Genomic DNA, 57671 nt, shown 5'->3' with positions numbered 1-57671 from the left:
TGGGGCCGGTGACGACGAGCCAGCCGGAGCGGAAGCCCGCCACCCGGTACGTCTTCGACAGGCCGCAGAAGGTGAGGACGACCAGGTCGGGGGCGAGGGTCGCGACCGAGTGGTGCACGGCGTCGTCGTACAGGATCTGGTCGTAGATCTCGTCGGCGAAGACCATCAGGCCGTGCCGGCGGGCGAGGTCGAGGATGCCCTCCAGGATCTCCTTGGGGTAGACCGCGCCGGTGGGGTTGTTCGGGTTGATGATGACCACGGCACGGGTGCGGTCCGTGATCTTCGACGCCATGTCGTCCAGGTCCGGATACCAGTCGGCCTGTTCGTCGCAGAGGTAGTGGACGGCCTTGCCGCCGGCGAGGGTCGTCACCGCCGTCCAGAGGGGGAAGTCCGGGGCGGGGATGAGGATCTCGTCGCCGTCCTCGACCAGGGCCTGTACGGCCATGGAGACCAGCTCGGACACGCCGTTGCCGAGGAAGACGTCGTCGACGCCGACCTCAAGGCCGAGCGTCTGGTAGCGCTGGGCCACGGCCCGGCGGGCGGAGAGGATGCCGCGCGAGTCGGTGTAGCCGTGCGCCTGGGGGAGCATCCGGATCATGTCCTGGAGGATCTCCTCCGGCGCCTCGAAGCCGAAGAGCGCGGGGTTGCCGGTGTTCAGGCGCAGCACGCTGTGGCCCGCCTCCTCCAGCGCGTTCGCGTGCTCGATCACCGGGCCGCGGATCTCGTAACAGACCTCGCTCAGCTTGCTCGACTGCCGGAACTCCATGCGCGCTCGCCCCTCCGGTTTCGTGTGTTGCTTGGTTTTACCAAGTTCGAGCTTGGAAAGTCCAACAACATGTCTAGACTGCGTCGCATGTCACCTCGCCGAAGCTACGACCAGTACTGTTCCGCCGCCCGGGCGCTCGACGTCGTCGGCGACCGCTGGACCCTGCTGATCGTCCGGGAGCTGCTGGCCGGCGCGCGTCGCTACACCGACCTCCACGCGGACCTGCCGGGCGTCAGCACGGACGTCCTCGCGTCACGGCTGAAGGACATGGAGCGCGACGGCCTCACCACGCGCCGCCGGCTGCCCCCGCCCGGCGCGGCCTACGTGTACGAACTCACGCCGCGGGGGCGGGAGTTGCTGCCCGTGCTCCAAGCGCTGGGCGCGTGGGGGCAGGCCGAGCTGGGGGAGCGGCGGCCGACGGACGCGGTGCGGGCGCACTGGTTCGCGCTGCCGCTGCTGCGCGGGCTGGAGGGGGAGGGGCTGGTGGAGGTCCACCTGGAGGAAGGGGTGTTCCACCTCTGGGCCGGTGCCGAGGAGGATCCCGTGTACCGCGAGGGGCCCGCTCTGATCGAGCCCGACGTCCGGCTCGTCCTGGACGCCGACACGTGCGGGGCGCTAGGCCGGGGGGAGTTGAGCGTCGCGGACGCGGTGCGCGCCGGTCGTATCGAGGTGACCGGCGACGGCGTCCTGGCGAAGGCGCTGCGGGACGAGTGAGACGCCAAGGCGCTGCGGGACGAGTGAGACGCTAAGGCGCTGCGGGACGAGTGAGACGCGAAGGCCCGCCGCACCTCGGCGCGGCGGGCCTGTCGACGAACCGTCAGGCGCCCGGCGGCACCCGCGTCGGCCGGCCCGACCCACGCGTCAGCGTGTAACCGCCGACACCCGCCAGCGCGGCCAGCGCACCGCCGATCGCCGTCCACACCCACCGGTCGGACCACCAGCCGGACGCCCAGCCGTCCTCGGGCTCGATGCTGGACAGCACGGCCGAGGCGGACGAACTCTCCTCGTCCTCCCGCGACTTCACCGCGACGCCCGGCACCAGCGGCTCCGCCAGCGAACCGTCCACCGCCGCAGCACCGCCAACGTCCTTCGAGTCGGCCCGGACCTCGGCGCCCACCGGCAGACCGAGGTCGGAGGTGGGAACGTCCACGACCGTCAGCCGGATGTAGTACGTGCCCGGCAGCGGGTCATCGGCCCACGGCTCCGACCAGGCACGCACGGTGCGCAGCACGCAGTCCAGCTCGACGGAGGCGGCGTTCGCCGGGGCGGTCCGCGTCTGCGCCCCGTACTGGCAGGCCTGACGGCGCCGCAGACCGTCGTACACGTCGATCTGCCAGGTCTCGGCGGCATGCGTGTCCGGCAGCTTCACCGTCGCCTTCACGGTGGGGCGCTGTCCGGCGTCGGCGGGGAACGACCAGTACAGGTAGTCGCCCGTGGAAGCGCTCGCCGTGGCCGTCTGGCCCTGCTCGAACTCGGCCGCCGTACGGAAGGAGGTGCCCGCCTGGCTCGGCGCGCCGGAGTCCTCCGACGCGCTCGGCGACGGCGAGGAGTCGGCGACGGCCGGGGCGACCGCAAGCCCGAACATCAGCGCGGTCGCGCTCAACACTCGTGTGATCCGCATCAGTTGGTCCTCCAGACCGCGACCCGCCAGCGCGACAGCCAGCCCCAGACGAGACCGGCGAGGAAGCCGGTGAGGACGAGCGCGCCGAGCAGCCACCAGCCGCGCCCGAGACCGAAGGCGGCCACGTCGCTCGACGCGTCCGGCCCGTGCACGACGTCGACGGTCAATTCCAGCGGCAGACCGGGGGTGGTCTTCACCCCGCCCGCCGCGGAGAAGGAGTGCGTGACCTGGAGACACACCGTCTCGGGCGCGACCTCACCCTCCACGTCCTCCCGCTCGGCCTTCGGGTAGCGCAGGCCCGTCGAGATCGCGTCGGTACGGCCGTTGCCCGCCGCCTCGCCGCGGACGATCTCCCGGCCGCGCTCGGTCGTCGCCCGCAGCAGCAGCCCGTACGACGGGTTCACCTCGCGGTCGGCCGCCGCGCTCACGGAGGCGCGCAGTTCATAGCCGTCCGGGACGTCCACGCGGTACCAGCGCTGCTGCCCGAACTCCTCGCGGTCGGTGTACAGGCCGGACTTCAGCGTGGGCGCCTTCGCGCACTGGTCCGCGCCCGTCGTCGCGACCGGCGTCACCACCGGGTCGGCCGCCCGGTCCACCAACTGGTTGACCTTGTCGGTGAGTTCGTCGGTGTGCTCGACCGAGGTGAAGGTGCCGCCGGTCGCCTCGGCGATACAGCTGAGCTGCTGGCGCAGCTTGGTGTTGGGGACCAGGCCGAGCGTGTCGATGGTCAGGCCGATGCCCTTGGCGGCGATCTCGCGGGCCACCTCGCACGGGTCGAGCGGGGCGCAGGTGTCCTCGCCGTCGCTGATCAGCACGATCCGCTTGGAGCCCTCGCCGCCGTCCAGGTCCTCGGCCGCCTTCAGCAGCGCCGGACCGATCGGCGTCCAGCCGGTGGGCGTCAGGGTCGCCACCGCCGTCTTGGCCTCGGTGCGGTCCAGCGGGCCGACCGGGTAGAGCTGCGCGGTGTCCTTGCAGCCCGTCTTGCGGTCGTCGCCCGGGTAGTTGGCACCGAGGGTGCGGATGCCGAGCTGGACCTCCTCGGGGGTGGCGTCCAGCACCTCGTTGAAGGCCTGCTTCGCCGCGGCCATCCGTGACTGGCCGTCGATGTCCTTCGCCCGCATCGAACCGCTGACGTCGATCACGAGATCGACTTTCGGAGCGGTGGCGGTGGTCTCGTCGGCGTTCGCCCCGGCCGGGAAGGCTATCCCGGCCGTGAGCGCGGCGAGCAGGGCGCAGACCCCGGCCGCCAGCCGTTGTGTTCTGATCATCGGCGGATCTTATTGATCAGAGGTGTCACGCTTCAAACGAGGTCGGAACACCTGTCAGAACACCTGCCGGCCACCGGTCAGATCCCCTGCCGGCCACCGGTCAGAACACCTCGGTGACCAGCGGGTTGGGCAACTCCGCCCACTGGTCCCCGGCCGTCCCCGGCGACAGCCGCATCAGCGACAGCGCCTTCGTCGGCAGCGGCTCGGCGCGCAGCGCGGCGAGATCCACGGTGGCCGGCAACTCCCGTACGACCGCCTCCAGCGCCCCGCGCAGCGCCGTCCCCGAGCCCGCCGTACCCGCCAGCGCCCCGGCCACCAGCGAGCCGAACAGCTTGCGGCGCAGAGTCGGCACGTCGTCCGTGACGATCCGGCCCGTCAGCTCCGGCATCGGGATGCCGTGCCGGGCCAGCCGTGCCGGGCTGATGCGGATGTCGGCGAGGTCGCGGTAGACCAGCCGCACCGGGGAGCCGTCCGCCGACAGCACCACGAGCAGGTTCTGGCCGTGCGCCTCCAGCGCCACACCCGACTCCAGCAGCCGCAGCCCCACGGTGAGTGCCAACCGCGTGAACTCGGCCAGCCACGCCGGGGACTCGGGCAGTTCGGTGGTGGCGAGCGCGGCCACCGGCACGACCCGCTCGCCCGGCCCCGCGTACTCCCGCGGCGACTCGCGCAACACCGCCGCCAGATCGGGGGAGCCGGCGGTCGCCGCCCCCAGGGTGCGGGTCATGTGCAGCAGCCCGTCCGTCCGCGCCGCCAGTGTCTCCGCGAAGTCGGACAGGGTCGCCGACAGGGAGATCGAGTACCCCGAGATGTCCCGCACGGAAGACGTCAGCCGGGCGCTCAGCGCGGTCTTGACGTGTGGTCCGTCGGGCAGGGCGAGGGTGCGCAGGGACATCAGCGGGTGCGCGGCCAGTCCGTCGCCGCAGGGGTCGCAGGGCCGCTTGAGCACATGCTCGGCCTGCCACGGATGCACCGGGATCAGCAGCCGCTCCCCGTCCCGCATCCCCTCCGGCCACCCGCCCGTCACCAGGCACTCGTCCGCTCGCACCGGCACCAGCCCCAGCGTCACCACCGGCCGGTGCTCCGGCCCGTACGCCAGCTGCTCGGCGACCGAGAACCCCGGCCTGGAACGGCAGTTGGGGTGGAACGGATGCCCGTCGACGACCCGCTGCTCCCACTCCCACTCCCAGTCACGCGCCGGCCACTCCTTCGGGTGAGCGCCCCGCCCGGCCCGCGACAACGCCAACGAGGCCACGCTGTGGCCGAGTTCGGCCGCGAACGCCGCCCCGTGCGGCACGGACAGGTCCGTCAGCAACCGGGCCGGATCGTCGTACGACGCCTGGTCGAGACGTACGGCGGTGACGTACGCGGCGGTGGCGTACGGGTCCGCGTGCGGGCCGTGCAGCAGGCGGCCGTCCGAAAGGCGCAGGGTGAGGCCCTCCCGGCCGCGCTCGCGCCGGGCGACCCAGGGCAGCGGCTCGTGCGCCAGGGCACGCCACAGCCGGGTCAGGACGGCCGCCCGGGCGCCGGGGAGCTCGGCGGCGTACCGCGACGCGAGTCCGGGGCGTACGTCGGCCAGTTCGGCGGCGACCTCGGCCTCGGCGCTGGGAAGACGGTGCACGGGCGGGCTCCTCGGGTACGAGTAGGGCGTCGGGCCAGGCGCCGACGACGGACATACTGATCGTCTTCCTGCCCGGAACGGACCGTAGAGACCGTCCTGAACGGACTTGTAGAGACCGTCCTGAACGGACCGTAGAGAACGAGTGGATCGCGTGCACCTCACCCCGCCCTCCGCCGCCGACGTCGCGGACGTCGCGGACCGCGCCGACGCCCACGCGGTCGCGCCCCTGCTGAACTGCCTGCTGCGCGAGGTGGCCGAACCCCACGGTGTGTCCGGCGAACGCCAGGTGTACCGCCTGCCGGGGTCCGGCCGCCTGCTGCGGGTCCTCGGCGCACGGCGGCCCGCCGAGCCCGAGGTCCGCGCGGACGGCACCTGGCGGCGCGTCGGCCACACCGAGCTCGTCAAGCTCGTCGCCGACGAACTGCGCCGCCACACCGGTCTGTCCAACCACGAACTGCCCGCCGAGATGATCGACAGCCGGGACGCGGTGGCCGCGCTGCTCACGGCACGCGCGCGTGCGACGCCGCCGCAGGACCTCTACCTCCGCTCGGAGCAGTGCCTCCTCACCGGCCACCCCTACCACCCCGCCCCCAAGGCCCGCGGCGGCGGCCCGGTCGCCGCCTGGCTGCCCTACGCCCCCGAGGCGCACGCCCGCTTCCCGCTCACGCTGCTCGGCCTGCGCGAGGACGCCGTCGTCGAGGAGGGCGACACCGCGGCCCTGGACGCGCTCGGCGCCGCCCCGCCCGGCTATCGGCTGCTGCCCGCCCACCCCTGGCAGCTCGGCCTCGTGGACCTCGCGCCCGCCTTCGCCGACGGCCGGCTGATCCGGCTCGGCACGTCCGGTTTCGACGCCTGGCCCACGGCCGCGATCCGCACGCTCTACGCCCCCGAGCGCGACCTTTTCCTGAAGTTCAGCCTCGACGTGCGCATCACCAACGACATCCGCCGGCTGTGGCGCCACGACCTGCTGAAGCTGCGCCGCACGGACGCCGCGGCCACGACCGCCCTTGCCGCCGGCCGCGCGGCCTGGCTGAGCGACCGCGGCTACCGCACCGCCGACTTCGCCTTCGAGGAACTCGCCGTCCTGGTCCGCGACGGCTTCCACGACCGGCTGCCGCCCGGCACGACCCCGCTGCTCGCCGCCGCCCTCGTGGAAGGCTTCGACGGCAGCCCCCTCGACGCCACGGCGGACCCGGCCGCCTGGTGGGAGGCGTATCTCGGCGCGGTCGTGCCGCCCGCCCTCGCGGCCTTCGCCGACCACGGCGTCGTACTCGAGGCACACCTGCAGAACACCCTCGTCGCCGTCGACGGCGACGGCACCCCCGTGCGGGCCGTCTTCCGGGACGCCGAGGGCGTGAAGCGGCTGCCGGAGGTGTCCCGGGCGGCCGGCTGGGAGCGGCTGGTGTACTGCCTGGTCGTCAACCACCTCGTGGAGATCGCCGAGGCCCTCGTCGAACGCCACCCGACCCTGGACCCCTGGCCCGCCACCCGCCGCGAACTCGCCCGCCACGACCTCCCCGAGATCCCCCGCCTGCTCGCCTCGCCCACCCTCCCCGGCAAGACGAACCTGCTCCTGCGCTGGACGAACGCCGACGGCGCGGACGCCCGCTACCTGCCTCTGCCGAACCCGCTGGCCCGCCCGTGATCTGAATTACCCTGGCCGGTGTGCTGCGCGATGTGACTGCTGTTCGATACGTGACCCCGTTGCGGTCCGGCGGCTCCGTGCCCGGAGTCGTCGAGGCCGACGACCTCGGCACGTACGTCGTGAAGTTCACCGGCTCCGCACAGGGCCGCAAGGCGCTGGTCGCCGAGGTGATCGTCGGTGAGCTGGCCCGCGCGCTCGGCCTGCGCTTCCCCGAGCTGGTCCTGGTCCACTTCGACCCGGTGATCGCGGACAGCGAGCCCCACCAGGAGGTGCGCGACCTCCACAGCGCGAGCGCCGGCGTCAACCTCGGCATGGACTATCTGCCGGGCGCGAAGGACTTCACCCCCGAGGTCGCCAAGGCCTTCCCCGTCGATCCGCTGGAGGCGGGCCGGATCGTCTGGCTGGACGCCTTGACCGCGAACGTCGACCGTACGGTCCACAGCTCCAACCTGATGGTCTGGCCGACGCTCGGGACCGTCCCGCCCCGCCTCTGGCTGATCGACCATGGCGCCGCCCTCGTCTTCCACCACCGCTGGGACGGCTCCGACCCCGAGAAGGCGTACGACTTCCGCCACCACGCCCTCGGCCACTACGGGCCCGACGTACGCGCCGCCGACGCCGAACTCGCGCCCAAGGTCACGGAGGACCTCCTGCGCGCGATCGTCGCCGAGGTGCCGGACGCCTGGCTCACCGACTTCGCCTCGCCCCGCGAGGCCCGCGAGGCCTACGTGACGTACCTGCACGCGCGCGTGCGAGCGTCCGAGGTCTGGCTGCCCACCGATTTCCCCAGCCGCGCGGAACTGGCGGCCGAAGAGGCCCAGCGCGCGGCGAAGACCCGGCAAGGACGGCCGAACTGGCTCAAGCGGGTCCCCGACCTGCACGGCAAGCCGGCCGCGGAACAGGATTGGTCGGTGCACCTCGGATGACGGAGGCTTCTTTGCGCGAGTCGGGGCGGGTCGAGATCGAGTACTGCACCCAGTGCGGATGGCTGCCCCGCGCCGCCTGGCTGGCGCAGGAACTGCTCACGACCTTCGAGGCGGAGCTGTCCGAAGTGGCACTGAAGCCCGGCAAGGGCGGCGTCTTCGTCGTCCGCGTCGACGACGAGGTCGTCTGGGACCGCCGCGACCAGGGCTTCCCGGAGCCGACGGCCGTCAAGCAGGCCGTACGCGACCGAGTGGCCCCGGGGAAGTCCCTGGGCCACTCGGACAAGCCTGCTCCCTGAGGGTTCAGCCCCGCAGCTGCTCGTACGCCGGCAGCGTCAGGAAGTCCGCGTAGTCCTCGTCGAGGGAGACCTCCAGGAGCAGGTCGTGGGCCTGCTGCCAGTGGCCGGCCGCGAAGGCCTCCTCGCCGATCTCGGTGCGGATGGCGGACAGTTCCTCGGCGGCGACCTTGCGGGCCAGTTCCGGGGTGGCGTGCTCGCCGTTCTCGAACTCGACGCCCGCGTTGATCCACTGCCAGATCTGGGAGCGGGAGATCTCGGCGGTGGCCGCGTCCTCCATGAGGTTGAAGATGGCGACCGCGCCGAGGCCGCGCAGCCAGGCCTCGATGTAGCGGATGCCGACCTGCACGGCGTTGACCAGGCCCGGGTACGTGGGCTTGGCGTCCAGCGAGTCGACGGCGATCAGGTCGGCGGCCTGGACGGCGACGTCCTCGCGCAGGCGGTCCTTCTGGTTCGGCTTGTCGCCGAGGACCTTGTCGAAGGACTCCATGGCGATCGGGACCAGGTCGGGGTGGGCGACCCAGGACCCGTCGAAGCCGTCGTTCGCCTCGCGGTCCTTGTCGGCGCGGACCTTCTCGAAGGCGACCTTGTTGACCTCGGCGTCCCGGCGGGACGGGATGAACGCCGCCATGCCGCCGATCGCGTGCGCGCCGCGCTTGTGGCAGGTGCGGACGAGGAGTTCGGTGTACGCCCGCATGAACGGGGCCGTCATCGTGACCGCGTTGCGGTCCGGCAGGACGAACTTGGCGCCGCCGTCACGGAAGTTCTTGACGATGGAGAACAGGTAGTCCCAGCGGCCGGCGTTCAGCCCGGAGGCGTGGTCGCGCAGTTCGTAGAGGATCTCCTCCATCTCGTACGCGGCCGTGATGGTCTCGATCAGGACGGTCGCGCGGACGGTGCCCTGCGGGACGCCGACGTAGTCCTGCGCGAAGACGAACACGTCGTTCCAGAGGCGGGCCTCCAGGTGCGACTCCGTCTTCGGGAGGTAGAAGTACGGACCCTTGCCGAGGTCGAGCAGGCGCTGGGCGTTGTGGAAGAAGTACAGGCCGAAGTCGACGAAGGCGCCGGGGACCTGCTCACCGTCGATCTGGAGGTGACGCTCGTTCAGGTGCCAGCCGCGCGGGCGCATCACGACCGTGGCGAGCTCGTCGTCGGCCTTGAGCGCGTACGACTTGCCGGACTTCGGGTCGGTGAAGTCGATGTTGCGGGTGTAGGCGTCGGCCAGGTTGATCTGGCCCAGAACGACGTTCTCCCAGGTCGGGGCGGAGGCGTCCTCGAAGTCGGCGAGCCAGATCTTGGCGCCCGAGTTGAGGGCGTTGATGGTCATCTTGCGGTCGGTGGGACCGGTGATCTCGACCCGGCGGTCCTGGAGCGCGGGCGGGCACGGGGCCACCCGCCAGGAGCCGTCCGCGCGGATCGCGGCGGTCTCCGGGAGGAAGTCGAGGGTGGAGGTGCGGGCGATCTCGGCGCGGCGCTCCGCGCGGCGGGCGAGGAGTTCGTCACGCCGGGGCGTGAACCGGCGGTGCAGCTCGGCCACGAAGGCGAGGGCCGCCTCGGTGAGGACCTCCTCCTGCCGGGGCAGGGGCTCGGCGTCGACGATGGCCAGCGGGGACGGCGCTGGTGCGGACATGAGCTGTCACTTCCTTCAGCGAGCTACGTGGACGAGCTGTCGAGCTTCTGGCACCGGGTGCCAGTCTTCCCGGATACGGCTAGCGGCGCCCGCGGAGCAGGCGGGCGCTTCTGAACAGTGGATACTAGTTTCCTCATGGTGGAAGTTCAATCGTTTGTTGATATCGAGATTCTCTGAGTCGAGGCAACGTGGCTCTGGGTGCCACGCTCCTCACTCAAGGTGGGCGAGATCCGCCTCGGTGTCGATGTCGTACGGCTGTGCCACATCCCCGCACTCGACGAGCCCGATCGCCTCCTCCCGCTCCCTCAGATAGGCGCGTGCCCCTCGGTCGCCGGTCGCAGTCGCCGCGATGCCCGCCCAGTGGGCGGCGCCGAAGAGCACGGGATGGCCGCGTACGCCGTCGTAGGCGGCCGCGACGAGCGACGTCTCGTCCTCGTACGCCGCGAGCACCCGCGCGACCGCCTGCGCGCCGATGCCGGGCTGGTCGACGAGCGAGACGAGCGCCGCCACCGCCCCCGTGCCGGTCAGCGAGTCGAGCCCGGCGCGCAGGGAGGAGCCCATGCCCTCGGCCCAGTCCGGGTTCTCCACCAGCACGCAGTCACCGAGCTCCGCCTGCTCCCGTACGGCGGCGGCCCGCGCGCCCAGCACCACGTGCACGCGGGTGCAGCCGGCCGCGCGCAGCACTGCGACGGCGTGCTCGACGAGCGGGCGGCCGCGGTGCCGGAGCAGGGCCTTGGGGCGTCCGCCGAGCCGTCGTCCGCCTCCTGCGGCGAGCAGCAGACCGGCGACCGGTGGGGCTTGTTTCTGCGTCATGCGTCCTGCATACCTGACGTCCGCAAGGCCACCGGGTCTCCTTGGGCTGAATTTCGGTCCGCACGGTGGCGCGCCCGGCGGCGGTGGCGTTTACTGACCCGCGTCCCCGGCGCCCGAGCGACGTCAGGGGGGCTCGACGGGGGACGCGTACTGCTGGCGCACGACGGCGTGCGAGGGGGAGTGCTTTGTTGCGGAGCTTGGGGCAGAGGCCGGTGACGGGCAGCGACGAGGACCTGAGGGTGGTGGAACTGCGGTCGGCGGTGTCTCGCCTGCGCCGCGAACTCGCCGCGCATCCGGCCGAGTTCCCCGACCGCGGGATCGCCGAGGACGAACTCGCCGCGCTGGCCGCGATGGCGATCGACGGGGTGCCGGAGACGTCGCGGCTGCGGAGGGCGCTGCTGCTGATCGCGGGGGCGATCGGGTCGGTGAGTGCGCTGGCCCCGGGGCTCACGCGGGTGCGGGACGCGGTGGAGCTATTCGGGGAGCCGCGCCGCTAGTTCCGCGCACTGCCTTCTTCGCCCCCGCCGCCCCTACCCGTCCCATCCCTGAAGGGGCTCCGCCCCTTCGACCCCGCCAAGGGGCTCCGCCCCCTGGACACCCGCTGTCGGCCCTCCGGGCCTTGTCCTCAAACGCCGGACGGGCTGAAAGTGCCTGACGGGCTGAGGTGTGGCGTCACGCTTGGTTCTGGGTGGCCAGTGCCTCGGAGAGTTCGCCGGCGACCTGCTGCAGCACCGGCACGATCTTCTCTGTCGCCGCCTCCGTCACTCGGCCGGCCGGCCCGGAGATCGAGATCGCCGCCGCGGTGGGGGAGTCGGGTACGGAGACGGCGAGGCAGCGGACGCCGATCTCCTGTTCGTTGTCGTCGACCGCGTATCCGGAGCGGCGTACGTCCTCCAGGGCCGCGAGGAAACCGTCCGGCGTGGTGATCGTCTTGTCGGTCGCGGCCGGCATGCCGGTCCGGGACAGCAGCGCGCGCACCTCCTCCGGGGGGAACCCGGCGAGGAGGGCCTTGCCGACGCCCGTGGAGTGCGGAAGGACGCGCCGGCCCACCTCGGTGAACATGCGCATCGAGTGCTTGGACGGCACCTGGGCGACGTAGACGATCTCGTCGCCGTCGAGCAGCGCCATGTTCGCGGTCTCGCCGGTCTCCTCGACCAGCCGGGCCAGGTAGGGCCGGGCCCAGGTGCCGAGCAGCCGGGAGGCGGACTCGCCGAGGCGGATCAGGCGCGGGCCGAGGGCGTAGCGGCGGTTGGGCTGCTGGCGGACGTATCCGCACGCCACGAGCGTCCGCATGAGGCGGTGGATGGTGGGCAGCGGCAGCCCGCTGCTCGCGGACAGCTCGCTCAGGCCGACCTCGCCGCCGGCGTCCGCCATCCGCTCGAGCAGGTCGAAGGCGCGCTCAAGGGACTGGACACCACCACCGTTGTTGGCTTTGGCGGCGTCGGTGGTGCTGGCGTTGGACGTCGGCACGGCGCGTTCCTTTCGGGACCGGTGGGAAGGGCAGAAGCCTACCCGCCAGTCGGTTGACTCCCCGCTTGTGCATAGCTACGTTCTGCTTGCCGAAATTATAATTCCACTTTGTGGAAACGTACAGAGAGTATGAGGTGGGTGCACTGTGGAGAAGTGTGCCCTTGACGGCGCGCGAACGGGAGTGAAGACTCCTTCAACAGAAAGTTGAATTCCGCTACACGGAAGTCAATGGCGGCAGAGAGGGGCCCGGGTGTCCGACGCTGAACTGGTGCTGCGCTCGACGCGAGTCATCACCCCGGAGGGGACACGGGCCGCGTCGGTCCTGGTCGCCGCCGGCAAGATCACGGCCGTAGTCGAGCATGACGCCGAGGTACCGGCCGGAGCCCGGCTGGAGGACCTCGGTGACGACGTCCTGCTGCCCGGTCTGGTCGACACGCACGTGCATGTGAACGACCCCGGCCGCACCGAGTGGGAGGGCTTCTGGACCGCCACGCGCGCGGCGGCCGCCGGTGGCATCACCACCCTCGTCGACATGCCACTCAACTCCCTGCCGCCCACCACGACGGTCGACAACCTCCGCACCAAGCAGGACGTGGCCGCCGACAAGGCGCACATCGACGTCGGCTTCTGGGGCGGCGCCCTGCCCGACAACGTCAAGGACCTGCACCCCCTGCACGAGTCCGGCGTCTTCGGCTTCAAGGCCTTCCTGTCCCCGTCCGGCGTGGACGAGTTCCCGCACCTCGACCAGGACCGGCTCGCCCGGTCCCTGGCGGAGATCGCCTCCTTCGGCGGACTGCTGATCGTGCACGCCGAGGACCCGCACCACCTCGACGCCGCCCCGCAGCAGGGCGGCCCCAAGTACGCCGACTTCCTCGCCTCGCGCCCACGTGACGCCGAGGACACGGCCATCGCCCAGTTGATCGCCCAGGCGAAGCGCCTCCACGCGCGCGTGCACGTCCTCCACCTCTCCTCCAGCGACGCCCTGCCGCTGATCGCCGAGGCCAAGCGGGACGGCGTGCACATCACCGTCGAGACCTGCCCGCACTACCTCACCCTCACCGCCGAGGAAGTCCCGGACGGCGCCAGCGAGTTCAAGTGCTGCCCGCCGATCCGCGAGTCCGCCAACCAGGATCTGCTCTGGCAGGCGCTGGCCGACGGCACCATCGACTGCGTGGTCACCGACCACTCGCCGTCCACGGCCGACCTGAAGACCGACGACTTCGCCACGGCCTGGGGCGGCATCTCCGGACTCCAGCTGAGCCTGGCGGCCGTGTGGACCGAGGCGCGCAAGCGCGGGCACGGTCTGGAGGACGTGGTCCGCTGGATGTCCGCGCGGACGGCGCAGCTCGTCGGACTCGACCAGAAGGGCGCCATCGAGGCCGGCCGCGACGCCGACTTCGCCGTCCTCGCGCCCGACGAGACCTTCACCGTGGACCCGGCCGCCCTCCAGCACCGCAACCGCGTGACGGCGTACGCGGGCAAGACCCTCCACGGCGTCGTGAAGTCCACCTGGCTGCGCGGCGAACGGATCGTCGCGGACGGCGAGTTCACCGCCCCGAAGGGGCAGCTGCTCACCCGCGCCGCCCACTGACCCTCCCGCACCCGCACCGGCCGACTCCAGAAAGGCAGAACCACCACCGTGACGGCGATACCCAGCTTCACCGGCGACGCGAACCCCTACGGAGGCGGCGACCCGTACGCGGACTACCGCACCGCCGATTTCCCCTTCACCCAGTACGCCAACCTCGCCGACCGCAACCTCGGCGCCGGGGTCATCGCCGCCAACGACGAGTTCTTCGCCCAGCGCGAGAACCTGCTGGTGCCCGAGCGGGCCGAGTTCGACCCCGAGCACTTCGGGCACAAGGGCAAGATCATGGACGGCTGGGAGACCCGCCGGCGGCGCGGCGCGTCCGCCGGGCACCCGTGGCCGACGGCCGAGGACCACGACTGGGCGCTGGTGCGTCTGGGCGCGCCCGGCGTGATCCGCGGGATCGTCGTCGACACGGCCCACTTCCGCGGCAACTACCCGCAGGCCGTCTCCGTCGAGGGCACGTCCGTGGCGGGCTCGCCGTCGCCGGAGGAACTGCTGGCCGACGACGTGAAGTGGACGACCCTGGTGCCGCGCACGGCGGTGGGCGGACACGCGGCGAATGGTTTCTCCATCGACGTCGAGCAGCGCTTCACCCACCTGCGGGTCAACCAGCACCCCGACGGCGGCATCGCCCGTCTGCGCGTGTACGGCGAGGTGGCGCCCGACCCGAAGTGGCTGGAGGTGCTCGGCACGTTCGACGTGGTCGCTCTGGAGAACGGCGGCCAGGTCGAGGACGCCTCCAACCTCTTCTACTCGCCCGCCACCAACACCATCCAGCCGGGCCGCTCCCGCAAGATGGACGACGGCTGGGAGACGCGCCGCCGCCGCGACCAGGGCAACGACTGGATCCGCTACCGGCTGGTGGCCCAGTCCCAGATCCGGGCGATCGAGATCGACACCGCGTATCTGAAGGGCAACAGCGCGGGCTGGGCGTCGGTCTCGGTGAAGGACGGCGAGACCGGCGAGTGGACCGAGATCCTCCCGCGCACCCGCCTGCAGCCCGACACCAACCACCGCTTCGTCCTGGACGCCCCCGCGGTCGGCACGCACGCGCGCGTGGACATCTTCCCCGACGGCGGCATCTCCCGACTGCGGCTGCACGGCTCGCTGACCGAGCAGGGCGTGGCGGGGCTGGCGGCACGCCACCAGGAGCTGGGCGGCTGACCGTCCGGTCCAGTGAAGCCGTGGGTCCGCCGACGCGGCGGATCCGCTGAACCCGTGGGGCGCACCGGCCGGACAGCACCGGTGCGCCCCACGTCGTGTCACGCCGCGTGGCCGCCGTCCACCGCGAACTCGGCGCCCGTGACGTAGTCCGCCCCGGCCAGGTACGCGACCGTCGCCGCCACCTCGTCGGCCGTACCGAAGCGGCCCAGCGCGGTCATCGCCGCCTGGCCGGCCGCGTAGGGGCCGTCCGCCGGGTTCATGTCGGTGTCGACGGGGCCGGGGTGGACGATGTTCGCCGTGATGCCGCGCGGCCCCAGCTCGCGCGCCAGGCCCTTCGTCAGACCGATCAGGGCCGCCTTGCTGGTCGCGTACAGCGTCCCGCCGGGACCCGGCACCCGCTGGGCCATACAACTGCCGATCGTGATGATCCGGCCCCCGGCGGCCATGCGGGCGGCCGCCGCCTGGGACGTCAGGAAGACGCCCCGGACGTTCACGGCGAGCACCCGGTCCACATCGGTGAGCGCCAGCCCGTCCAGCGGGCCCAGCACGCCGACGCCGGCGTTGTTCACCAGCACGTCGAGGCCGCCCAGCGCCGCCACGGTGCGCTCCGCCGCGCCCGCCGCCTCGTCCGCGTCCGCGCAGTCCGCCCGCAGGGCCACGGCCCGCCGCCCCAGCGCCTCCACGGCCCGGACGACCTCCTCGGCCGCTTCCTTGCCGTTCACATAGGTCACGGCGACGTCCGCGCCCTCCCGTGCGAGCCGCAGCGCCGTCGCCGCGCCGATGCCGCGGCTGCCGCCGGTGACCAGGGCCACCTTGCCGTGCAGGGTCGTGTGGGTGCTCGTCCTGGCTGCGTGAGTCGTTGTCATACGTCCATCCCAGCGCCGCGCCGGCCGAAGTGCTGGCGGCGAACGGACACCGAGATCCGGGGCCGAATCCGGTGGGCCGCGCGGCGATGAGTTGCGGGTGCCGGGCGGGTCTGAGGTGATGACAGCAGACCTCACCCCCGGAAAGAGGCACCCTCATGGGCAAGCTCGTCTCCACCCTCTTCGTCACGCTCGACGGCGTCTACCAGGCCCCCGGCGGCCCGGAGGAGGACACCCGCGGCGGCTTCGAGCACGGCGGCTGGAGCTTTCCGTACGCCGACGACGACTTCGGCCGGTTCATCAACGACGTCTTCGGGCGCCCGGGAGCCTTCCTGCTCGGACGCCGTACGTACGACATCTTCGCGGCCTACTGGCCCAAGGTGACCGATCCCGCCGACCCGGTCGCCGGCAAGCTCAACGCCTTGCCGAAGTACGTCCCCTCCGCCACGCTCACGGACCCCGGGTGGGCCGGCACCACCGTGCTCGGCGGCGACCTCGCCAAGGAGGTCACCGCGCTCAAGGAGCGCACCGACGGCGAGCTCCAGGTCCACGGCAGCGGCGCCCTCGTCAGGTCGCTGCTCGCCCTCGACCTCGTCGACACCCTCCACCTGCTGACGTTCCCGGTCGTGCTCGGCACGGGGCACCGCCTGTTCACGGAGGGCGCCGTACCCACCGCGTTCCAGCACGCCGGCGGCAGCGTCACGAGCACCGGTGTCGCCATCAACTCCTACGACCTGGCGGGCCGGCCCGAGTACGGCTCGTTCGCGCTCCCGGAAGATGCCTGACCAGCGACTCCGGCGTTCTCGCCCGGTCTCGTGGAGATCGCGTGAGGACGCCGGGAGGTACGTTAACTTCCCGAAAACTCATCGGACTTGCCGGGAAATTCTGCCTCGTTGTCATTGACATGCCGCTGTCTACGCGCGTCATCATGAAGCCATGAGATTCCCCCCACGAATCACTCGCATCGGCGCCGCAGCCGCCGTCCTGTCCGCCCTCCTCGTCGGCGGCACCGTCACGGCCACACCGGCGGCCGCCGCCGTCGGCAGCATCTGCTACAGCGCCCTGCCCTCCCAGGCGCATGACACCCTCGACCTGATCGAGCAGGGTGGCCCCTTCCCCTACGACCAGGACGGCACCGTCTTCCAGAACCGGGAAGGCATCCTGCCGAGCCAGTCGTCCGGGTACTACCACGAGTACACGGTCATCACTCCTGGTTCCGACACGCGCGGAGCCCGCCGGATCGTCACCGGTCAGAGCAACCAGGAGGACTACTACACGGCCGACCACTACGAGTCCTTCGACCTGGTCAACTACAGCTGCTGACCGCGTAGGTCCGTAGGTCCGCAGGTCCGCGGGCCCGCGGGCCGCGGTAGGCACCGAGGAACGGTGCGACAGCCGGAGGTCCGGTCCGAGTTCAGCCGGACTTCCGGCTCTCGGCGGCAGCGAACAGCGCGACCGCCAGCACGAGCAGGGCGACGCTCACATAGATCTCGTAGCCGTCGAGAAGGCCGATTCCCTGCACGAGACCCCAGTCCCAGTCGGTGAACTCGTTCAGCAGGCCCACGACACCCTGCGCCAGGGCGATGACTCCGAGGAACTCCAGCAACTGCTTCATGCCATGACTCTCGCCCCGCGGACCCCCCTCGCGCATCGGCCGCGGGGCGAGCCATGACCGACGGAAGTTCAGGTTCCGGGTGGCCGGCCGCGTCCAAAGTCTGCGACGGCGCGACTTTGGTCGGTGATCGTGCCGACAGCGGCGCTCCCGGGGTCGGCACTGCGTAGATTTGTCGATCGTGAGTGGTGACAAGCCGGAGCCCGTACCCCAGGCGTTCGCGGGGCGGCGCTGGTTGCTGCCCTCGGCCCTGATCAAGGAGTTCGACTCCGACGTCGAGTGCCCGGGGCGACCGAGGCGCACCGCACGCGACTGGGTGGTCGACTTCTCCGCCTTCCTGCTGGCCGTGTTCGTCGGACTGCTCGCCGCGGACACGATCCGCAAAGAGGACATCCCGGCCGGCTACGCGGCCGTCGACCAGCTCATCGGCGCGCTCTGCTGCGCCGCGGTGTGGCTGCGGCGTCGTTGGCCCTTCGGGCTCGCCGCAGCGATGGTGCCGGTCACCCTGGTGTCGAGCACGGCGGGGGGCGCCAGCCTGGTCGCCCTGTTCACGCTCGCCGTGCACCGGCCCTTCCGGTACGTCGCCTGGGTGGCAGGGGCGTACGCGGCCATGACCGCGGTGTTCTACTGGTTTCGCCCCGACCCCGACCTGCCGTACGGCTGGACCCTCGTCCTGGCCGCGTTGCTGACCGTCGCGGTCGTCGGCTGGGGCATGCTCGCCCGGTCCAAACGGCAGCTCATGCTCAGCCTGCGCGACCGTGCCCGGCGCGCCGAGACGGAGGCGCGGCTGCGGGCCGAGCAGGCGCAGCGGCTCGCCCGTGAGGCCATCGCCCGGGAGATGCACGACGTCCTCGCCCACCGGCTGACGCTGCTCAGCGTGCACGCGGGCGCACTGGAGTTCCGGCCGGACGCGCCCCGCGAGGAGATCGCGCGGGCGGCGGGCGTCATCCGGGAGAGCGCCCATGAGGCCCTCCAGGACCTACGGGAGATCATCGGCGTGCTGCGGGCGGGGGAGCCCGACGACACCAGCCGCCCCCAGCCGACCCTCGCGGCGCTGGAGACGCTGGTCACCGAGTCCCGCGAGGCCGGCATGAAGGTCACCCTCGACCAGCGCGTCACCGACCCCGCCGCCGTCCCCGCCTCCGTCGGCCGCACCGCCTACCGCATCGCCCAGGAGGGTTTGACCAACGCCCGCAAGCACGCGCCCGGCACGGAGGTCACGGTGACGGTGACCGGCGCACCGGGCGAGGGCCTGTCCATGGCGGTGCGCAATCCCGCGCCCGAGGGCGAGGTCCCCCACGTCCCCGGATCCGGACAGGGGCTGATCGGGCTGACGGAACGGGCGACGCTGACGGGCGGACGGCTGGAGCACGGGCCGGGCGCGGACGGGGGGTTCGAGGTGCGGGCGTGGTTGCCGTGGGGGTGACGTCCGTCGGTTGGGGAGCGGGGAGGTCAACGGGCGCCCCGGCGCACGCCGTTGCGGCTCCCGCCGCGTTCCCCACGGGGCTCCGCGTCGTCCGGCCCCGCCGCCGAGTACAACCGTGATTACGTAAGCCACATGACTGCGATCAGACTCCTCCTCGTCGACGACGACCCGTTGGTCAGGGCAGGGCTGTCCTTCATGCTGGGCGGCGCCGAGGACATCGAGATCGTCGGCGAGGCGGCCGACGGCGGCGAGGTCGAGCCGCTGGTCGACCGCACCAGGCCCGACGTGGTCCTGATGGACATCCGGATGCCGTCGGTCGACGGACTGACCGCCACGGAGCGGCTGCGCGGCAGGAAGGACGCCCCGCAGGTCGTGCTGCTGACCACCTTCCACGCCGACGAACTGGTGCTGCGCGCCCTGCGGGCAGGCGCCGCCGGGTTCGTGCTCAAGGACACCCCGCCCGCCGAGATCGTCGACGCGGTGCGCCGGGTGGCGGCCGGGGACCCGGTCCTGTCGCCCACCGTGACCCGCCAGTTGATGGACCACGCGGCAGGCACCGCCGCCGACACCCGACGGGCACGCGCGCGTGGGCGGCTCGCCGCCCTCAACGACCGTGAGCGGGAGGTCGCCGTCGCGGTGGGCCGGGGTCTGGCCAACGCCGAGATCGCGGCGGTGCTCTTCATGAGCGTCGCCACCGTGAAGACCCATGTCTCCCGCGTCCTGGCCAAGCTCGACCTCAACAACCGTGTGCAGATCGCCCTGTTGGCGTACGACGCGGGACTTCTGGAGGAACTGGAGGAGGACGGGCACTAGTCGCCGCTCCCGCGCGTTGTCGAGTTGGCGGGAGGGGAGTTTGGTGGGTGGGGGAGTGCGGTGGGAGGGGGGAGCGTCATGGCGGAAGTGATCGACCTGGGGGAGTTCGGGGAGGGGTTCCGAACCGACCCGCATCCCGTGTACGCGCGGCTGCGCGAAGCCGGGCCGGTGCACCGGGTGCGGCTGCCGGTGCCGGACGAGCACCATGAGACCTGGCTCGTCGTGGGGTACGAGGAGGCGCGTGCGGCGCTCGCCGACCCGCGGCTGGCCAAGGACGGCAGCAAGATCGGGGTGACCTTCCTCGACGAGCAGTTGATCGGGAAGTATCTGCTGGTCGCCGACCCGCCCCAGCACACCCGCCTGCGCGGCCTCATCACACGCGCGTTCACGATGCGGCGCGTCGAGGAACTCCGGCCGAGGATCCGGCAGATCACCGACGGACTGCTCGACGCGATGCTGCCGCACGGCCGGGCCGACCTGGTCGACTCGTTCGCCTATCCGCTGCCCATCACCGTGATCTGTGAACTGCTGGGCGTGCCCGAGATGGACCGCACGGAGTTCCGCAAGCTGTCCACGGAGGCCGTCGCGCCGACCAGTGCCGAGAGCGAACACGACGCGTTCGTCCGCCTCGCCGAGTACCTCACCGAGCTCATCGAGGACAAGCGTCGCGCCGGCCCGAGCGCCGACCTGCTCAGCGAGCTCATCCGCACCACCGCCGAGGACGGCGACCGGCTCTCTCCGCAGGAACTGCGGGGCATGGCCTTCATCCTGCTCATCGCCGGCCACGAGACCACGGTCAACCTCATCGCCAACGCCGTCCACGCCCTGCTGACGCACCCGGACCAACTGGCCGCCCTGCGCGCCGACATGACCCTCCTCGACGGCGCGATCGAGGAGGCGCTGCGCTACGAGGGCCCGGTGGAGAACGCGACGTTCCGGTTCGCCGCGGAGCCGCTGGAGATCGCCGGGGTGCCGATCGCGCAGGGCGACGCGGTGATGGTCGGCCTCACCGCCGCCGACCGCGACGGGGCCCGCTTCCCGGCCCCGGACCGCTTCGACATCCGCCGCGACGCCCGCGGCCACCTCGCCTTCGGCCACGGCATCCACTACTGCCTGGGCGCACCCCTGGCCCGCCTGGAGGCCGGCACGGCGATCCGGTCCCTGCTGGACCGGGCCCCGGACCTCGCCCTGGACGGGACGCCGGGCGACTGGCTCCCCGGCCCGCTGATGCGCGGGGTGCGGAGCCTGCCGGTGCGCTGGTAGTGGGCGGCTGTCGAGGTCCCTCCGGCTGTCACGGGGAGCGGGGGCGGGGGCGGGGTCGGGGCGTGCGGGTGCGTTGCTCACCGCCGTCACAGAGCCGCAGCCGAATTCCCGCCCAGGAGTTCCGCGAGTGCGACCGGTCTTCGCTCCCGCCGCGACAGTTCGCACGCTTCCGCGACCCGCAGGGCCTGGAGGGCCTCGCGCCCGTCGCAGGGGTTGGCCCGCTCGCCGCGCACCACCTCCACGAAGGCGTTCAGCTCCGCCTCGTACGCCGGCCCGAACCGCTCCAGGAACCCGGACCACGGCTTGTCCGCCGCGGGCGGCCCGGTCGGTTCGGTGGACGCGATCGGCGTACGGTCGTCCAGGCCCACCACGATCTGGTCCGACTCCCCGGCCAGCTCCATGCGCACGTCGTACCCGGCCCCGTTCAGCCGCGTCGCCGTGGCCGTGGCGAGCGTGCCGTCGTCCAGCGTGAGCACCGCCGCGGCCGTGTCGACGTCGCCCGCCGCACGGAACATCGCGGGCCCGGCGTCCGAACCGGCCGCGTAGACGTCGACGATCTCGTGCCCGGTCACCCAGCGCAGCACGTCGAAGTCGTGGATCAGCGTGTCCCGGTACAGCCCGCCGGACAGCGGCAGCCACGCGGCCGACGGCGGCGACTGGTCGCTGGTCAGCGCCCGGACGGTGTGCAGCCGCCCGAGCCGCCCGGACCGTACCGCCTCGCGCGCGCCGACGTACCCCGCGTCGAAGCGGCGCTGGAAGCCCATCTGGAGGATCGTGCCGGCCGTCTCCACCTCGCCGATCGCGTGCAACGTGCCCGGCAGATCGAGTGCGATCGGTTTCTCGCAGAAGACGGGCAGGCCCGACCTTGCTGCCCGACCGATCAGTTCGGCGTGGGCCGACGTCGCCGTCGTGATCACCACCGCGTCCACGCCCCACCGGAAGATCTCGTCCACCCCCGGCGCGGCTGTCTCCCCCAGCCGGTGTGCCAGCTCCTGGGCCCGCGCGACGTCCGCGTCCGTGAGGATCAGCGAGCCTACGTCGCGGTGCCGGCTGAGCGTGTTGGCGTGAATCGTGCCGATGCGGCCCGTACCGATGACCCCGATGCGCATGGAAACAAAGTGCGGGTTCAGTGTGCACGCTGTCAATGCAAATGTCCGGACAATCGAACTACACGACTTCCCGTCAACAACGCGTAGAGCTACAGTCAGGCCGTGCCGAAACCAGAAGTGGACCCGACCGTGGAACTCGAGCTCAGTGTGGACCGGAGCAGTCCGGTGCCCTTGTACTTCCAGCTGTCCCAGCAGCTCGAAGCCGCGATCGAGCACGGAGCTCTCACCCCCGGCAGCCTGCTGGGCAACGAGATCGAACTCGCAGCCCGCCTCGGCCTGTCCCGGCCGACCGTCCGCCAGGCCATCCAGTCACTGGTCGACAAGGGTCTGCTGGTACGCCGTCGAGGCGTGGGTACGCAGGTCGTGCACAGCCAGGTCAAGCGCCCGCTGGAGCTCAGCAGCCTCTACGACGACCTGGAGTCGGCCGGTCAGCGCCCGGCCACCAAGGTGATCGTCAACACCGTCGTCCCGGCGTCCGCCGAGGTCGCGGCCGCGCTCGGGGTCGCCGAGGACAGTGACGTGCACCGGATCGAGCGGCTGCGCCTCGCGCACGGTGAGCCGATGGCGTACCTGTGCAACTTCCTGCCGCCCGCCCTGATCGACGTGGACACCGCACAGTTGGAGGCCACCGGCCTCTACCGGCTGATGCGCGCCGCCGGCATCACCCTGCACAGCGCCCGGCAGACCATCGGCGCGCGCGCCGCCACCGCCGCCGAGGCCGAGCGGCTCGCCGAGGAGGAGGGCGCCCCGCTCCTCACCATGCAGCGCGTGACCTTCGACGACACCGGCCGGGCGGTCGAGTACGGCACCCACACCTATCGCCCGACCCGGTACTCCTTCGAGTTCCAGCTTCTCGTACGGCCGTGAGCGTCACTGCCGTACGAACCTGAGCGGGCGGGGGCCGGAACGCGCGCTGGTCGTAATGTCCAGACAAAATGCTGTGACGCGCGCCGCCCTTTGCCGCCCCGTTCGGCACCCGGTGTGAGCGTGCGGCAGAATCGGGCCTGATGAGCACCTACCGCGACTTCACCGCCCCGATCGGCTCCCGGCGAGCCCCCGTGCTCCGCACCGTGGGACCCCGGGAGCGCCGCTCACACCTGACCGCACCCCGGGTGCCCACCGTCGGGATCGACATCGGCGGCACCAAGGTCATGGCGGGCGTCGTAGACGCCGACGGCAACATCCTGGAGAGGCTCCGCACGGAGACCCCGGACAAGTCCAAGAGCCCGAAGGTCGTCGAGGACACGATCGTCGAGCTGGTCCTGGACCTGTCCGACCGGCACGACGTGCACGCCGTCGGCATCGGCGCGGCAGGCTGGGTCGACGCCGAGCGCAACCGCGTCCTGTTCGCGCCCCACCTGTCCTGGCGCAACGAGCCCCTCAGGGACCGCCTCGCCGGACGGCTCGCGGTGCCCGTGCTGGTCGACAACGACGCCAACTCCGCCGCCTGGGCCGAGTGGCGCTTCGGCGCCGGCCGCGGCGAGGACCACCTCGTCATGATCACGCTGGGCACCGGCATCGGCGGCGCGATCCTGGAGGACGGGCAGGTCAAGCGCGGCAAGTACGGCGTCGCCGGCGAGTTCGGCCATATGCAGGTCGTGCCCGGCGGCCACCGCTGCCCGTGCGGCAACCGCGGCTGCTGGGAGCAGTACAGCTCGGGCAACGCACTGGTCAGAGAGGCCCGCGAACTGGCCGCCGCCGACTCGCCGGTGGCCTACGGGATCATCGAGCACGTCAACGGGAACATCGGCGACATCACCGGCCCGATGATCACCGAGCTGGCCCGCGACGGCGACGCCATGTGCATCGAGCTGCTCCAGGACATCGGCCAGTGGCTCGGCGTCGGCATCGCCAACCTCGCGGCCGCCCTGGACCCGTCCTGCTTCGTGATCGGCGGCGGTGTCTCGGCCGCCGACGACCTGCTGATCGGCCCCGCGCGGGACGCCTTCAAGCGCCACCTCACCGGCCGCGGCTACCGCCCGGAGGCCCGCATCACCCGCGCCCAGCTCGGCCCCGAGGCCGGCATGGTCGGCGCTGCCGACCTGGCCCGCCTGGTCGCCCGTCGCTTCCGGCGCGCCAACCGCCGCCGCGTCGAGCGCTACGAACGCTACGCGCGGTTCGCCGAGTCCCGCCGGTCGTCGTCGCAGGGATCGGCGTGACCGTGTCCGTACCCCGCCAGGCCGACTCCCCGGACGAGCCGCAGCAGCCGCCCGAGGACCGCCGCCACATGATCCGCCGCCGGGCGCTCACCCTGCTCATCATCGTGCTGCTCATCGGCGTCCCCGCCGGCTACCTGGTGATCTCCGCCAACCAGAGCCGCGACAGCGGCAAGGACAAGGAGGAGAAGTACTCGGCGACCGGGCTCGTTCCGCACTGGCCGTCGCGGATCCAGCGCCGCCTGTACCAGGTCCCGGTCCCGGACTATTCGTACAACCTCGCGTACTACGAGACGAACAACTGGAAGACCAGCCGTCTCTACGTCCAGTTCCAGACGGCCGACAAGAACCTGGACTGGTTCTTCGACACGATGGGCGTCAGCCGGGACGACCTGAAGCGGGACGCCATCACCATCAGCGCCCGCGACCAGAAGATCACCGGCTGGGACTTCAGCGGACCAGGCCCGTGGTACGGCTTCACCCACAAGCAGAAGAACCCCGCGCCCACCCAAGACGTCGTCATGAACATGTCCGACCCGGACAACCCGTTCGTGTACGTCGTCTCGCGCACGGTTCCCTGATCACGCCGTGAGTGACCGGCCCGAGCCGGTCGCCGGGGCCGATTGTCAGACCCCGCCCGTAGAGTCGAAGACGGTTGATCCGACTCAAGGGCGGGAGGTGACAGGACGTATGGGCAACAGCATCGCGACGGCCGAGGGCGCGAGGGACGCCGTCCCCGTGCGGCTCGCCGCCGTCTTCCTCCCCGCGTCCCTCCCGCGCGAGGGGCGGATCGCCTTCTGGGACCCGGACGGCGGCCCACTGCCCGCCGAGGACACCGAGCTCACCGTCGTACGACCCCATGGGGCCGCAGTCCGCCGCCGGACCACCCCCGCGCTGTCGTTGCCGCTCGCCGAGGCCCTGCCGCTGCTCGTGCGGGCCCGGCGCGATCCGGCCGCCCACCCCGCCACCGCCTGCTGGGGCGCGGCCGCCCTGCACGCGCTGCGGCTCACCGCGCGAGGCCGGCTGCTGCCCGGTCTGACACCCGGTGGGTACGACGCCTGGCGGGCCGGGCCGCTCGACCCGGACGACATCGCCCACCTGCGAGCGGTCGCCGCCGCCCTGCCCCACGAAGGCCATGCGGTCCCCCTGCCCGGCCCCGGCCCGCTGCGGCTGCCCGAGCCCGAGGCCCTGATGCGGTCCTTCCTGGACGCGGTCGCGGACACCCTGCCCCGCACCCCCGCCGCACCGCACGCCTCGGGAAAGCCCTTCGCCGCGCGCGAGGCCCAGCGGCTGCCCGACGCCCACGACTGGGCGGCCGAGGTCGCCGCCGGCATGGACGCGGGCGTACGGGTCTCACTCCGCCTCGACCTGTCGGCCTACGACCTCTTCGACGACACCGGTGCCGGCGCGCGCAGCGCGGGCGCGGCGATCGTCCAGGTGCACAGCCTCGCCGACCCCACGCTGGTGGCCGACGCGGCCGCCCTCTGGTCCGGCGAGGCCGACGCGGCCTTCGGGCCACGCGCGCGGGTGGACGCGGCCCTCGCGGTGCGGCGCGCCGCCCGGGTGTGGGCACCGCTCGACCGGCTCTCCGAGCAGGACGTGCCCGACGTACTGGCGCTGTCCGACGAGGAGTTGGGCGATCTGCTGGGCGTGGCCACGACCCGGCTCGCGGCGGCCGGGGTGGCGGTGCACTGGCCCCGGGACCTGGCGCAGGACCTCAGCGCGGCCGCGATCGTACGGCCCGCGCCGGGCTCGGCGACCGACGGCACCGGGTTCTTCGAGAGCGAGGAACTGCTCCAGTTCCGCTGGCAGTTGGCGATCGGCGGCGACCCGCTCGCCGAGTCCGAGATGGACGCGCTCGCCGAGGCGCACCGCCCGGTCGTCCGGCTGCGGGACAGCTGGGTGCTGGTCGACCCCGCCCTCGTCCGCAAGGCCCGCAAGCGCGAACTGGGCCTGCTCGACCCGGTCGACGCGCTGTCCGTCGCCCTCACCGGCAGCGCGGAGGTCGACGGCGAGACGGTCGAGGCGGTGCCGGTGGGCGCGCTGGCCGCCCTGCGCGACCGACTGACGGTGGGCGTGCGCCCCGCCGATCCACCGCCGGGACTGAAGGCGACGCTGCGGGACTACCAACTCCGGGGCCTGGCCTGGCTGGACCTCATGACGTCCCTGGGGCTCGGCGGCTGCCTCGCCGACGACATGGGCCTCGGCAAGACGATCACGGTCATCGCCCTGCACCTGAAGCGCGCCAGGACGGCCCCGACCCTGGTGGTCTGCCCGGCCTCGCTCCTCGGCAACTGGCAGCGGGAGATCACCCGTTTCGCACCCGGCGTCCCCGTCCGCCGCTTCCACGGCCCGGACCGCACCCTGGAGGACCTGGACGGCGGCTTCGTCCTGACGACGTACGGCACGATGCGCTCGGCGGCCCCGACGCTGGCCCAGCACACCTGGGGCATGGTCGTCGCCGACGAGGCACAGCACGTGAAGAACCCGTACTCGGCCACGGCGAAGGCCCTGCGCACCATCCCGACGCCCGCGCGCGTGGCCCTGACCGGCACACCGGTCGAGAACAACCTCTCCGAGCTCTGGGCACTGCTCGACTGGACGACACCGGGTCTGCTCGGCCCGCTCAAGTCCTTCCGCGCCCGGCACGCGCGCGCGGTGGAGAACGGCGAGGACGAGGAGGCGGTGGACCGGCTGGCCCGCCTGGTGAGGCCCTTCCTCCTGCGCCGCAAGAAGTCCGACCCCGGCATCGTCCCCGAACTGCCGCCCAAGACGGAGACGGACCACCCGGTCCCGCTCTCCCGTGAACAGGCCGCGCTCTACGAGGCGGTGGTGCGTGAGTCGATGTACGCCATCGAGACGGCGGACGGCATCGCGCGCCGCGGCCTGGTCCTGAAGCTCCTTACCTCCCTGAAGCAGATCTGCGACCACCCCGCGCTGTACCTGAAGGAGGAGACCGCGGAACCGACCGAGCGACTGGCCGCCCGCTCCGGCAAGCTGACGCTGCTCGACGAACTGCTGGACACCTTGTTGGCGGAGGACGGCTCGGCGTTGGTCTTCACGCAGTACGTGGGGATGGCCCGGCTGATCACGGCCCACCTCGCGGGGCGGGCGGTCCCGGTGGACCTGCTCCACGGCGGCACCCCGGTCCCGGAACGCGAACGCATGGTGGACCGCTTCCAGAGCGGCGCGACCCCGGTCCTCGTCCTCTCCCTGAAGGCGGCCGGCACCGGCCTGAACCTGACCCGCGCGGGCCACGTCGTCCACTTCGACCGCTGGTGGAACCCGGCCGTCGAGGAACAGGCCACCGACCGCGCCTACCGCATCGGCCAGACCCAGCCCGTCCAGGTCCACCGCCTCATCACCGAGGGCACGGTCGAGGACCGCATCGCGGACATGCTGGAATCCAAACGGGCCCTGGCCGACGCGATCCTGGGCTCCGGCGAATCGGCCCTCACGGAACTGACCAACCGTGAGCTGTCCGACCTCGTGTCGCTTCGGGGGGAGTCATGACGGGGGCGAAGGGGTGGGGCGGCGACGGCGAGCCGGGCGGGCCCGAGGAGTTGACGGGGCGGGGCGAGTCGAGCGAGCCGGAGGCACCGACGGGGCAGGGCGGAGCGAGTGGGCCGGGGGTGCCGGTGCTCCGGCCGGCGGACGCGGCGCGCCGGGCGTTGCGGGCCGCGCGGGAACGGCGGGAGGCGGAGCAGGGAGCATCGGCCGACGAGGAGTCGGCGGTGGACGAGCATGGCCGCCCCGGAGCCCGGCCGGGTGATGCGGCTCGTGCGGCGCTGCGGCGTGCCGTCGACGCGCGGCGGGGTGGGGAAGGCGCTGAGGGCGAGGTGGGTGACTCGGCCCGGGGGCAGGCTGCTTCGGGCGGTGCTTCCCCCGTGGACGCGGCCGGTGCCGACCAGGACGTGTCTGACGCCGCCCCAGTGGGCCAGGACGTGTCTGACGCCTCCGCTACAGATCAGGACGTGTCTGACGCCGCCCGAGTAGGCCAGGACGTGTCTGACGCCTCCGCTGCAGATCAGGGCGCGTCGGACGCCTCCGCCGACGGTCAGGTTGCATGGGACGCCTCCGCCGACGGTCAGGACGAGTCGGCCGGTGGGGACCGGGGCGAGGCGCCCCCCGCGGCGGCACCATCCTCCACACGTCCCGCGGACGCCGCCCGAGAGGCGTTGCGCGCCGCGCTGGGGGAGAAGCGGCGGGCGGAGGCGGAACAAGCGGCCGCCCGGGGAGGCGGTAGCGCGCGACGGTCGCGGCGGCCGGCACGGCCTGTTTCCGCGAGCGCCGGCGGCTCCGACAGTCTGCGTGCCCGGGACGTGCGGTCGTTGCTCGCCGGGGCCTTCCAGATGCCGACCTCGGACTCGCCCCACGGGGACGACCCGGCCGCACCGTCCGCACCCTCCGCACCCGGCACCCCGCCCGAACCCGCCATTCCCACCGCGCCCCAGGTTCCGCGCTCCATGGTCGCCCCCGGCCGCGACAGCGAACTCCGCCGTACCTTCCCCGCCTTCCCACCCCGCCCCTCGGACGACGACCGCTTCGCCGAGACCTGGTGGGGCAACGCCTGGGTGGCCGCCCTGGAGCAGGGCGCGCTCGACGCCAAGCGGCTCGCGCGGGGGCGGGGTTACGCGCAGGAAGGGTACGTCGACGCGATCACCGTGACCCCGGGGCTGGTGTTGGCGTATGTGCGGGGCAGCCGGCCGCGGCCGTACCGCGTGCAGGTGCGGCTGCGGACGCTGGACGACGCCGACTGGACGCGGCTCCTGGACGCCGTGGCCGAGCGGCCGGGGCACATCGCGGCGCTGCTGGACAAGGAGATGCCGCAGACCCTCGCCGAGTGCGGAGTACCCCTGCTGCCGGGCCCCGGCGACCTCGACCCTCACTGCAGTTGCCCCGACCGCGGCCACCCCTGCAAACACGCCGCCGCCCTCTGCTACCAGACCGCACGCCTGCTGGACGCCGACCCCTTCGTCCTGCTCCTGCTGCGCGGCCGCGGCGAACGCGGGCTGCTCGACGCGCTGTCCAGGCTGAGTGCCGCCCGTGCGGCCCGCGCCGCGCGGGAACAGGGGCCGGCACCTCTGGCCGGCGTAAGGGCCACCGAGGCCCTGGCATCAGAGCGCCGACCGCCCGCCCTCCCCGCCCCGTTGCCCATGCCCCCGCATCCCGAGCAGCCACCCGTCTACCCGGCGGCACCGGGCGGCCCGGACCCCTTCGCGCTGGACCAGCTGGCGACCGACGCCGCCGCCCGCGCGCACGCGCTGCTCAGTACCGGCCGTGATCCGGTGGCCGAACTGACCCTGTGGCAGGACGCGGTGAGGCTCGCCGCCGCCCGCCCCGGTTCCGGTCTCACCGCCGGCACCCGCGCCCTGTACTCCTCGCTCTCCGCCGCCGCCGACCGCACCCCGGCCGAGCTGGCCCGCGCGGTCGCCGCCTGGCGGCAGGGCGGTCTCGAAGGGCTCGCCGTCCTCGAGGAGCCCTGGGACCCGCCGGCCGGCCGCTTCGACCGGGCCCGCCCACTCCTCCTCGCCGCCGACCTCCCCGCGTTCCGCCCCTGGCGCAACCGGCTCACCCACCCCCGCGGCCATGTCCAACTCCGCCTCGGCCGCGACGGCCTGTGGTACCCGTACGAATCGGAACCGGGTCACGACGACTGGTGGCCGCGTGGCACCCCCGACCTCGACCCGGTGGGAGCCCTGACCGGTCTGGGGGCCGCGCCGGAGGTCTGATCGCGGCAGTCACCCGTCGATCCGCCTGGCCGCGATGCTCATGGTCCGAGCGATCAACGGGACGCGACCCCGGCCACACCCTCGACAACATCCAGACCGGCATCGGCGTCGTGTACAACGCACCGTACTCTTGGACGGGCCCGAACGCGCTGCGTAGGCGGCCCGTTCCGCCCGCGCCCCGCTCGGTCCTGCAGGAGAGACGGCCATGTCCCTCAAGCCCCCGTGGTTCGTCACCAACCGCACCGCGGCCACCACGGTCCGCCTTCTCACCGGCTCCGCCGCCGGCCCCGGCTGGTCGGCGGTGCCAAGGATCTTCGCGTCGGCGCTGCGCGGCTGACCACCCCCCATACCTGGAGAAGCCCCATGCTCAACCTTGCTGTGCTACTGGAAGACACCGCCCGCGAGCTGCCCGAGAGGGACGCCGTGGTGCTGGGCGACACCCGCCTGACCTACGCCCAGGTCGACGCCCAGGCGACGCGGGTCGCCGCGGCACTCGCGGCGCGCGGCATCGGCCCTGGCGACCGGGTCGCGCTGAGCTGCCCCAATCTGCCGTACTTTCCGATTGCGTACTACGCCATCCTCAAGTCCGGCGCGACGGTCGTACCGCTGAACGTCCTGCTCACCGAGCGGGAGATCACCTACCACCTGCAGGACTCGGGTGCGAAGGCGTACTTCTGCTTCGAGGGCACGGACCAGTTGCCGATGGGCAAGGCGGGTCTCGCGGCGTTCGAATCGGTGCCGGACTGCGAGCACTTCGTCCTGCTCACGGCCGATCCGGCCGGTGAGACGTCGATGACGGGCGTGACCACGCTGACGGAGTTCGCCCGCGACGGACTCCCCGGCTTCGAGACCGTGCAGACGAGCGAGATCGACACGGCCGTCGTGCTCTACACCAGCGGTACGACGGGCAGGCCGAAGGGCGCCGAGCTGACGCACAGCAACATGGTTCTCAACGCGCAGCTGGCGACCCGCCTGTTCGCCGCGGCACCGCACGACGTGCACCTGCTGGCGCTGCCGCTGTTCCACTCCTTCGGGCAGACCGTCCAGCTCAACGCGGGATTCTTCTCCGGTGCGACGCTGGTCCTGCTGCCGCGCTTCGAGGTGGCGGCGGCGCTGGAGCTCATGGAGCGCGAGGAGGTCACTCTCTTCGCCGGGGTGCCGACCATGTACTGGGCGCTGCTGAGCTCCCCGGACGCGGACCGCTTCGACCTGACCGACATCGCGGCGAACCTGCGAATCGCCATTTCCGGAGGGTCGGCGCTGCCGATGGAGGTGCTCAAGGGCTTCGACGAGCGCTTCGGAGTGCCCGTCCTGGAGGGCTACGGTCTGTCCGAGACCTGCCCGATCGCCACGTTCAACCGTGTCGACCGCCCTCGCAAGGCCGGCTCGGTCGGGCTCCCCGTCTGGGGCGTGGAGGTAAGGGTGACCCGCCGCGACGGCACCGAGGCCGACGTCGACGAACCCGGTGAGATCCGTCTGCGCGGCCACAACGTCATGAAGGGCTATCTCGGCCGCCCCGAAGCGACGGCCGAGGCGATCGACCCGCAGGGATGGTTCAGCACCGGCGACATCGGCAGGCGCGACGCCGACGGCTATCTCTACATCATCGACCGGACCAAGGACCTCATCATCCGTGGCGGCTTCAACGTCTACCCCCGCGAGGTCGAGGAGGTCCTGCTCACCCACCCGGACGTCAGCCTCGTCGCCGTCATGGGCGTCCCCCACGCCAGCCACGGCGAGGAGGTCAAGGCCTTCGTCGTCCGCAAGCCCGGAGCGACGGCTACTGAGGAGGACCTGGTGACCTGGTCGAAGGAGAACATGGCGGGCCACAAGTATCCCCGGTTCGTCGAGTTCCGGGAGTCCCTGCCCATGAACGCGACCGGCAAGATTCTCAAGCGGGAACTCGCAGAGATGCCGTCGGACTGACCGCCACCGGTCCACAGTCGGCGGTGGACCTGTGGCGCATCGAGGCGACGGTCACCATGCGGTGGCCGTCGCCTCTGGCCCGTTCGACCGCTGCCGTCTTCGCCCGCTGGCAGGAGGCCCTCGCGGCCCTCTTGGTTTGGCATGGTCTGACCGAGGAACGCAGTCGCGGACTCGCCGCCTTCACCATCGCCGCGGTCGAAGCGCAGTGATCATGTGCCGGGCAGAGCAGAGCACCGCCCCGATCGAGGCGGCCGCGGCCGAGATCCATGACCTGCTCCTCTACGCCCTTCGCGCCCGTCCCGAACTCGGGCCAGGCCGTAGCCCGTAGCATCCCGCTGCACCCGCACGGCTCGAATGCACACTCGAAGGAGTCGCCATGCCCTCGCTCGACCGTCAGGACAACGTGTTCGTCCTCGATTTGGGAGACGGTGAGAACCGCTTCCACCCCGACTGGATCACCGCCGTCAGCGCCGCACTGGACGAGGTGGAGAAAGCGGAAGGCCCGCGAGCCCTGGTCACCGCCGCCACCGGCAAGTTCTACTCCAACGGGCTCGACCTGGACTGGCTGTCGGCCCATGCCGACCAGTACCGGGACTACGTCGTCTCCGTCCATGAGCTGTTCGAGCGGATGCTGTCGCTGCCGGTCATCACGGTGGCCGCCCTGCAGGGGCACACCTTCGCCGCCGGTGCGATGTTCTCCCTCGCCCACGACTTCCGTGTCATGCGCGCCGACCGCGGCTACTGGTGCCTGCCCGAAGCGGACATCAACATCCCCTTCACCCCCGGCATGGCCGCCCTGATCCAGTCCCGGCTGACACCGCAGACCGCGCACGAAGCCATGCTCACCGCCCGCCGCTACGGCGGCACCGACGCCGCGGCCGTCGGCATCGTCGACCAGGCGGCCGGCGAGGACGCCGTGCGCTCCACCGCGATCGAGATCGCCCAGGCACAGGTGAACAAGGCCGGCGACACCCTTGGCACCATCAAAGCCCGCATGTACGCACCGGTCCTGGCCACCCTGCGCGACGCCACCAACCCGCTTGGCTGACCAGCACCTCATCCACCGCACCAAGCAGCGCCCCGGGCGCTCCCCTCCTGGGGCGCGGCGCGGGCTGCCCCAGCTGCCCACCGCATGAGGAGACAAGGCCAAGGACAGCTGGCACCGCCTGGCACAAGAGCGCGTGCCTCCTGTGCGAAACATGTACGTCGCGCGCTGCACCACCTTGCTGCCGGTCACATCCTGGGTGCGCTGGGAGCCGAAGTGAGGCGCGATGCGGGCATCTTGGGCGACTCGCCGCCACCCCTCTTGCCGCCCGTCACGTGACTGTCGCCCGTCACGAGGCCGCGGAATTCCAAGCAGCTGAGTGGCGCTCCTTGAGCCCGGACCGGCTGAGGGCTTCCGGGCGAAGGCGGTCTGGGGCGCCGATCAGCCTCACGACCGGGTTCGCGTCTACGCGGTCGCCGCCATGGCGGCCGACGGTGCGGTGCTGACCGCGGGCGAGACGGTGACATCCATGACCTGGCCCCGCGCCGCCTGGTCATCTTCGCCCGACGGCTTGTCCTGTGTGCCCTGATTCCAGACAAGGGGGTGTGAAGGAGAGGGTGGGGATGTGTTTCCGCCAGATGCTTCGGGTCAGGCTGTCGGCGGCGACCCGGCAGACACGTTGCGCTGCCTGGTTCGCGTCACTTTGGTACAGGTGCACCATCTGATTGCCGACAGTCATGAGAGTGCGGCCGGTGGAATCGAAATTGACGGACACCCAGTTGGCCGAGGCCCTCAGTGGTCTGTCCGACGGCTCCATGCCACGGTGGTTTTCCACGTGAGACAGGCGTACCGTCCCGTCTTTGCTGCCGCTGGCCAGAGTTTGGCCGTCGGGGCTGAAGGCCAGTGTGCGGACCGCGTTCGCGTGATGGGTGAAAGGCGCCCCCAGGGGCGTGGGATCACTCGGGTTGGTAATGCCCCACAGACGCACCGTCCCCTTCTCGCCGCCACTGACCAACATGTCGCCCATGGGGCTGAAGGCCACGGAGATCACGGGTTGGCCGGATTCCTGCAACCTGCCCAGAACGCGGGGCATGACGGGATCAGTAATGTCCCAAAGGCGCACGCCTTCGCCGGCCTCTGAGTCCGTGACAGTAGCCAGGGTTTTGCCGTCCGGGCTGAGGACTGCCCTGACCGCCTGGTCGGTCAAAGCATCGCCAAAGCGACGCGGCTGCCGCGGATCGGTGATGTCCCAGAGAGTCACGCCGCCTGAATTCGCCGCAACGAGCATCTTCCCGTCCGGGGTGAACGCCACCGAGCCCTGGAAACTGTCATGACTGAAAGGCTTGCTCAGAGCCTTGGGGTCGCTCGGCTTCCGCACGTCCCACAGCATCACGCCCAGGAACCCTGCGGTGGCCATTGTCCGACCGTCGGCTGCGAAGGCAACGGCGTAGAATTCCTCGCCCATATGCCCCTCTTCGTCTGTGTAGGACCCTGCGCCGGAGTCCTCCGCGCCGGTTCGGCTGACGCGTCCAGTAGGGAGCAGTGGTTTGCCCAGGAGAGTGGGATTGTCTGAATCGGTGATGTCCCACAGTCGTAGATCCGACGCCGCAGTGGCCAGTATGCGGCTGTCCGGAGAGTAGGCGACCGAATTGATCAGGCTGTTGTGTCCAGTAATCAGAGCGGGTTGCGGTCTGCTCCAGAGGCGTACCGTGTGGTCGCCGCTCGCTGTGGCCAGAGTGTGTCCGTCCGGACTGAAGGCAATGGAATAGACCTGTTCCGTATGGCCGGTGAGGGGATCGCCCAGGCGCACCGGGTTGTTGGGGTTGTCAACATTCCACAGCAGTGCTGTCCGGTCAGAACTCCCTGTGGCGAGGGTGCGTCCGTCGCGGGAAAAGGCCAGCGCCGTGACGGCGTTGGTGTGTCCGTCCAGATTGCTGAGGGGAGAACTTGCCGTAGGGTCCGACAAGTTCCACAGTTGCACTCCTTTGGCCCCGCCGGTCACGGCCAAGAGCCGTCCATTCGGGCTGAGGGCCATCCTGGGCGGTGTTGAACTCCTTCGAAGCACAGGCCTGTCCAGTCGAGCAGGTTCCGCCGGATCGGTGATGTCCCACAGCCGGTTGTCCTTGCGGACAAGGGTCCGTCCCTTTTTGCTCGACATGGCGGGAGAGGGCCAGCCGCTCAGGCTCCCCACGGGCTCTGCAAATGGGACAGGGTTGGCGGGGTCGGCGACGTTCCACATCTCCACCATCGTGTCATTGAGGCTTGAAATCGACCGGCTCCTGGCACGCACGGTGATGAGTGTCCGCATGTCAGGGTGGAAGGACACCGCGTAAGCCGGACCGGTTGTCTTGCCGGGAATGTGACCGACAAGGCGCGGACCGTTCTGCGTGGTGATGTCCCACAGCCGCACCGTGCCGTCCTCGCCGGCCGTGGCGATGAGATGTCCGTCGCTGTTGTATGCCACCGAGTACACCGGACCGGAATGGCTCACTCGGACGGTTCGTGACGTTGGCGGGCGGGTCGGATCGGTGACGTTCCACAGTCGTACTGTCCCGTCGTAGCTTGCGCTGGCCAGCGTGTGTCCCTCGGGGTGGTACGCCACAGTTTCGATGATGCCGTGGTGCCCGCGCAGGGGCGTGGAAAGTGCGGCACCTGAGGCACTGACGAGTGCCGTGTACGTAGAGGGCGAAGCGTGAGTGCGGTGAGCCGCCAGCTCCAGCTGCGCGGCCAGCGACGCGTCGGTGTCACGCAGTCGGTCGGCATCGGTGAGGAGGCTGTGCGCTACCGCTTCGTCACGTTGGGCTTGCGCGGTGTCGCGCAGCCGGAACGCGTATACCGCCGTGCCACAGGCCAGAAGGGTCAAGGTGACGAGCACGGCGATGAGGGCACGGCGCCACGTCGCCGTACGGCGTTCCTGGCTGAGGGACGCGCACACGAACGCGGATGCGGTGTGGCTCAGGTCATCTGGGTGAGCCCCCCAGGTACGGACTGCCTCCAGGCGGTTCCCGCGGTACAGGAGGGACTGGTCGTACCCGTCACGCTTCCAGGTGGCAGCTGTCTGTTCCAACTCCTGACGGATCAGGTGGCCGACCCGGTCGGTATCGATCCACGAGCGCAGGCGGGGCCAAGCGTGCAACAGGGCTTCGTGGGTGATCTCGACGGTGTCCTGTTCCTGGCTCAGCAACCGGCTGTGTGTGAACGTATCCACGGCTGCCTGAGCGAGGGCCGGGTCGAGCCCGCCCAGCAGGTCCCTGCGGAGCATGTGCCGCCGCGTGTCCTCCACGCCGTCCCCGACCTTGATGAGGCGAAGAAAGAGCGTGCGGGTCACTGACTGGGCGTCCGGCCCCAGCCGGGTGTACAGGCGTTCCGCGGTGTCGGCAACGGCATGGTGAATGCCGCCGGTGGCTTCGTAGCCTGCCACGGTCAGCGTGCTGCCGTGACGTTGCGTCCAGGTGGCCCGCAGCGTGTGAGCCAGGAGTGGTAGACGTCCGGGCTTGTATCCTCGCGCCCCAGCCCCCGCACCGTCGGTTGTGGCGCCCAGGTCGCGGAGCAGAAGTTCGATCAGTCCGGGTTCGACCTCCAGTCCAGCCTCCTCGGCTGGATAGAGGATCGCCTCGCGCAACTCGGCCTGGGTCATCGGGCCGAGGAGTAACTGACCATCTTCGAGCACACCCCGGACCTGGGGGTGCCCGACGCACTGTGCGTAGAAGTCGGCTCGCAGTCCATAGACGACCGCTGCCAGCGGCTCATCGCCGGATCCAGTGGCGCTGATGTGCGAGAGGAAGCCGAGAAGGCTGTCCCTCTCCCGGTCGTCCGTGCACAGCGTGAAGAGCTCTTCGAATTGGTCGACGACCACCACGAGGCGCGCGTTCATCGGCCCATCGTTACGAGGAGGCGTGCGTAGCGCGTCGCGTAATACCTCGGCGGCACTCTCGAAACCAGCCGCCAGTCGGCCGTTGATGTCGTCGACGGTGGTCTCGGTGAGCGTCCTGATCTGCGCAGTCAGTGCTTCCAGAGGCCGAGCAGTGGGAGTGAACGCCAGGACGGGCCAGTGCCGCGAACCGGGCAGGGCTCCGCGTTTGAGCGCAGGCAGAAGTCCGGCCATGAGGAGTGACGACTTTCCGGCACCGGACGAGGCGACCAATGCCAGCGGCCCACCCTCCTGCAGCCGTTCGTCCAGGCGTGCCGTCAGTCGGGCCGTCGCGATATCCCTCCCGAAGAACCAGCGGGCCTCCTCCGTGCCGAACGAAGCCATGCCGGGATACGGGCATTCATCCCCCAGCCCGTCGGCGTCAGTCCGGCGACCGCTGTGCACGCCATGCCGATAGTGCAGGTGCAGGTCCCGCTCCGCGACGAACTGATCCCGCCCCGCCTGGTAGGTCCTGCCGCCGTCGCAGGCGCTGCCTTCGAGGTGGACACGCGGCTCTCCGTTGTGCTGCTGCTCCTCCGGCACAGTTATCGCTCGGTGATGTGCTGGTCCCTTCCTGCTTGGTAGACCCGGCCTGTTCCCGAAGCTCGTGCCCGCATATCGATCCGCGCCGCCCCAGCCCGGTCCTCGGCACCGGCCGCGGACCGCAGCTCCGCCAGCATGCGCTGCAACTCCTTGGCCAACTCGGGGTCCGCGGCCAGCAGTCGCCGAAGCCGACCGTGCCACTCGCCCACCAAGTGCTGCTCCGCCTCAGCGTTATGAGCCTCACGAGCTGCGAGCAGCTCCGCGCGAGTGTCGACAAGCTCCGCCTCGACCATCTCGGCCCGCTCGGGATGGACCCGCCGCCAGAATTCCCCGGCCACGTCCTTCGCCTTTTCCCAGCCGTCCGTCGCCAGCGCACTCACGATGGCCGTTGCCGCGCTCGAAACCAACGCGGCCAATTCCAGATCCATTGCTTCCCCTGCCCCTCAGCACGTCGAGCGAGTCACCCATCCGAACCTGGCCACGGGCCCTTCTCCGGCAGCGTTGGATACGGCGACGCCGGCCACGGCACGTGAGCAGGGAATGGAAGGCTTCGACGCCCCTGCCAGCTACCACATCACGACATTGACACTGGGGATCATGGCTGCAAAGACGGAGAATGAGACCACCACCACTTCGAGCGAACGATCGGAGAATCGTTCGTCTACCAGGCCGAACAGATCGGCCACGCATCACACGCTCGACACCATGGGTGATCTCCGCTCGGTGGGACGAAGTCTGCTGGCCGGCCTCGCGCTTTCACGAGGTTGGCTGTCCAACTGGTGATCGCGAAGTCGGGTCCGACCGTGTGCCCGCGTCGAGGGCGGTGGTCGCGGGGTGCTTTCGAAGGGTGGTGCGGTGCTGTTGGCCGAGACGGTCCGTAAGACCGGCCTGGATGCGGCGATATCGGCGGCACTCGCCCCGTGGCGCAAGCAGCGGGCCGTCCACGACCAAGGTCCTTCTTCATGTCGCCCTCGCGGTGGCTTTGGGCGGGGACTTTCTGGGTCGACGTGAGCATGCTGCGGGCGGAGCCCGCTGTGTTCGGGCCGGTGGCCTCCGACCCGACCCTCTCCCGACTCCTCGCCACCGACACGGCCGACGAGGCGATCGCCGCCCTCGAACCGCGCCACCGCCGGCGCGCCCGGGCCGAGGACCGCATCCGCGCCGCCCATTCCACCGGCCTGCGCAACCTCCCCCTCCACGACACCGCGCAGAACCAGGTCTGGCTGGAGATCGTGCAGATAGTCCTCGACCCGCCGGCCTGGATGCCCCTGCTCGCCCTCAACGGCAATGCCCGGCTCCGCGAGCCCCGCCGCCTGCGGCTTCGACTGTTCTCCACCGCCGCCCAGCCCGTCACCACCGGCCGCCGCCGATACCTCCGCCTCGCCAAGCCCCACTGGCCCTTCACCGGCATGATCACCGGCGCGCCCTGGACCGCTCCACACCCTCCCGAACCTCGGCTGAACCGCACTTTCCCATCTCTGCGAGCCGCATCAGCCCACCGGAGCCGTGGAACCCGGTGCCCACCCGGCGCGAAAGCCGGGCACTGAACCTGTCCAGACGCCGAGAGTCCCCACCGGCACCCACCACAAAGGGTCCGTCAGCAAGCTGGCGGACCCTCATGAATGATCGAGGCTAGCGGCCGGTGAATCGCGGCTCGCGCTTTTCGAGGAAGGCGCTCATGCCTTCCTTCTGATCCTCCGTGGCGAACAGTGCGTGGAACACGCGGCGTTCGAAGAGCACGCCTTCGCTGAGGCTGGAGTTCTCCGCGCGATCCACGCATTCGCGGGCCGCGGTGACGGCGGTGCGGCTGTAGGAGGCGATGGCCTCAGCCGCCTGCTCGGCTTCCGTGGTGATCCGGTCGTCGGGTACCACGCGTGAGACGAGACCCGCCCGTTCGGCCTCCCGCGCGTTCATCGTGCGGCCGGTGAGGATCAGGTCCATCGCCTTGGCCCGTCCGACAAGGCGCGTCAGGCGCTGGGTGCCGCCGATGCCGGGGATCACGCCGAGCTTGATCTCCGGCTGGCCGAAGACCGCCGACTCGCCCGCGATGACAAGGTCGCACATCATCACCAGTTCGCAACCGCCACCGAGGGCGTAACCACTGACCGCGGCGATCTTCGGTGTGCGGAAGGCGGCGAACTCCTCCCACCCGGAGAAGTAGTCCTCGTGCGCCATGTCGACGGCCGATTTCCCCGCCATCTCCTTGATGTCGGCGCCAGCCGCGAAGACCTTCTCCGAGCCCGTCACCACGAAGGCGCCGACGTCCGGGTCCGTGTCAAGAGGACGCAGCGCGTCGAGCAGTTCGGCCAGCAGCTCGGCGCTGAGCGCGTTGAGGACATGCGGGCGGTGGAGACGTACCGTGACCACCCGGCCCTGGCGTTCCAACTTCAGAGTGTTCATCGACGTGCCTTTCCACCTGCCGGTCAGGAGTCCCAGATCGCGCCGTATGCGGGAATGCCCCGGCGTTCCAGCCCCTGAACCACTTGCCAGGTGAGCTTCTTGTTGGAGATGCATATGACAGCCTCTGCGCCGAAGTCCCGGTACGCGGCGTACGCCAGGCGCACCATGTCCGGCTTGCCGTGCAGTGAGGTGTCCCAGACGACGGAGTCCGGGTGTACCGCGAGGATCTCGTCGACGAGGGCGTCGCCATAGGTCGCCCGCGGGTCACGGGTCGCCCAGACGAGACGCGAGGGGACCTCGGCGGCCAGCAGGTGCGGCAGGCAGGGGCCGATGCCGCTGCCCGTGGCGACGTAGATGACCTTTTTGAACAGGACCTCGATGTTCGCGACCCCGGCCGTGGTGATGCCCTTCACCCATACGTGCTCGGGGGCGTCATCGATGAAGGAGGCTGTCCAGTCGCCGGCCCGCGAGATGGTGAGCCGGAAGCCCGGCTCCTGCGGTGCGGGCACGTTCGCGAAGGAGTGCCACTCCTTGAGCGGGCTGCGGCTGATCGCGGTCGACGATCCGGCGAAAGGTTTCTCCCCGTAATCGAAGCGAGCCAACGCCACATGCGACGAAGGCCGTTCCACTTGGACGCTCACCTTGCGCAAGCGCGTCCAGGGCAGGGCGACACTGAACGTGACGACGGACAGGACGCCGAATTCCACCAGTCCCCCCTCGTTCAGCGCGGTGTGCGTCCAGAAGAGGGCCAGCGCCGTCCAGCCGCCGAAGCGGTGGATCTTCTCGAAGTGGTCATGGAAGCGGGAACGGAGGGGCGGCAGCGCGGTCGCGATGATGACGGCGAGCAGGGCGATCAGCGTCCAACTCACCGCGGTGAGCGGGACGTCGCCGCCTCGCGCGGTCACGGCCACGGTGAGCGCCGCGAACCACAGTGCTCCGGCCAGTGCTCCGCCCACGTGCAGACCGCCGAAGTGGTAGACCTTCCCCAGCGTCCAGCGCACCTTGAGCGGCCATGAGGTCGGTGCCCAAGTGGCCATTTGGAAAAGGAGGTTGATGACGTACTGCTGGCGTACGACGACAGCGAGCGTGAGGTTGGCGAGGGACGCGTGGCCCAAGGACCTGATCTCCAGTGGCCGGTCGAGGAGCAGGTACGACACGTTGGCCAGCAGGACGAGAGCCGCGAGGCGGTTGTAGTGCATGAGACGGGGGTGTTTGAAGACCCGTCGGATGCGCGGGGCGAGCGGGGGGAGTTCCGTCGCGTCCACGACAGGCGGCTGCGTGGTGATGCGTGGTGAGGTGGTCATTACGCGGCCTCTGCCGTGAGGGCCGTTGCCCCGTCCAGTGACGCGGACGTCGTTGGCTGGTCCGCCAGCCACCTTTCCGCCAGTTGCATCAGAGCCGCCTTGTCGATCTTCCCGCGGGCGGTCTCCGGAAGCGTCGCCAGGGGCATGACATGGGCCGGTACGCAGTAGTACGGCAGGGCTTCGGCGACCGCGCTGCGAGCCGCCTCCGCGTCGACGTCGGCCGGACAGACGAACGACACCAGGTTCCGCGCGTCCCACTTCAACGTGACCGCTCGGACACAACCGGGCGTACGTTCCAGCACCGAGGTGACGGAGTCGAGTTCGACCCGGAAGCCGCGCACCTTGACCTGGTCGTCGGTGCGGCCGAGGTGTTCGAGTTCGCCGTCGGGCGTCCAACGGCCGAGGTCGCGTGTGCGGAACATGCGGCTTCCACCGCCGAGGAAGGGATCGGGAGCGTAGCGCTCGGCGTTCAGCTCGTCGTTACCGAGGTAGCCGGCCGACACGCAGTCGCCGCCCGCCCACATCTCCCCGACCTCGCCGATGGGCACCGGCCGCCGGTGCTCGTCGAGGACGTACACCGTGTTGTTGGGAGTCGGGCGGCCGATCGTGAGCAGCAGGTCATCGGCTTCATGGCGGCGCATCGTGTTGACGATCGTCGTCTCGGTGGGTCCGCAGGAGTTGTAGAAGGTGGCCTTGCGAGCCCACAGGTCCGCCAGTGGGCGCGGGCACGGTTCACCCGCGACGGCCACGGTCCGTACCCGTGTGCAGATCGCCGGGTCGATACCGGACAGCACGGTGGGTGTGGCGATGATGACGTCCGCGGACCGGGCCGTCTCGGTGATGTCCTTGCCGCGGATGACCAGAGTTCCGCCGTGGGCCAGGCAGCCGAGGATCTCCCAGGCGGCCATGTCGAAGGCGACGTTGAGGAGCTGGGCCACCCGGTCACCGGGGCGGATGCCCAGGTTCCCGGGAGCGGTGAGGAGGATGTTCGCGACGTTGCGGTGGGTGACCTTCACGCCGTTGGGCTTGCCGGTGGTGCCGGAGGTGAACAGCACGTAGCAGCCGTCGTCGGGGCGGACGCGGACGGCCACGGGCGGTTCGTAGGGCATGGGTCCGTCCAAGGCGATCAGCACCCGGCCGCTCGAAACGGGGATGCGGTCCGCGTGCTCCTCTTGCGCGAGGATCACTCGGGTCGCCGCGGTGCTGACGACGTGGTCGAGCTGGGACACGGGCGCCAGTCCTACGTCCTGCGGCACGTAGGCGGCGCCTGCCTTGAGGATGCCGAGCAGGCCGACGACCATCGGGATGGAGCGGCGGACGAAGAGGCCCACGTGATCGCCTGGGCGCACACCCTCACGGACGAGGCGGGCGGCAACGGCGTTCGCTCGGTGGTTGAGCTCGCGGTACGTGATCGTGGCGCCCTCGTGCTCGACGGCCACGGCATCGGCGTCGGTGCCGGCCCACCGTTCGAAGGCGTGGTGGACGAACGGGTCCGGGACCGGAACGGCAGGGCCATAACCGAATTCCCGGAAGAGGGCCCTGTCGTGTGGAGTCAGCTGTAGCAGAGACATGAGTCGAGGGCACCTGCCTGTTCAAAGAATCATGGTGTATAGGGGGAACATCCGGCATGGCGCGAGTTGCCGGGAGTGCCGGTTTTTGCGCGCCGGGGTATCTAGGCATGGAACTTTAAGCCTCAACAAGAGATCAACAGGAATCCTGTCGGATGGCGTAAATCACATTTGTCGAGTCTGGCGTCCAAGTGGATTTCTGATTTAGATTGTCTATTTTTCCTTGATCGCCTTCTATGGGCCTTGAGCTTCTCGGTACTTCGGGCTGTCCAAGTCGACAAGGGCTGGGCGGGCGCTGGGGAGCGGTGGGGATGGGTGGGGGGACCTCGCCTGCCGAGGTTGGCGAACGTTCCGGGCTGACCAGCCATCACGCTTTTGCGGCGGCCGGCAGACCAGTGACGAACATCTCAGGTTCGCGAGGGCGGGCTCGCGGCCTGAGCAGGGGCAAGGCCCGCTACGTCCACCCCGGCGATGTGACATCTCGTGACAGATGAGAGGGTCGGGCGGGTGAGTGAGACACCGATGAGCACCCTGCAGTACCGCTTCGACGGCCCGGAAGACGCCCCGGTCCTCATCCTCGGCCCCTCCCTCGGCACGACGTGGCACATGTCGTAGGAACCGTCCACGGGCGTCCAGTTGGTCCAAGGTGAGCGCGTAAGTCCAGGTCAGGGCCTTGTCGCGTGAGTGCGTCCGCGGGGTTGGTGACACGCATGTGATCGCTCGTGACACGTGAGGACCCCCGTTGGCTTGGTCCGGCGGGGGCCCTGCGCAGACGGGACCTGATACGACGACGCCCCGCCGGCTTGCTGCGGCGGGGCGTGGTCGTGCAGTTGGTCATGACGGATTGGGGCTTGCACTGGAGGCTCCGTTGCACTCCGGCTCGCCGCTCTCGAGTACGCGGAGGAGCGAGGCGCTGACGACGCGGGCGGTGCGGCCTATCGGTAGCGCGCGGCATGGGAATGCTCCTCGGCGAACGAGGTGATAGCTCTTCGATCTCGACAAGCCGAACGCCTCGGCAGCGTCCTCGACGCTCGCCGTCCCACTCCAGGTCGGCCCCGCCGGACGAAGCGCGTCAGACGGGTTCCGTCAGCTCCTCCATCAGCTCGGGCAGTCTGCACAGCCTGGATAGCGTCTGGTTCAGGAGGCGCACGGTCCTGTCGGCCTGCTGTCGGCCGATGGGTTGGGCGAGTGACGCCGCCCGGCTCTGGTCCGCGAGATGGCGCGTGGGCATCGAGCCGAACACCGCGGCGGGCAATCACATAGGCACACGCGAGGGTTGTGTGGTGGCGTGGCGCGGCATTCGCTACGCGACAGCCTCCCGGTTCCGGGAGCCGGAACCCGCGTCGCCGCCCCGACGGCCCACCGTCTTCGCGCAGTTCGGTGCGCCCTGCGCGCAGCCGCCGCTGCGCACCCTCGGTGGGGAGGGCAGCGAAGCGGAGGACGCCCTGTACCTCAACGTGTACTCACCCTCCGCCGACGACGCACGCCGCCCGGTGGTCGTGTGGATCCACGGCGGCGCCTACCAGGGCGGTGCCGGGTCCGCGTACGACGGTGCGCGGCTCGCGGCCGAGGGAAACGTCGTCGTGGTCACCGTCAACTACCGGCTCGGCGTCCTCGGCTTCCCCGACCTGAGCGACCTCGGGGTTCCTCGCAATCTCGGTCTCCGTGACCAGATCGCCGCCCTCACCTGGGTGCGCGACAACACCGAGCTCTTCGGCGGCGACCCGCGAACCGTCACGCTCGCCGGTGAATCGGCCGGCTCGATGTCCGTCTCGTTGCTGATGCCAACTCCCGCCGCACACCCCTTGTTCCATCGGGCGATCATGCAGAGCGGGGCGCTCGACCTCGTGCATGACGGGGCGGTCGGACAGCGCCTCGGGACCGAGATCCGGACCGCTTTGGACCCGGACGGTGTCGGTCTGCCGGCTCTGACCAAGGCGAGCGTCGGCGCGGTGCTCACGGCCCAGCAGCTGGTCGCGCGGCGGTACCCGGGCACGGTTCCCGCCGCGCCGGTCTCCGATGGCGACCTCCTCCCCGAGTCCCTCGAGAAGGCGCGGACGGCCCCGGTGCCGCCCATCCCGCTGTTGGCCGGCTGGAACCGCGACGAGATCAGGTTCTTCGACCTGCCGGGCGTACGAGAAGCCCTGCCTCGGCACCGGTCTCACCTTGCACGGCTCCTGCGTGACCAGCTCGGCGCCGAGACCGCCGACAGGATCCTGGCGGAGTACCCCGAGAACCGTGCGGGGAGGCGCGATCTGGGCACGGACGTCACGTTCGCCAAGCCCACCAGGCACTTCGCCGAGCGCCATGCGGCAGCCGGTCACCCTACCTGGACCTACCGCCTGGACAAGCGCGGCCTTCTCCTCGGCGCCCCGCACGCCGCGGACCTGGCGTACCTGTGGACCCGGCCCGGCGCGGCGCGGCCTACGCGCTGCTGAGTCGTGGACCGCTGCGGGGAAAGCGGCTGGCGCTGGCACACCCGGTTCCGGCGGCTGGCTGTCGTTCGTGCGCGACGGCAGGCCGCACGGAGACTGGCCCGAGTACGACGTCCCTACGCGGACGACTCTGCTCCTCGACGACAGAGACACGCCTGTCGACGACGTGGACGCGCGTCGCCGTCGCGTGTGGAACGGGCGGACGTCCTGGTGGCCAGGGGCGTTGTCACGCCCTGACGCCTCGACGGCGGCTCACAGGTGGCCGATGGTCGTGCCGTCTCAACTGGCGCTGTCGAGTACCGAGCGGAGCGCTTCGACGATCGGTCCGGCCGGGGGAGCGGCAGCCATCCGGTTGGTGACGTACCCGAAGCCGATCCCGTAGCCGGGATCGGCGAAGCCGGCCTGCCCTCCGGCGCCGTCGTGTCCGAACGAGGCGGGGCCGAGCCAGTCGAGCGCGTCGGAGGCGAGCTGCACGCCGGCGCCCCACCGGTGGAACGGGGCGTCCTCCTCCGTGTCGGTGGCGCCAGGGCCTTCGCTGCGCGGAGTGGTGAGCCGCCGTACGGCGTGGCCGGACAGGACGCGCACGCCGCGCGTCGGCCTGACCGTGGCGGACCAGATGCGTGCGAGCCCCGACGCAGTGCCGACCCCTGCCGCGCTGAGCAGGCCCGACCTCAGCACGCGGGGGTCGTTCAGGCCGGTGCCGTCCCCGACCAGGGTGAGCGGCAGGGCGCCGCCCGCGGTCAGCATCCTCAGGGCCGGCTCGCCCATCTGCGGGATGGTCTGTGACGCCGTCAGCTCCACCTCGGGCGGCACCGTCGTGTACGCCACGCGCGCGAGGTCCCGGTCGTCGGCCCGCAGGGTGACCGCGGCGTCGAGGGAGGCGGCGATGTCACGGGCGAAGACGTCCGTGGCATCCCGGCCGCTCCCGCGGCGTACGATCTCGCTCACCAGCGGACCCCAGGTGAGCGCGTGGTAGAGGTGTGACCGGGCGTTCGGCCACATCGGCCGCTGCTCGGCCAGTTGCTTGGCGAACCCGGTGATGTCGACCAGTTCTTCCACACTCATCGCGGTGTCCGGCGCGACGAGGCCGGCGCGATGGGCGAGCACGTCCGTCATGGTGACGCCGCCCTTGCCGTGGACGGCGAACTCCGGCCAGACGGAGGCGACGGGGGCGTCCAGGTCCAGCAGGAGTTTCTGGCCGAGCCGAGCGACCGCGACGGCCGCGAGGCCCTTCGTCGCCGAGAAGAGCACGGCGCGGGTGTCGGCGTCCCAGGGACGCCCGGTCCTCGTGTCGGCGATCCCTGCGTGGACGTCGACGACCTCTCGGCCGTCGCGCCACACCGACAGGGCGGCGCCACCGGCGGCGGGATCCGGGAGGCTTTGCGCGAACGCCTCGACAACCGGTGCCATGTCCTTCGTGAACCGGCCTCTGACCAACTTGCCGCGGTGCTGGGTGAAACGCGTCATCCTGAGCTCTCCATGGGGCCGGAACCGCGGCGCGGCTGAGCCTGGCCCCGTCCGGGCTCAGCCGGGCGGACCATGGATCAGCCGGTGGCCGAGGTGAGGGCGGTCAGGTAGCCGAGCCGGTAGCCGTCGGCGGTGGGGTGCAGGGGAGCGGGAAGGTTGACGACGGGGTAGATCCACGGCTGGCTGGAACAGACCGCGTGTCCGGCGAAGAACGGCTGGGCGTCGACGAACCGGAATCCGGCGTTCGAAGCGCGGTCGGCGAGCGTCCGGTTGAGCGCGGTGCCGAACCGGTTGATCTCCTTGCGCTGGTACTGGTTGGGGACGAGCCAGGCTGTGCAGTCGACGGTCTCCTCGAACAGGAGCGGGTAGCCGAGTACGTAGACCGTCGCGTTGGGGGCTGCCGCGCGGATCGCGGCATAGGTCCGGTCGACTTTGGCCGTGATGGTGGGCAGGTCGGCCACGGCCTTGTCCACCGCGTCGGTGCAGGCGGCGTCGCCGGAGACCATGCAGGTCATGACCTTGTCTCCCCACGCGGCATCGTTCCCGCCGATGGTGATGGTGACCACGTCGGTCTGGGCGTTCAGCCCCGACACCTGCTCGGCCAGGACGTCGTCGGTCACCGCGCCTCCGCAGGTGACGTCGGTGAACGAGGTGATGCCGTGCGCCTGGGCCCACAGGGTGGGGTAACCCTGCGGGCTGCGGCCGCAGTCGAGGCTGGCGTTCGGCGCGCCGAGACCGGAGGAGAAGGAGTCGCCCATCGCCACGTACCGGGTGGTCGAGTCGTAGGCGGGGGTTGCCGCGTGGGCGGGTGCGGCGAGCAGGCCGAGTGCGACCAGCAGGGGCACGGGGGCGGTGACGAGGCGGAGCAACTGCTTTCGCATGGTGCCTCCATGAGGGGAGGTCGCCCGTTCGCGGCCTGCGAACGCGGCGACAGAGGTTAACGCTGAGTAAAGTAGAGCCACCTTTACTCGGAGTCAAGGTCCCTGATGCCGCCAGATGACGACCTGTGCGCCTTCCTCAGGCGTAGTCCTCGATGCGCCACTCGTCGTGCCAGTCGATGACCGGCATGTCACCTTCGAACCGGACGGGCAGCCAGACGTAGTCGGCGACGGACGTGTCCGCCTCCACCGCCGCCAGGTCCGGATCGGGTGCGAACGGCTCACCCGAGAACATCCGCCGGAACAAGTCCGGTGCCTTTTGGGCCACTTGGGCCGTGACCTGCGGCAACCACCGGTCGGCGAGGGCGATGTACAGGTCCTTCTTGGCCGGGTGCCTGAAGACCGAGCTGATCTGCGAGCGGAAGGACGTGCCCGTCGGATCGCCGGGATGCGGGTCGCCGAGGACGGTCCACGGCCCGTGGTAGGTCTTCGCCACGGCGGCTTCCGAGCGGTTCGGGAAGTACGCGGTGGTCCCTGAAGTGAACAGGTAGTGCAGCCCGTTGCGGGTGAAATGGGCGGGCGCCTCCCGGACGTCCGGCGGCCGGTGCCGGGGGAAGTGGGTGGAGTAGTACCCCGTCACGTCCGTGTAGTCGTTGCTGAGGTCCGCACAGACGAGTTCGCTGTGGACCCGCTCGAAGTAGTAGTAGCCCTTGCCGTCGTCAGGCGTCACGACGAGGTCGAAGTCGCCCGCGTTCATCCCGAGCGGATGCAGCCCGGTCCGCACGATCCTGTAGGGGCCGAGCAGGTGGTCGGCGGCGAGGACGGTCGCCGTCTGGGTATGGCCGGTCCCCATGATCTTCAGCCAGCACACGAACCGTCCCGTGCGTGCGTCATGGATGATGTGCGGCCGGTCCACCATCTGTGCCGGATGGAGCGGCGACTCGGGGTCGTCCTCCACCGGCGGGATGATGAGGCCTTCGTCGGTCCAGTTGTACAGGTCCGTCGACGAGTAGCACCGAATGCCCCAGTGCCAGATGCCGTTGCCGGGCTTGGTCCTCTCCTTGTTCTCGCCGTACCAGTAGAAAGTGCCGTCGAGGTGCAGGAGCGAGCCGCCGTGGGCCTGTATGCGGTTGCCGTCGGCGTCTAGCCATACCTCGCCGGGCCTGATGGAGGTGTTCGTCATCGGTCACTCTCTCGGTGGTGCCGTCGTCCCCCGGACCACCAGGGAGGGGGTGATGGCGTGGGTGACCGGATTGCGGCGGCCGTCGATGCGTTCGCGCAGCAGCCTGGTGCTGGTCGAGCCGTTCAGCTTTCCGGCCGGGTCGATGGTGGTGAGCGCGATTTGCGGCAGCGCGCTGACCGGGATGTTGTCCGCGCCGACGACGGACAGGTCCTCCGGGACGCGCAGTCCCAGCTCGTGCGCCGCCCGCAGGACGCCCAGGGCGACCATGTCGGTGCCCGCGAAGACCGCGGTCGCCGGCTTCTTGCGCCGCAGCGCGGTCATGGCGCCGGTGTGGCCGCCTTCCTCGGTGTAGTCGGTTGTGATGACGTCGGGTTCCAGGTCGTGGTCGCGCATCGCGATGACGTATCCGTCCTCCCGGGCGGTCTGCGGGAGGACCGACGGTCGGCGGAACTTCCCCATAGGCATCGCGATATGGGAGATCCGCTGGTGCCCCAGGCCGACCAGATGCTCGACGGCCAACCCGGCTCCCGCCACGTCGTCGTCCATGACGCTGTCGAAGTGGCGGCCGCCTCCGTGCCGGCCGATGAGGACGGTCGGGATCGACTGCCCGAGCGCTTCCAGCTCGGGGCGGGGCAGGGAGGGAACGATCAGGATCAGGCCCTCGAGATTCCGGTTGAGCATGGCGTCGATGCTGCTGCGCTGGCGTTCGGGGGCCTTTCCCACCGGTGCGAGCAGGATGTCGAGAGAGGAGCCTTGCAGCCCCTCCTCGATGCCCTCCGTGATCTGGGCCACGATCGGCGTGCGGATGTCGGCCACGACGCCGATCGTGTGCGACCTTCCGCGCATGGCGCGGGCGGCGGCGTTCGGCCGGTACCCCAGTTCCGTGACCGCGCGCATGACCTTCTCGCGCATGGCCGCGCTGACGCCGTAACCGTCATTGAGCACCTTGGACACCGCCGCCTGCGAGACGCCGGCGGCGCGCGCGACTTCACGGATCGTGACACGAGGGCCGCTCACCTGGTCCTCCTGTCTGCCAGTACGGGTGACGGGTCGTCACATCGGATGGCCCGGGCGTGGGTCGCCCCGGGGCAATCTTGTGAATCCTTTTACACCCTTCGCGTGTGCGGTCACAAACGGCAGTCCTAGGTGCGCGGGGTACCGGGGTATCGGACGGTGGCTCTGCATGAGTTCGCTGCTGCACGAGCCTTGACAGCGCGCGACGCGGCGCACCTAGACTCCGGGTAAAGCTCAGAAATCGTTTTACGAACTGGGCAGCAAGTCGCCGATGCCGACGGCCCTTTTCCCTGTGGACCCAGCCGTCGGGCGCCACCCGTCCCCACCACCCACCCATGCGGGCCGTCGTGGGAACTGATCGTGCCGAGGAGTACACATGGCAACCGGAAGACGCCGCGGCCTGGCCCCCGTCGTCGCATGCGGCGCGCTGCTGGCGACGCTCGCCGCAAGCGGCTGCACCAGCGGCAACACGAACGGCGAAGGTGCCGCCGGAGGCGGCAGGACGGCCAAGGACAACCTGGTTCTCGGGCTGGAGGCCGATATCCCCGGCTGGGACCCGGGCAAGATCCTGCCCGGTTCCGTGGCTTGGGCGTCGGAGGCCGTGTACGACACGATCTTCAGCTGCGACGAGTTCGGCAACGTCAAGCCGAACCTCGCCCGGAGCTACGACTTCACGGACAACAACACCAAGCTCACGCTGCACTTGCGGCCCGGGATGAAGTTCAGCGACGGAACACCGGTGGACGGCCCGGCCGTCAAGGAGGCGCTGGAGTACCAGGTGAACGCGCCGGGCGGGAAGAGCTTCCTGCCAGGGGTCAAGGTGTCGTCGCCGGACACGTCGACCGTGGTGGTGACCACTCCGAAGCCGAAGTCGTACCTCACCACCTTCCTGTGCCTCGGCTCCGGGGCCATCGCCAGCCCCCAGTACCTCGCGTCCGGAAACCTGGACCGTGCGCCGGTGGGATCCGGGCCGTACCTCTACGACAAGGCCGCCTCGACACCCGGCTCCGTGTACGTACTCGAGAAGAACCCCGCCCACTGGAACGCGGACCACTACCCGTACAAGAAGATCACGCTGAAGGTCCTCACCGACCGGACGGCGCGGGTGAACGCCCTGAAGAGCGGGCAGATCTCCGGCACGATCGCCGACACGTCGACGCTGAGCCAGCTGAAGTCCTCCGGGCTGAAGCCGCTGGTGCAGCAGGGCCAGTGGGCCGGCCTGCTCATCGAGGACCGCAAGGGCAAGATCGTCCCCGCGCTCGGCGACGTCAGGGTCCGCCGCGCCATCAACATGGTCTTCGACAAGGCCGCCATCGCCCAGAAGCTCTACCAGGGGCAGGCCGAGCCCACCGCGCAGATATTCCGCAAGAACAGCGCCGCGTGGATCCCCGACCTCAAGGACCCGTATCCGTACGACATCTCCGCCGCCAAGAAGCTCATGGCCGAGGCCGGCTACGCGGACGGGTTCTCCGTGGACATCCCCTACCTCGCCAACTTCGGCCTGGACGCCGCCATGCCGGTCGTCATCCAAGGTCTGAAGGAACTCAACATCGAGGCCAAGCAGGTCACCCTGTCCGGGTCGAACGCCCTGCTCGACATGCTCAGCGGCAAGTACCCGATCATCTTCTGGCCGCTCGGCAACCACGGCGACTCGCGGCTCAGCATCGACGGCACCGTTCTGCCGACGTCCGTCTGGAATACGCAGAAGATCACCGATCCCACCATCGACCGCCTCTGGAACACCGTCCTGACCAGTCAGGGCGAGAAGTCGGCGACCCCGCAGAAGCAGCTGAACCAGCACCTCATCGACCAGGCGTGGTTCGCCCCCTGGGTCTACATGAACAGCTTCTTCGGCTACGACCCGAAGAAGGTCGAGCTCGACAAGTCCACCGACCTCAACCAGCTCGCTCCCAAGCTGAGCGACTTCCGGTAGGCACGGCCCCGCAATGGTCAACGTCATCGTCATGCGCCTGCTCAGGGCCACGGCCGTCTTCTTCGTCGTCACCTTCGTGACCTTCGCGATCGTCTACGCCAAGCCTGCCGCCATCGCCCGCAACGTCGTCGGGATCAGCGCGACCGACGCGGCGGTCCAGGCCGAGGTCACGGAACTCGGCCTGGACCGGCCGCTGCTCGAGCAGTACCGGCACTGGCTCGCCGGCCTCTTCCAGGGCGACCTCGGTCAGTCGTTCTTCACCGGTCAGCCCGTGCTGACGACACTCGGCATCCGCTTCCCCGTCACCCTCGCACTGATGCTGCTCAGCCTGGTCCTCACCGTCGTCCTCAGCGTCCTCATCGGCGTCGCGTCGGCCGTCCGCGGCGGCTGGCCGGATCGGCTACTGCAGATCCTCTCCGTGGTCGGTGCGGCCGTCCCGTCCTTCATCATGGCGATCGGTCTCGTCTTCGCCTTCTCCATCGCGATCCCCCTCTTCCCGGCCACCGGATACGTCTCCCCGGACGTCAGCCTCGGGGACTGGGCGGCATCGGTCACCCTTCCCGTGGCGGCGATCCTCGTCGGCTCCGTGGCGAGCGCGGCCGCCCAGTTCCGAGGCGCCGTCAAGGAAGTCCTCGAGCGGGACTTCGTGCGGACGCTGCGGGCCAGGGGGATGTCCGAACGGGCGATCGTCTACCGGCACGTCCTGCGCAATGCGGGCGGGCCGGCGCTGACCGTGCTCTCGCTGCTGACCATCGGGCTCCTCGGCGGCGTCGTGATCATCGAGCAGGTCTTCGCGCTGCCCGGCATGGGCGCGCTCGTCGCCGGCGCGGCGTCACAGGGCGACGTCCCGGTGGTCATGGGATGCGTGGCCGTCACCGTGGTTCTGGTGTCGGTCGTGAACCTGCTGACCGATGTGCTCATCGCCGTACTCAACCCGAAGGCGAGGGTGTCATGACAGCGGAACTCCCCGCTGCGCCAGGGGACACCGTGGGCAGGCCCGCGGCACCGCGCGGCCGGAGGGACTGGGTGGGGCGCCTGCTCCGCAACCCGATGGCCGTGGCGTGCATGGTGTTCCTCCTCGCCACGGTCCTCTTCGGTCTGGCCGGCCCGTGGCTCGCCCCGCACCCACCGGGCGCGACCCAACTCGACGCCGTGAACGCGCGGCCCTTCACCCCCGGGCACCTGCTCGGCGGCGACGGATCGGGACGGGACATCCTGTCCCGCCTGATGTGGGGCACCCAGCGCACGCTGTTCGCCTGCGTCATCATCCTCTGCAGTGCCGTGATCGTGGGTGTCCCGGCCGGTCTGGTCGCGGGTTACCGCGGCGGCGCGGCCGACTCGCTGATCAACTGGGTCTCGGACCTGGTCATGACGCTGCCCGGCATCGTCCTGCTGATCGCGCTGTACACCCTCACCGGGCCCAACCTCGTCCTCGCCATGGCCGTGTTCGGCGTCCTGGTGGCGCCGTCCTACGTCCGCCTCGTCCGCGGCGTCGTCCTCGGCGTGCGCAGCGAGCTCTACGTGGACGCCGCGAAGGCCGTGGGTCTGTCGGACGCCCGCATCATCGGACGGCACATCCTGTGGGCGGTGCGGGCGCCCGTCATCATCCAGAGCTCGTTCGTGCTCGGCGCCGGCATCGCGATCCAGGCCGCCGTGGACTTCCTCGGCCTCGGCGACCCCTCCAAGGCGTCGTGGGGAGTGATGCTGCAGGAGTCCTTCGCGAACATCTACACCAACGGCTGGAGCGTAGTGTGGCCCGCGACCCTGATCACCTGGACGAGCCTCGCCCTGGTCCTGCTCGGCAACGCCCTGCGCGACGCCCTCCAGGTCGGCGCGTCCCGGCACACCCTGCCACGGCGGGCGCGGCAGCGGCTCGCCGCACTCCTCGCCGAGAAGGCCGGCGCCGAACTCGCCGAAGAGGCGGCCACCGAACGGCCCGAACGCGCTGCCGCCGGTGAAGCCCTGCTGTCGGTTCGTGGGGTGAGGGTCGCCTATCCCTCCACTGACGGCAGCGCCGCAGAGGTCGTGCAGGGCGTCGACCTCGACGTCCGCAAGGGCGAGATCCGGGGACTGGTCGGGGAGTCCGGATCGGGCAAGACCCAGACCGCTTGCTCGGTTCTCGGCCTCCTGAGCCCGCAGGCGCTGGTCGGCGGATCGGTCGTCTTCGACGGCGAGGACCTGATCGCGGATCCGGCAGCCCAGGCCCGTGCACGCGGCCGCCGTATCGCGTACATCCCGCAGGAGCCCATGACCAACCTGGACCCGTGCTTCACGGTCGGCGCCCAACTCGTGTACGGGCTGCGTGCCGTGCGGCGCCTCGGCAGGCAGGAAGCCCGGCACGAGCTGCTGGCCCTCCTCGCCCGGGTCGGGATCAAGGAGCCGGAGCACGTCTTCGGCCTCTACCCGCACGAGATCTCCGGCGGAATGGCGCAACGCGTCCTCATCTGCGGTGCGATCGCCGCCGATCCGGACCTGATCATCGCCGACGAGCCGACCACTGCCCTGGACGTGAGGGTCCAGGCGGAGGTCCTGGACCTGCTGAGGGAACTCCGTGACGAGCGGGGCCTCGGCATGATCCTCGTGACCCACAACTTCGGCGTCGTCGCGGACCTCTGCGACGCCGTCAGCGTGATGCGGGACGGGCGCATCGTCGAGTCCGGCGACGTCCGGACCGTCCTCCGCGACCCCCGGCACCCCTACACCCAGGAACTGCTGTCCTCGACCCGCGTCGTGGACCTGGCGGAGGTGGCCACCGATGGCTGAGACCGTGTCCGATCACACCACGGCGACCGGACCCGGAGCCGTGAGCGACAGCGGACTCCAGGTGACGGATCTGCGGGTGGCCTACGGCAGGCGCCGCGGGCGCGTCGAGGTCGTCAAGGGGGTATCACTCGCGATCGCGCCGGGCGAGACACTCGGCATGGTCGGCGAGTCCGGCTCGGGGAAGACCACGATCGGCCGGGCCCTGCTCGGCCTCGCCCCCGTGGCCGGCGGCACGATCACCTTCCGCGGACAGGACATCACCAGCCTGCCGCGCTCCCGGCGACGTGCCCTCGCCCGCGACATCCAGGTGGTCTTCCAGGACCCCTACTCCTCGCTCAATCCGTCGATGACGATCGAGGACATCCTGGTCGAGCCCCTGCGCGTGGCCGGCGTGGCTGACGGCCGCACCCGGGTGCGCGAACTGCTGGAGCAGGTGGGCCTGCCCGACGACGCGGGGGAGCGGTACCCGAACGAATTCTCCGGCGGGCAGCGGCAACGCATCGCCATCGCCCGCGCCCTGGCCCTGCGCCCGGGACTCATCATCTGCGACGAGCCGACCAGCGCGCTGGATCTGACCACCCAGGCCAAGGTGCTCGGACTCCTGCGCCGGATCCAGCGTGAGACCGGCGCGGCCTACCTGTTCATCAGCCACGACCTCGGTGTGGTGCGGGAGGTCAGCGACCGTATCGCCGTACTGCGCGAGGGAGCGATCGTCGAGACGGGAGACAGCGAGCAGGTCTCGCTGCGGCCCGCCCACCCGTACACACGGAGACTGCAACTGGCCACTCCCGTACCCGACCCCGACGTCCAGGCGCGTCGACGGCAGCGGCGCCGCGAGCTCATGGAGGCCGGCGCATGACCGGGACCGGACGCGACGAACCATGGCTGGGGCACTGGATCGGGGCCGAGCCCGCCCCGGACCCCGGCCTCGACGACGCGGTCACCGGGAGCGCGTCGGGGCGCGGGTTCTCGCGCGTGCTGTTCCGCAAGGAGTTCCATCTGGACGCCGTACCGGAGACCGCACCGCTGCGGCTGACGGCCGACAGCCGGTTCGTCCTGTGGGTCAACGGCCGGGAGGTCGGACGCGGCCCGGTGCGGTCGCAGCCGCGCCGCTGGCGGTACGAGGCGTTCGATCTCGCCCCCTACCTGGAGCGCGGCCGGAACGCGGTCGCCGTATTGGTCAGCTACTACGGCAGGGCCACCTCGTGGTGGCACCCGGTCCCGCCCGAAGGCGGGATCAACGGGGACGCCTGTCTGGTGCTGGACGCGCGCCTGGAGGGGGCCGACACCCTCGCCACCGACACCTCATGGCGCGTCCACCGCTCCACCGCCTGGAGCGCACTCGCCGCCTCCGGCATCCCGTGCGAGTTGCTGGACGCCCGCGAACTGCCGACGGGATGGACCCGGCCCGGTTTCGACGACGCGAGCTGGCCGACAGCGACGCTCCTGACGGCACGGCACTGGGGCGGACTCGGGCGCAGCCGCCCCCCAATCAGCCCGTACGGGAAGCTGCTGCCCCGCCCGGTGGCCGCCCTCGGCGGCGACACCGTCCGTCCGGCCGCCGTGCTCGATGCCCGCATCAGGGCCAAGCCCTCATGGGAGGACGACCACCCAGGGGCACGGGTGGTGCAGCAGCTTGGGTCCCCGGGAGAACCGGTCCCGGCCGCGGCCCTGCCCGTGTCCGCCACCATCGGAGCGGACCGGACCCTCGACCTCGTGCTCGACTTCGGCGCGGTGACCGCCGGCTTCGTGGAACTGCATGTCGACGCCCCGGCGGGCACGGTCCTCGAACTCGGCTACCGGGAGAAGCCGAAGCACCCCGGGCTTGTCACCACCACATCCGACTACGCGGCCGGCGCCCGCTACATCTGCCCCGGCGGACGCGCGGTCTACTCGGCCCTGGAGCCGGCGGGCCTGCGCTACCTCTACCTCACGGTGCACGCGCCGGAGACAGCAGACGTGACGGTCGCGGATGTCGCGGTGCGGGAGAACGTCTACCCGCACACCGGCCAGGCGTACTTCACCAGCGACGACGACGAGATCGACCGGATCTACCGCGCCGGGATCCGCACCGTGCAGCTCAACTCCTTCGACGCCTACACCGACTGCCCGACCCGTGAGCAACGCGCCTGGGTCGGTGACGGGGTCGTCCACCAGATGGTCCACCTGGCCACGAACGAGGACTGGCGACTGGCGCAGCACTACGTCGAGCTGGCCAACTCACCGCGCTCCGACGGCATCCTGCCGCTGAGCGTGGCCGGCGACTTCGAGCAGTACGAGGGTTTCACGATCCCCGACTGGTCCCTGCACTGGGTCCACGGCGTGCACAACCTCTACCGCTACACCGGCGACCGCGCCCACCTGGCCCCGTACCTGCCGACCGTCGAACGGGTGCTGCGCTGGTACGAGCCCCACCTCGACGCGCACGGAACGCTGAGCGACCTGCCCGAATGGAATCTGGTCGACTGGTCGAGCGTCTTCACCACCGGCCGCACCTCGATCGTGTCCGCGCTGTGGGCCCGCGGCCTCGCCGAGTACGCCGAACTGTGCGACTGGGTGGGCAACGCGGGTTCCGCCGCCTGGGCCCGGGAGCGTCACACGGGCGTGGCCTCCTCGTTCGAGGACTTCTGGGACCCGCGCCGGGGCCTGTACGTCGACCACATCGTCGACGGCGAGCGCAGAGCGGCCGCCTCGCAGGCGGCGAACGCCGCCGCCATCGTCGCCGGACTCGCTCCGTCCGACAGATGGCAGGCGATCGCCACGGCGATGACCGACCCCTCCCGAGTCGTCACCCGCTCCTGGATCGGCGGCGACGGAGGCTACGACGTCCAGAAGGAGGAGGACCAGCGGCGCGGCATCCAGCGCATCGACTGGGACGTCGAGCGCGAGATCGTTCGGGCGCAGCCGTTCTTCAGCTACGTCGTGCACGACGCCCTGGCCCGGGCCGGCCTCGCCGAGCGGATCGTCGACCTGGTCCGGGACTGGTCGGTGTTCCTGCGCGACGGCTACGACACCTTCGGCGAGTGCTGGGGCTGGGGCACACCCGTGCACGGCTGGTCCAGCATCCCCACCCGCGACCTGATCGTGTACGTGCTGGGCATCACCCCGGACCTGCCCGGCTTCGAGCGGGTGCGCATCGCTCCCCGGCCGGGTGCCCTGCACACCGTCGCGGGCTCGGCTCCGACACCGCACGGCCCGGTCGAGGTCGTCGTCTCGGGCGAGAACGTCACGGTGACCAGTCCGGTACCGATCCGCTTCGTCGATCCCGCCGGTGTCAGCCAGGACCTCCCCGCCGGCAGCCACCGGTGGGTGATGCCGCGCACGACGCCCACCACCATCACCACCTCATCAGGGAACCCGCGTGCTTGATTCCAGCGAGATGATCACCTTCGATGCCGACCGGTCGGTGGCCGGCATCCTCTCCCACTCCTTCCGGCTCGACCGCCCTACGGACCAGGTCCGCTCGGCGACCTTCCGCGCCACCGCGCACGGTGTCTACGAAGCCCGTGTCAACGAGCGGCCGGTGTCGCCCGCGGTGCTCTCCCCGGGCTGGTCGGCCTACGAATGGCGGCTGCCGGTG

At 70.7% G+C, this 57671-nt stretch carries 47 protein-coding genes and 2 pseudogenes (2 of these 49 cut by a window edge); 29 read left to right on the top strand and 20 right to left on the bottom strand.

The features are described from left to right. Window positions 1-766: the 5' portion of a pyridoxal phosphate-dependent aminotransferase gene (locus tag AQJ67_RS04710; protein WP_062716665.1), read on the bottom strand. It extends 443 nt beyond the left edge of the window; only the first 766 of its 1209 coding nucleotides appear in the window; its start codon is at window positions 764-766; the stop codon falls past the left edge of the window. Between the two features lie 87 nt (window positions 767-853). Here AQJ67_RS04710 and AQJ67_RS04705 point away from each other — a divergent pair, with 87 nt between their 5' ends. Next, window positions 854-1480, top strand: a complete 627-nt coding sequence (locus AQJ67_RS04705) for a winged helix-turn-helix transcriptional regulator (RefSeq protein ID WP_062716664.1) — start codon at window positions 854-856, stop codon at window positions 1478-1480. Window positions 1481-1583: 103 nt separating this feature from the next. Here AQJ67_RS04705 and AQJ67_RS04700 read toward each other — a convergent pair whose 3' ends face one another. From AQJ67_RS04700 to AQJ67_RS04690, 3 genes are all read right to left on the bottom strand, one after another. After that, window positions 1584-2387 carry a hypothetical protein gene (locus AQJ67_RS04700; RefSeq protein ID WP_062716663.1) on the bottom strand — a complete coding sequence of 268 codons (804 nt, stop codon included), beginning with the start codon at window positions 2385-2387 and terminating at the stop codon, window positions 1584-1586. Continuing rightward, on the bottom strand, window positions 2387-3655 hold the full coding sequence (locus AQJ67_RS04695) for a VWA domain-containing protein (RefSeq protein WP_062716662.1): 1269 nt from the start codon (window positions 3653-3655) through the stop codon (window positions 2387-2389). The genes AQJ67_RS04700 and AQJ67_RS04695 overlap by 1 nt, the downstream gene beginning before the upstream one ends. 100 nt (window positions 3656-3755) lie before the next feature. Further along, on the bottom strand, window positions 3756-5276 hold the full coding sequence (locus AQJ67_RS04690; protein WP_062716661.1) for an IucA/IucC family protein: 1521 nt from the start codon (window positions 5274-5276) through the stop codon (window positions 3756-3758). 142 nt (window positions 5277-5418) lie between these two features. Here AQJ67_RS04690 and AQJ67_RS04685 point away from each other — a divergent pair, with 142 nt between their 5' ends. From AQJ67_RS04685 to AQJ67_RS04675, 3 genes are read left to right on the top strand one after another with little or no spacing between them, the layout of a single operon-like run. Beyond that, window positions 5419-6921 carry an IucA/IucC family protein gene (locus AQJ67_RS04685; RefSeq protein ID WP_062716660.1) on the top strand — a complete coding sequence of 501 codons (1503 nt, stop codon included), beginning with the start codon at window positions 5419-5421 and terminating at the stop codon, window positions 6919-6921. 20 nt (window positions 6922-6941) lie between these two features. Further along, window positions 6942-7847, top strand: coding sequence for a HipA family kinase (locus AQJ67_RS04680; RefSeq protein ID WP_062716659.1), 906 nt, complete (start codon window positions 6942-6944; stop codon window positions 7845-7847). Further along, window positions 7844-8143, top strand: coding sequence for an Rdx family protein (locus AQJ67_RS04675; protein WP_062716658.1), 300 nt, complete (start codon window positions 7844-7846; stop codon window positions 8141-8143). Before AQJ67_RS04680 ends, AQJ67_RS04675 begins: the two co-directional genes overlap by 4 nt. Window positions 8144-8147: 4 nt before the next feature. Here the strand turns inward: AQJ67_RS04675 and aceB are convergent, their stop codons facing one another. Further along, a complete protein-coding gene (aceB, locus tag AQJ67_RS04670) occupies window positions 8148-9770 on the bottom strand; it encodes a malate synthase A (protein WP_062716657.1) in 1623 nt (540 codons plus the stop codon). 210 nt (window positions 9771-9980) lie between these two features. Continuing rightward, window positions 9981-10583: a nucleotidyltransferase family protein gene (locus AQJ67_RS04665; RefSeq protein WP_062716656.1), complete on the bottom strand. Its 603-nt coding sequence runs from the start codon at window positions 10581-10583 to the stop codon at window positions 9981-9983. Window positions 10584-10768: 185 nt separating this feature from the next. Between AQJ67_RS04665 and AQJ67_RS04660 the strand changes: the two genes are divergently transcribed. Then, window positions 10769-11080: a DUF5955 family protein gene (locus AQJ67_RS04660; protein ID WP_062716655.1), complete on the top strand. Its 312-nt coding sequence runs from the start codon at window positions 10769-10771 to the stop codon at window positions 11078-11080. A gap of 175 nt (window positions 11081-11255) precedes the next feature. On the opposite strand, the gene AQJ67_RS04655 is transcribed toward AQJ67_RS04660, so the two are convergent. Then, complete coding sequence (locus AQJ67_RS04655; RefSeq protein ID WP_062716654.1) at window positions 11256-12053, bottom strand: IclR family transcriptional regulator; 798 nt, start codon at window positions 12051-12053, stop codon at window positions 11256-11258. Window positions 12054-12303: 250 nt separating this feature from the next. On the opposite strand from AQJ67_RS04655, the gene allB reads away from it, so the two are divergent. Both allB and alc read left to right on the top strand, forming a co-directional pair. Then, the gene (allB, locus tag AQJ67_RS04650) at window positions 12304-13644 is read left to right on the top strand and encodes an allantoinase AllB (protein WP_062716653.1); all 1341 of its coding nucleotides are present in this window, start codon (window positions 12304-12306) and stop codon (window positions 13642-13644) included. Between the two features lie 48 nt (window positions 13645-13692). After that, window positions 13693-14808, top strand: coding sequence for an allantoicase (alc, locus tag AQJ67_RS04645; RefSeq protein WP_062716652.1), 1116 nt, complete (start codon window positions 13693-13695; stop codon window positions 14806-14808). Between the two features lie 98 nt (window positions 14809-14906). On the opposite strand, the gene AQJ67_RS04640 is transcribed toward alc, so the two are convergent. Continuing rightward, entirely contained in the window at window positions 14907-15674 is a 768-nt protein-coding gene (locus AQJ67_RS04640; RefSeq protein ID WP_062716651.1) for an SDR family oxidoreductase, read from the bottom strand. A 155-nt stretch (window positions 15675-15829) separates the two neighbouring features. Here AQJ67_RS04640 and AQJ67_RS04635 point away from each other — a divergent pair, with 155 nt between their 5' ends. Both AQJ67_RS04635 and AQJ67_RS04630 read left to right on the top strand, forming a co-directional pair. After that, entirely contained in the window at window positions 15830-16456 is a 627-nt protein-coding gene (locus AQJ67_RS04635; protein ID WP_062716650.1) for a dihydrofolate reductase family protein, read from the top strand. Window positions 16457-16607: 151 nt separating this feature from the next. After that, on the top strand, window positions 16608-16994 hold the full coding sequence (locus AQJ67_RS04630; protein ID WP_062716649.1) for a guanyl-specific ribonuclease: 387 nt from the start codon (window positions 16608-16610) through the stop codon (window positions 16992-16994). Window positions 16995-17085: 91 nt separating this feature from the next. On the opposite strand, the gene AQJ67_RS04625 is transcribed toward AQJ67_RS04630, so the two are convergent. Beyond that, entirely contained in the window at window positions 17086-17286 is a 201-nt protein-coding gene (locus AQJ67_RS04625; protein ID WP_062716648.1) for a hypothetical protein, read from the bottom strand. Window positions 17287-17464: 178 nt separating this feature from the next. Between AQJ67_RS04625 and AQJ67_RS04620 the strand changes: the two genes are divergently transcribed. The 3 genes from AQJ67_RS04620 to AQJ67_RS04610 all read left to right on the top strand — a co-directional run bounded on the left by AQJ67_RS04620 (window position 17465) and on the right by AQJ67_RS04610 (window position 20785). Next, the gene (locus AQJ67_RS04620; protein WP_208614899.1) at window positions 17465-18709 is read left to right on the top strand and encodes a sensor histidine kinase; all 1245 of its coding nucleotides are present in this window, start codon (window positions 17465-17467) and stop codon (window positions 18707-18709) included. A gap of 132 nt (window positions 18710-18841) precedes the next feature. Further along, complete coding sequence (locus tag AQJ67_RS04615; RefSeq protein ID WP_062716646.1) at window positions 18842-19522, top strand: response regulator transcription factor; 681 nt, start codon at window positions 18842-18844, stop codon at window positions 19520-19522. 78 nt (window positions 19523-19600) lie between these two features. Beyond that, window positions 19601-20785: a cytochrome P450 family protein gene (locus AQJ67_RS04610; RefSeq protein WP_062716645.1), complete on the top strand. Its 1185-nt coding sequence runs from the start codon at window positions 19601-19603 to the stop codon at window positions 20783-20785. An 86-nt stretch (window positions 20786-20871) separates the two neighbouring features. Here AQJ67_RS04610 and AQJ67_RS04605 read toward each other — a convergent pair whose 3' ends face one another. Then, window positions 20872-21894, bottom strand: coding sequence for a Gfo/Idh/MocA family protein (locus AQJ67_RS04605; RefSeq protein ID WP_062716644.1), 1023 nt, complete (start codon window positions 21892-21894; stop codon window positions 20872-20874). Between the two features lie 129 nt (window positions 21895-22023). On the opposite strand from AQJ67_RS04605, the gene AQJ67_RS04600 reads away from it, so the two are divergent. From AQJ67_RS04600 to AQJ67_RS04565, 9 genes are all read left to right on the top strand, one after another. After that, on the top strand, window positions 22024-22761 hold the full coding sequence (locus AQJ67_RS04600) for a GntR family transcriptional regulator (RefSeq protein WP_208614910.1): 738 nt from the start codon (window positions 22024-22026) through the stop codon (window positions 22759-22761). A gap of 140 nt (window positions 22762-22901) precedes the next feature. Further along, window positions 22902-24053 (top strand): ROK family glucokinase, encoded by a 1152-nt coding sequence (locus tag AQJ67_RS04595; protein WP_062716642.1) that lies wholly within the window; start codon window positions 22902-22904, stop codon window positions 24051-24053. Beyond that, complete coding sequence (locus AQJ67_RS04590) at window positions 24050-24631, top strand: hypothetical protein (protein WP_062716641.1); 582 nt, start codon at window positions 24050-24052, stop codon at window positions 24629-24631. Before AQJ67_RS04595 ends, AQJ67_RS04590 begins: the two co-directional genes overlap by 4 nt. 109 nt (window positions 24632-24740) lie before the next feature. Further along, window positions 24741-27563, top strand: a complete 2823-nt coding sequence (locus AQJ67_RS04585; RefSeq protein ID WP_062716640.1) for a DEAD/DEAH box helicase — start codon at window positions 24741-24743, stop codon at window positions 27561-27563. After that, window positions 27560-29782 carry an SWIM zinc finger family protein gene (locus AQJ67_RS04580; protein ID WP_079055754.1) on the top strand — a complete coding sequence of 741 codons (2223 nt, stop codon included), beginning with the start codon at window positions 27560-27562 and terminating at the stop codon, window positions 29780-29782. The genes AQJ67_RS04585 and AQJ67_RS04580 overlap by 4 nt, the downstream gene beginning before the upstream one ends. Window positions 29783-29987: 205 nt before the next feature. Continuing rightward, window positions 29988-30119, top strand: coding sequence for a hypothetical protein (locus tag AQJ67_RS50130; protein WP_279616871.1), 132 nt, complete (start codon window positions 29988-29990; stop codon window positions 30117-30119). A 26-nt stretch (window positions 30120-30145) separates the two neighbouring features. Further along, window positions 30146-31708: a long-chain-fatty-acid--CoA ligase gene (locus AQJ67_RS04575; RefSeq protein WP_062716638.1), complete on the top strand. Its 1563-nt coding sequence runs from the start codon at window positions 30146-30148 to the stop codon at window positions 31706-31708. A 23-nt stretch (window positions 31709-31731) separates the two neighbouring features. Continuing rightward, complete coding sequence (locus AQJ67_RS48950; RefSeq protein ID WP_244190358.1) at window positions 31732-31917, top strand: LmrA/YxaF family transcription factor; 186 nt, start codon at window positions 31732-31734, stop codon at window positions 31915-31917. A 167-nt stretch (window positions 31918-32084) separates the two neighbouring features. Further along, window positions 32085-32756: an enoyl-CoA hydratase-related protein gene (locus tag AQJ67_RS04565; RefSeq protein ID WP_062716637.1), complete on the top strand. Its 672-nt coding sequence runs from the start codon at window positions 32085-32087 to the stop codon at window positions 32754-32756. A 490-nt stretch (window positions 32757-33246) separates the two neighbouring features. Here the strand turns inward: AQJ67_RS04565 and AQJ67_RS04560 are convergent, their stop codons facing one another. Both AQJ67_RS04560 and AQJ67_RS04555 read right to left on the bottom strand, forming a co-directional pair. Further along, window positions 33247-37146, bottom strand: coding sequence for an NACHT and WD repeat domain-containing protein (locus tag AQJ67_RS04560; RefSeq protein WP_062716636.1), 3900 nt, complete (start codon window positions 37144-37146; stop codon window positions 33247-33249). Window positions 37147-37148: 2 nt separating this feature from the next. Then, entirely contained in the window at window positions 37149-37574 is a 426-nt protein-coding gene (locus tag AQJ67_RS04555; protein WP_062716635.1) for a hypothetical protein, read from the bottom strand. Between the two features lie 406 nt (window positions 37575-37980). Here AQJ67_RS04555 and AQJ67_RS04550 point away from each other — a divergent pair. Continuing rightward, window positions 37981-38570: pseudogene (locus AQJ67_RS04550) on the top strand (transposase); the annotation flags it as partial. A 208-nt stretch (window positions 38571-38778) separates the two neighbouring features. Here the strand turns inward: AQJ67_RS04550 and AQJ67_RS04545 are convergent. From AQJ67_RS04545 to AQJ67_RS50945, 4 genes and pseudogenes are all read right to left on the bottom strand, one after another. Continuing rightward, a complete protein-coding gene (locus tag AQJ67_RS04545; RefSeq protein WP_062716633.1) occupies window positions 38779-39546 on the bottom strand; it encodes an enoyl-CoA hydratase-related protein in 768 nt (255 codons plus the stop codon). 23 nt (window positions 39547-39569) lie between these two features. After that, complete coding sequence (locus AQJ67_RS04540) at window positions 39570-40850, bottom strand: ferredoxin reductase domain-containing protein (protein ID WP_062716632.1); 1281 nt, start codon at window positions 40848-40850, stop codon at window positions 39570-39572. After that, a complete protein-coding gene (locus tag AQJ67_RS04535; RefSeq protein WP_079055753.1) occupies window positions 40850-42421 on the bottom strand; it encodes an amino acid adenylation domain-containing protein in 1572 nt (523 codons plus the stop codon). The genes AQJ67_RS04540 and AQJ67_RS04535 overlap by 1 nt, the downstream gene beginning before the upstream one ends. 831 nt (window positions 42422-43252) lie before the next feature. Further along, window positions 43253-43438, bottom strand: a pseudogene (locus AQJ67_RS50945) (hypothetical protein); the annotation flags it as partial. Between the two features lie 155 nt (window positions 43439-43593). Here AQJ67_RS50945 and AQJ67_RS04530 point away from each other — a divergent pair. Continuing rightward, window positions 43594-44856, top strand: a complete 1263-nt coding sequence (locus tag AQJ67_RS04530) for a carboxylesterase/lipase family protein (protein ID WP_079055751.1) — start codon at window positions 43594-43596, stop codon at window positions 44854-44856. Window positions 44857-45132: 276 nt separating this feature from the next. Here the strand turns inward: AQJ67_RS04530 and AQJ67_RS04525 are convergent, their stop codons facing one another. From AQJ67_RS04525 to AQJ67_RS04510, 4 genes are all read right to left on the bottom strand, one after another. Beyond that, complete coding sequence (locus AQJ67_RS04525; protein ID WP_062716630.1) at window positions 45133-46320, bottom strand: serine hydrolase domain-containing protein; 1188 nt, start codon at window positions 46318-46320, stop codon at window positions 45133-45135. A gap of 77 nt (window positions 46321-46397) precedes the next feature. Then, window positions 46398-47201 (bottom strand): SGNH/GDSL hydrolase family protein, encoded by an 804-nt coding sequence (locus AQJ67_RS04520; RefSeq protein WP_062716629.1) that lies wholly within the window; start codon window positions 47199-47201, stop codon window positions 46398-46400. A 136-nt stretch (window positions 47202-47337) separates the two neighbouring features. After that, window positions 47338-48381, bottom strand: a complete 1044-nt coding sequence (locus AQJ67_RS04515) for a family 43 glycosylhydrolase (protein ID WP_062716628.1) — start codon at window positions 48379-48381, stop codon at window positions 47338-47340. Window positions 48382-48384: 3 nt separating this feature from the next. Next, complete coding sequence (locus tag AQJ67_RS04510) at window positions 48385-49398, bottom strand: LacI family DNA-binding transcriptional regulator (protein ID WP_062716627.1); 1014 nt, start codon at window positions 49396-49398, stop codon at window positions 48385-48387. A 373-nt stretch (window positions 49399-49771) separates the two neighbouring features. Between AQJ67_RS04510 and AQJ67_RS04505 the strand changes: the two genes are divergently transcribed. The 6 genes in view from AQJ67_RS04505 to AQJ67_RS04480 are tightly spaced (at most 13 nt apart) and all read left to right on the top strand, a layout consistent with a single transcriptional unit that may run on beyond the window. Then, window positions 49772-51328, top strand: coding sequence for an ABC transporter substrate-binding protein (locus AQJ67_RS04505; RefSeq protein ID WP_062716626.1), 1557 nt, complete (start codon window positions 49772-49774; stop codon window positions 51326-51328). 13 nt (window positions 51329-51341) lie between these two features. After that, window positions 51342-52283, top strand: coding sequence for an ABC transporter permease (locus tag AQJ67_RS04500; RefSeq protein ID WP_062716625.1), 942 nt, complete (start codon window positions 51342-51344; stop codon window positions 52281-52283). Beyond that, a complete protein-coding gene (locus AQJ67_RS04495) occupies window positions 52280-54091 on the top strand; it encodes a dipeptide/oligopeptide/nickel ABC transporter permease/ATP-binding protein (protein ID WP_062716624.1) in 1812 nt (603 codons plus the stop codon). Before AQJ67_RS04500 ends, AQJ67_RS04495 begins: the two co-directional genes overlap by 4 nt. Continuing rightward, window positions 54084-54950 carry an ATP-binding cassette domain-containing protein gene (locus AQJ67_RS04490; protein ID WP_079055749.1) on the top strand — a complete coding sequence of 289 codons (867 nt, stop codon included), beginning with the start codon at window positions 54084-54086 and terminating at the stop codon, window positions 54948-54950. The genes AQJ67_RS04495 and AQJ67_RS04490 overlap by 8 nt, the downstream gene beginning before the upstream one ends. Beyond that, window positions 54947-57460, top strand: a complete 2514-nt coding sequence (locus AQJ67_RS04485) for a family 78 glycoside hydrolase catalytic domain (protein ID WP_062716623.1) — start codon at window positions 54947-54949, stop codon at window positions 57458-57460. Before AQJ67_RS04490 ends, AQJ67_RS04485 begins: the two co-directional genes overlap by 4 nt. After that, window positions 57453-57671, top strand: the start of a protein-coding gene (locus AQJ67_RS04480; protein ID WP_208614898.1) for an alpha-L-rhamnosidase. 2028 nt of this gene lie beyond the right edge of the window; the window shows 219 of its 2247 coding nt (coding positions 1-219); the start codon lies at window positions 57453-57455; the stop codon falls past the right edge of the window. The genes AQJ67_RS04485 and AQJ67_RS04480 overlap by 8 nt, the downstream gene beginning before the upstream one ends.

The sequence above is a fragment of the Streptomyces caeruleatus genome, assembly GCF_001514235.1.
Taxonomy (GTDB): domain Bacteria; phylum Actinomycetota; class Actinomycetes; order Streptomycetales; family Streptomycetaceae; genus Streptomyces; species Streptomyces caeruleatus.
Note: the sequence above shows the minus strand (reverse complement) of the source record. Positions and strands in the feature narration are given on the sequence as shown.

What these genes read in the sequence shown, in the direction of transcription:
- AQJ67_RS04615 (WP_062716646.1), top strand. Translation starts at nt 18,842, where the DNA reads ATGACTGCGATCAGACTCCTCCTCGTCGACGACGACCCGTTGGTCAGG.
- AQJ67_RS04665 (WP_062716656.1), bottom strand. Translation starts at nt 10,583, where the DNA reads ATGACGCAGAAACAAGCCCCACCGGTCGCCGGTCTGCTGCTCGCCGCA.
- AQJ67_RS04640 (WP_062716651.1), bottom strand. Translation starts at nt 15,674, where the DNA reads ATGACAACGACTCACGCAGCCAGGACGAGCACCCACACGACCCTGCAC.
- aceB (WP_062716657.1), bottom strand. Translation starts at nt 9,770, where the DNA reads ATGTCCGCACCAGCGCCGTCCCCGCTGGCCATCGTCGACGCCGAGCCC.
- AQJ67_RS04565 (WP_062716637.1), top strand. Translation starts at nt 32,085, where the DNA reads ATGCCCTCGCTCGACCGTCAGGACAACGTGTTCGTCCTCGATTTGGGA.
- AQJ67_RS04530 (WP_079055751.1), top strand. Translation starts at nt 43,594, where the DNA reads ATGGGTTGGGCGAGTGACGCCGCCCGGCTCTGGTCCGCGAGATGGCGC.
- AQJ67_RS04700 (WP_062716663.1), bottom strand. Translation starts at nt 2,387, where the DNA reads ATGCGGATCACACGAGTGTTGAGCGCGACCGCGCTGATGTTCGGGCTT.
- AQJ67_RS04490 (WP_079055749.1), top strand. Translation starts at nt 54,084, where the DNA reads ATGGCTGAGACCGTGTCCGATCACACCACGGCGACCGGACCCGGAGCC.
- AQJ67_RS04505 (WP_062716626.1), top strand. Translation starts at nt 49,772, where the DNA reads ATGGCAACCGGAAGACGCCGCGGCCTGGCCCCCGTCGTCGCATGCGGC.
- AQJ67_RS04555 (WP_062716635.1), bottom strand. Translation starts at nt 37,574, where the DNA reads ATGGATCTGGAATTGGCCGCGTTGGTTTCGAGCGCGGCAACGGCCATC.
- AQJ67_RS04695 (WP_062716662.1), bottom strand. Translation starts at nt 3,655, where the DNA reads ATGATCAGAACACAACGGCTGGCGGCCGGGGTCTGCGCCCTGCTCGCC.
- AQJ67_RS04705 (WP_062716664.1), top strand. Translation starts at nt 854, where the DNA reads ATGTCACCTCGCCGAAGCTACGACCAGTACTGTTCCGCCGCCCGGGCG.
- AQJ67_RS04675 (WP_062716658.1), top strand. Translation starts at nt 7,844, where the DNA reads ATGACGGAGGCTTCTTTGCGCGAGTCGGGGCGGGTCGAGATCGAGTAC.
- AQJ67_RS04485 (WP_062716623.1), top strand. Translation starts at nt 54,947, where the DNA reads ATGACCGGGACCGGACGCGACGAACCATGGCTGGGGCACTGGATCGGG.
- AQJ67_RS04630 (WP_062716649.1), top strand. Translation starts at nt 16,608, where the DNA reads ATGAGATTCCCCCCACGAATCACTCGCATCGGCGCCGCAGCCGCCGTC.
- AQJ67_RS04625 (WP_062716648.1), bottom strand. Translation starts at nt 17,286, where the DNA reads ATGAAGCAGTTGCTGGAGTTCCTCGGAGTCATCGCCCTGGCGCAGGGT.
- AQJ67_RS04535 (WP_079055753.1), bottom strand. Translation starts at nt 42,421, where the DNA reads ATGTCTCTGCTACAGCTGACTCCACACGACAGGGCCCTCTTCCGGGAA.
- AQJ67_RS04515 (WP_062716628.1), bottom strand. Translation starts at nt 48,381, where the DNA reads ATGACGAACACCTCCATCAGGCCCGGCGAGGTATGGCTAGACGCCGAC.
- AQJ67_RS04545 (WP_062716633.1), bottom strand. Translation starts at nt 39,546, where the DNA reads ATGAACACTCTGAAGTTGGAACGCCAGGGCCGGGTGGTCACGGTACGT.
- AQJ67_RS04595 (WP_062716642.1), top strand. Translation starts at nt 22,902, where the DNA reads ATGAGCACCTACCGCGACTTCACCGCCCCGATCGGCTCCCGGCGAGCC.
- AQJ67_RS04575 (WP_062716638.1), top strand. Translation starts at nt 30,146, where the DNA reads ATGCTCAACCTTGCTGTGCTACTGGAAGACACCGCCCGCGAGCTGCCC.
- AQJ67_RS50130 (WP_279616871.1), top strand. Translation starts at nt 29,988, where the DNA reads ATGTCCCTCAAGCCCCCGTGGTTCGTCACCAACCGCACCGCGGCCACC.
- AQJ67_RS04580 (WP_079055754.1), top strand. Translation starts at nt 27,560, where the DNA reads ATGACGGGGGCGAAGGGGTGGGGCGGCGACGGCGAGCCGGGCGGGCCC.
- AQJ67_RS04635 (WP_062716650.1), top strand. Translation starts at nt 15,830, where the DNA reads ATGGGCAAGCTCGTCTCCACCCTCTTCGTCACGCTCGACGGCGTCTAC.
- AQJ67_RS04495 (WP_062716624.1), top strand. Translation starts at nt 52,280, where the DNA reads ATGACAGCGGAACTCCCCGCTGCGCCAGGGGACACCGTGGGCAGGCCC.
- AQJ67_RS04500 (WP_062716625.1), top strand. Translation starts at nt 51,342, where the DNA reads ATGGTCAACGTCATCGTCATGCGCCTGCTCAGGGCCACGGCCGTCTTC.
- AQJ67_RS04525 (WP_062716630.1), bottom strand. Translation starts at nt 46,320, where the DNA reads ATGACGCGTTTCACCCAGCACCGCGGCAAGTTGGTCAGAGGCCGGTTC.
- AQJ67_RS04520 (WP_062716629.1), bottom strand. Translation starts at nt 47,201, where the DNA reads ATGCGAAAGCAGTTGCTCCGCCTCGTCACCGCCCCCGTGCCCCTGCTG.
- AQJ67_RS04610 (WP_062716645.1), top strand. Translation starts at nt 19,601, where the DNA reads ATGGCGGAAGTGATCGACCTGGGGGAGTTCGGGGAGGGGTTCCGAACC.
- AQJ67_RS04585 (WP_062716640.1), top strand. Translation starts at nt 24,741, where the DNA reads ATGGGCAACAGCATCGCGACGGCCGAGGGCGCGAGGGACGCCGTCCCC.
- AQJ67_RS04605 (WP_062716644.1), bottom strand. Translation starts at nt 21,894, where the DNA reads ATGCGCATCGGGGTCATCGGTACGGGCCGCATCGGCACGATTCACGCC.
- AQJ67_RS04540 (WP_062716632.1), bottom strand. Translation starts at nt 40,850, where the DNA reads ATGACCACCTCACCACGCATCACCACGCAGCCGCCTGTCGTGGACGCG.